This window comes from Gordonia sp. SGD-V-85, from assembly GCF_001456905.1.
Classification (GTDB): Bacteria; Actinomycetota; Actinomycetes; order Mycobacteriales; family Mycobacteriaceae; genus Gordonia; species Gordonia hongkongensis.
This window is the reverse complement of record NZ_LNQO01000008.1, coordinates 57672-115342: the sequence shown is the minus strand read 5'-3', so window position 1 is coordinate 115342 and position 57671 is coordinate 57672. Positions and strand designations below refer to the sequence as shown.

The window sequence follows — 57671 nt, the reverse complement described above, 5'->3', positions numbered from 1 at the left end:
GCGATGTCACCGGTCGACAGCCAGCCGTCGGCATCGATCGTCTCGGCCGTCTTGTCGGGCTGTTTGCGGTAACCGCGCATCACGACCGGTCCGCGGACGAGGAGCTCTCCGTCGTCGGCCAGTCGCACCTCCATGCCGCGCACCGGTTTGCCGACGGTGCCGATCCGGAGGTTGTCGCTGGTCGTCATCGTCGAGACGCCAGTCGTCTCCGACATCCCCCAGACCTCGAGAACCGGAATACCGAGTCCCAGGAAGAACTTCAGCACCTCCGGTGGGATCGCGGCCGCACCCGATCCGGCGAAGGAGACCTGATCGAGGCCCAGCGCGGAACGGACCTTGTGCAGCACAAGGCGATCGGCGAGACCGTGTGTGAGACCGCCGGAGCCCTTGCCGTCGATCTGGGCCTGCGCCGCCGAGGCCCCGGCGCGGAACGCCCAGTCGGCGAGCGCCTTCTTGACCGGGCTGGACTCCTCGGCGAGCTTCGCCTCGATCCCCGCTCGGATCTTCTGCCACACCCGCGGCACCCCGAAGAAGAACGTCGGGTGCACGTCGGGAAGGGCCGCGGCGATCTCCCGGGGATCGGGCACCGTGGTGATCTGGATGCCGCGCATCATGTTCGCGGCGTGGGAGGAGACCCGGTCGGCGATGTGCGCTGCCGGTAGATACGAGATGGCCCGGTCGTCGAAGCCCGCCTGAACGATCTCGGCGAGCGCCGTCATCTCGGCGACGATGTTGCGATGGGTGATCTCGACGCCCTTCGGCGGGCCGGTGGTGCCCGAGGTGTAGATCAGAGTCGCCAGGTCATCGGGTTCCACCGCCTGCCACGCCGCGGTGAAGTCGAATCCGGCCGGCGGCGGGGACTGTTCGAGATCGGCCAGCGACACCGCGCCCGTCGCGACGCCGTCGACGACGATCGTGGTGGACACCCCGGTTGCCGCGGCGGTGATCGCGGGCAGGAACACCTGCTCGGTGACGACGACGGAGTTCTCCGCGTTGCCGAAGAGGTATTCGATCTGTTGGGGGGAACTGGTGTTGTAGATCGAGAACGGAACCGCGCCGAGGTGCAGCGCCGCGGCGTCGACGAGGTGGAACTCGGGGCGGTTCGTCAGCATGATCCCGACGGTGTCGCCGCGCTTGACCCCCAGGGCCGCGAGCCCGCCGGCGATGGCTTCGACGCGCGCGGCGTACTCCGTCCACGTGATCTCCTGCAGCCCACCGACCGTACGGATGGCGACGGCGTCGGGCCGTACGGTGACCGTCTGCTGGAACGCGGCGGGCAGCGTCGCCACTGCGACACCGGTCTGATGGGGGAAGGTGATGGTCTCTGCAGCGGTCATGACAGTCCTCGACTGGCCGAAGTGATGTGTTGCACGTCACATTAGCCAGTTCGGGCGCGCGTCACGGCCGGTTCCGGTGAATGGTGAACTGTTGACAAAAACCCCAGATCAGGACCGTTTGTCGAGCGAAGGACGCTCGGTCAGCGACTCGAGGTTCCAGGCGCCGCCACCGGTCAGTTCAAGCAGGTCGGTGTGATGCTGGTCGGTGGTGCTGCGGTGACTCACCGACACCAGGATCGTCGCCGGCAGCTCTGTGCGGATGAGCGAGTACAGCGAGTACTCCAGCCCCTCGTCCACGGCCGAGGTCGCCTCGTCCATGAACACGGCCTGCGGCCGGGTCAGCAGGATGCGCGCGAAGGCGATGCGCTGCTGCTCGCCCGGGGAGAGCACCTTGACCCAGTCCTCCTCGTCGTGGAGCCGGTCTGCCAGATGCGGGAGGAAGACCTTCTCGAGCGCCGCCTTGATGGCCTCGTCACCGACGTCGTCGGGCAGCGCCGGATAGGCGACCGCCGTGCGCAGATCCCCCAGCGGGATGTAGGGCATCTGCGACAGGAACAGCGTGTGCTCCCCCGGCGGCCGGGTGAACTCGCCGTCGATGAAGGGCCACAGTCCGGCGAGGCCGCGGAGCAGTGTCGTCTTCCCCGAGCCCGACCGCCCTTTGACGACGAGAGCGGCCCCGGGTGCGAGGGAGAGGTTGAGCGCGCTGATGAGTTCGTCACCGCTCGGGGTCTTCACGTCGACGTCCGACAGAGCAACGGCGCGTTCGCGATCCACAGTCGTGACCTCGGCCATGGTCCGCGAGCGCGCATCGGCGTCGGCGAGACCGTCGAGACGGATGATCGACGCGCGCAGAGCGGTGAAATCGTCGTAGGCGTTCCGGAAGAACGAGAGTGCGTCGTGCATCTCGCCGAAGGCGCGGGCGGTCTGCGTCATGTCACCGAGCTTGATCTGACCGTCGAAGAACCGCGGTGCCTGCACGAGAAGTGGGAACACCACCGCGAGCTGCGACGCGCTGAAGTTCCATCCGACGAACGCCAGCTGCACATGGATGATCTGCCAGAAGTTCTTCACGACCGCACGGAATCTGGTCATGAGGTTGTTGTGTTCGACGCGCTCGCCGCTGTAGAAGGCGACGTTCTCCGCGCTGTCACGGACGCGGACGAGTGCGTAGCGGAAGTTCGCGGTGAGGCGTTCGCGCCAGAAGTTCAGTCGGATCAGCGGGCGTCCGATGGCGAACGCGACCACGCTGGCGACGAGAACGTAGACCAGGACCAGCCACATCATCATGCGCGGGATCTCGACCCCGAACAGCGTGACCGGCCCGGACAGGTCCCAGAGCACGACCGAGAACGACACGATGGACGCACACGCCGGGAGCACACCGTTCGTCGAGACCCCACCGCCGCCCCAGAACAACGACGAGCCGACGGTGGCGATGTTGGTGATGTCGGCCTCGATACGCTGGTCCGGGTTGTCGACTCCGGGGTGGATGTCGACGGCCCGTCGCTGCGGATCCGACTTACCGCGCCCGAATCGTCTGCGCCGCAACAGTCCAGCGCTGAGGTCGACGAATCGGTTGCGGTAGAAGGCACGGCCTGACATCCAGTCGGCCGTCGCCCCTTCGGTCAGCCAGTAGCGGAGCCGGATCTCGAAAGCCGCACCGACATAGATCTCCACCATGGTGCGGACGACGTGAGTGGCGGCGAGGATGCCGAAGATCGTGATCGAATGCCAGAACGCGTCTTTGCCGATCTGGAGCATCTCCGCTCCCTGTGGCCCGCCCGTCGCGATGCCCTCGGCCGCGGTTTGCAGGGACGTGTACAGGTCGTTGCTCCAGTAGCTGAACAGGACGCTCAGCCGCACACCGAGCAACGACAGCAGGGTGAGGACGACGACCAGCGCCCACGCCCAGACCCGGGTTCTCGGGTCGGTGAAGAACCCCCCGATCACCCGCCACAGCGGGCCGCCCCACCGGCTGAATCGCGACAGCAGGTACCCGATCACCAGGATGGCCACGACCGAGATCGCGAACGCGATGGCCAACCACTTCAGACTGGCCCACACCTCGTTGCCCCAGTCGATGCTGTACTCCACGCACACTCCTCGCGTCGGATGGCCCGGCAGCGGGCATCACGGTCGACAAACCCCGGTCGATCGCAGCGAGGACCCCGTCGCCACAACGGGTCCGGGCCTCAACGATGATCCGGCGCAGTTTAACCCGGCGTTCACCCGGTGTCCGGGCAACCGCGTCGACGGAGCGCCGACCGGTCGCCGGGAGCGCGGAATGTCGGTTTTGCCGAGTAGTTCTGGTGACGTCAGCCCAGCGGGCGCAGCACCGCGCCCTGCTGGAGCGCCGCGGTCGAGACCGACTCCGAGAAGCGACGGTCGGCATCGCCGACGCTGACGAGATAGCCCGCGTCGGTGTAGTCCACGCCGCTCACCTCGAAGGTGAGTTGGCACCCGTCGTCGCCCCGCAGGAACACCGACAGCGTGGTGCGGGCGACCTCCCCGCCGGCAGCGTCGTAGAGGATGACCGGAGCGCCGCGGGCGAGGGTGCCGCCACCGGGCAACGTGGCGCGCTCGGTCGCACAATCCGCGACCACCCCGCCCTTGGCGGTGAACGTCGGGGTGGTCAGCAGGCCGGCGACGACCGCGACACCCACGATGACCGCGAAGACGATCAACGCGACTGCGGTCGCGACGATGACCGGGACCCGCGTGCGCCGCTGCCATGTCCGGCGCGGCAGCGGCGGGCCGGGGTCCAGCCACATCTCGGGTGCGGGGCCGTACCCCGGGGTCAACGACGCGCCCGTGCCGCGATCCATGAGCTCCCCCTGCAGACCCGTGCGGTCACTTCTTGGGCGGGAAGTACTTGATGAGCGCTTCTTGCACGACCGACGTCGCGAGAGTGCCGTCGCGCATCCAGAACCGGCCCGATCCCATCCCGCGTGACCCGGTGGCGATCGGCGACCGGGTGGCGTACAGCAGCCAGTCGTCGAACCGGAACTCGCGGTGGAACCACATCGAGTGATTGACGGTCGCGGCGAACAACCGGTCCATGCCCCAGGAGAGGCCGTGGGTGGTGATGATCGAGTCCAGCACCGTGGTGTCGGAGGCGTAACACATTGCGGCGACGTGCATCACGGGGTCGTCGGGCATCGTGCCGTCGGCCTTCATCCACACCCGGTTGTCGGTCAGCTTCTCCCCCGCCTCCTTCGCCTTCCAGCTCGGATCGTTCGCGAAACGGATGTCGATGGGGTGCAACGCATTCACGAAGGCCGCGATACGGTCCTCGTAACCCTTGAAATGCTCACCGAGAGTGGGCAGTTCCTCCGGATAGGGCACCTGGGGGATCTCCACCGCATGCTCGAGCCCAGAAGTGTTGTCCTGGAACGCGACCAGCATCGTGAAGATCTCTTCGCCGTCCTGCTTGGCCGTCACCTGACGATTGGCGAACGACCTGCCGTCGCGGAACCGGTCGACGTGGTACTCCAACGGTTTGGTGACATCGCCACCACGGATGAAGTGCGCGTGCAGCGCGTGGATCGGCGGGTTGCCCCGACTCAGGCTCCGGGCCGCCGCGACGACCCCCTGGCCGAGCAGCTGACCGCCGAACGTCCGGGCGGTGACCTGCTCGGGATGGTGCCCGATGAACAGGTCATCGCCCTGACGTTCGACGTCGAGCAACGCGAGTAGCTTGCCGAGATCCCCGGCCTGGTCCACGGTCATGCCTCACACCCTAGAACTCGGACGCGGCTGCGTCGTGCACCGGCCCGAGCAGGAGCGGACGCGGTCAGTGGTCCTGCTCGCCGATCCGGTGCACGTGGATCAGGTTGGTCGAACCCACTGTCCCGGGCGGGGCCCCGGCCACGATCACCACGATGTCACCCTCACTGAGGCGCCCGATACGCAGCAGCTGATGGTCGACCTGGTCGATCATGTGGTCGGTCGTGTCCACGTGGTCGACGATGAACGTCTCGGTTCCCCAGCTCAACGCGAGCTGGCTGCGGACAGCCTGGGTCGGCGTGAACGCCAGCAACGGGAGGCGCGAGTGCAGACGGGCCAGTCGACGCACGGTGTCCCCGGACTGGGTGAACGCGACCAGCGCCTTCACCTCGAGGCGCTCGCCGATGTCGCGCGCCGCGTAGGAGATGACACCGCGCTTGGTACGGGGCACGTGGGACAGCGGCGGCACGTCGCGGGGGCCGGTCTCGACCGCCCGGCAGATCCGGTCCATGGTCCGCACCGTCTCGAGCGGGTACTTGCCCACCGACGTCTCGCCGGACAGCATGACCGCGTCGGCGCCGTCGAGCACCGCGTTCGCCACGTCGGAGGCCTCGGCCCGGGTCGGCCGCGAGTTCTCGATCATCGAGTCGAGCATCTGCGTCGCCACGATCACCGGCTTCGCGTTCTCGCGGGCCATCTGGATGGCCCGCTTCTGGACGAGCGGGACCTCTTCGAGCGGCAGTTCGACGCCCAGGTCGCCACGGGCGACCATGATCGCGTCGAACGCCAGCACGATGGCCTCGAGGTTCTCGATCGCCTCTGGCTTCTCGAGCTTCGCGATCACCGGAACCCGGCGGCCGACGCGGTCCATCACCTCGTGGACCAGTTCGATGTCGGACGGGTTGCGCACGAAGGACAGCGCGACCATGTCCACGCCCAGTTGCAGCGCGAATTCGAGGTCGGCGATGTCCTTCTCGGACATCGCCGGCACCGAGACACTCATCCCGGGCAGCGACAGCCCCTTGTTGTTGCTGACCGGGCCGCCCTCGGTCACGGTGCACACGACGTCGCTGCCCTCGACCGCGGACACGGCGAGGCCGACCTTGCCGTCGTCGACGAGCAGGCGGTCGCCGGGGCTCGCGTCCTCGGCGAGCTGCTTGTAGGTGGTCGAGACGCGGTCGTGGTCGCCCACGACGTCGTCGACGGTGATGCGCACCTGCTCACCGGTCTCCCAGACGGTCGAACCGTCACAACCGTCGAAACGGCCGAGCCGGATCTTGGGGCCCTGTAGGTCGGCGAGGACGCCGACGGCTTTCTCCGTGGTGTCCGAGGCCTTGCGGACGCGCGCATAGACGGCCGCATGGTCTTCATGCGTGCCGTGGCTGAAGTTCATCCGGGCCACGTCCATGCCGCTTTCGACGAGCTCTTTCAGTCGCTCGTCGCTCGCGGTGGCGGGGCCCAGGGTGCAGACGATTTTGGTTCGGCGTGTCACAAGAACACCTTAGTCCCGTCCATGGTCCATCTCCATGTCGCCGACGACATGTCACCGGCCCGCCACCGGCTGTTATCGCTGGTGGCGAGCCGCTACCGCCGAGTATGAAATTTACTTAACTTGTTGCGGCCGCGTGTGTTCGACCGAGCCCGTCGGGTGGCGACGAGGGCCTGCTCAGCGCACCGACAAGGGCAGCGACGCCGGACGGACCGGAGACGGGAGGTCGGACTCGCCGACCAGGAACTCGTCGACCGCACGCGCGGTCGAGCGACCTTCCGCGATCGCCCACACCACGAGCGACGCGCCGCGGTGGGCGTCACCGCAGACGAACACGCCCGGGGCGTCGGTCTGCCAGTCGCTCCCGCAGGAGATGACGCCGCGCCGGTTCGGCTCGATCTCGAGATCGGCGAGCAGCGACCCACCCCGTACCCCGGCGAACCCGATCGCGAACAGCGCCAGCTCGCAGGGGATCTCGAATTCCTCACTCACCGGCGTGATCTCGCGGCGGCCGTCGGCGTCGCGCGTCACCTCCACCTCGGCGAGCACCATCGTCGTGACGTTGCCGTCCTCGTCACCCTCGAATCGCTGCACTGCGACCTGGTGCAACCGTTCGCCGCCTTCGTCGTGCGCGCTCGAGGTCCGCATGATCAACGGCCATGTCGGCCACGGCGACCGTTCGTCGTCGCGCTGCCCGGGCAGTTCCGGGTTGTAGTCGAGTTGCACGACCGAGGCCGCGCCCTGACGGTGCGCCGTACCCAGGCAGTCGGCTCCCGTGTCACCACCGCCGATGATCACGACGTGCTTGCCTGCGGCGGTGATGAGTGACGGCCCGTCGCCCTCGCACTCCTTGTTGGCGGGCACGAGATGCTCCATGGCGAGGTGGATGCCGTTCAGCTCCCGCCCCGGCACCGGGTTGTCGCGTGCCTCCATCGCACCGATGGCCAGGACCACCGCGTCGTGGTTCGCGCGTAGATCAGCCACGGACAGGTCGGCCCCCACGTCGCAGTTGGTGACGAAGGTCGTTCCCTCCGCCCGCATCTGGGCGATGCGTCGGTCGATGTCGGACTTCTGCAGCTTGTACTCCGGGATGCCGTAGCGCAGCAGACCGCCGAGACGGTCGTCGCGCTCGTAGACGGTGACGTCGTGACCGGCCCGGGTGAGCTGTTGTGCCGCAGCCAGTCCCGCGGGCCCCGAGCCGACGACACCGACCGACTTGCCGGTCGTGGACTCGGGCGGCTCGGGCCCGATGATGCCCTCGGCCCACGACTCGTAGGCGATGGTCTTCTCGATGCGCTTGATCGTCACGCTGCCGCCGGTGGCCGGTTCGGAGATCGACAGCACGCAGGCCGACTCGCACGGCGCCGGGCACACCATCCCGGTGAACTCCGGGAAGTTGTTGGTCGCGTGCAGCCTGCTGCTCGCGGCATCCCACCGGCCGCGCCGGACGAGGTCGTTCCACTCCGGGATGAGATTGCCCAGAGGGCAACCCGCGGTTCCCGAATGACAGAACGGGATACCACAGTCCATACACCGGCGGGCCTGTCCGCTGACCTCGTCGAGGACCTTGATCGGATTGTCGGCGTGCTCGTAGACGTCGTCCCAGTCCTGGACGCGTTCGGCGACCGGACGGTACTTCGCCTCTTTCTTCGGGACCTCCAGGAACCCGCGCGGGTCAGCCACGTGCCGCCTCCATGATCGCTGAATCGACGTCGCGCCCTTCGGCTTCGGCCATCCGGGCCGCGTCGAGGACACGCTTGTAATCGGTGGGCATCACCTTGGTGAACGCCAGGCAGCGTCGAGGCCAGTCGGCCAGTATCGACGCGCCGATCGCAGAACCGGTCAGTTCCGTGTGCGTGGCGATGGTGTGCTTGAGCCAGGCGAGGTCCTCCGGGTCGGGACGCAGGAGTTCGACCATGGCCATGTTGACCTTCGCGGGATCGAGGTCGTGGACGAACGCGATACCACCCGACATGCCGGCGGCGAGATTGCGTCCCGTTGGTCCGAGGACGACCACCCGGCCACCGGTCATGTACTCGCAGGCGTGGTCGCCCACTCCTTCGACGACCGCCGTCGCACCCGAGTTGCGTACCGAGAAGCGTTCTCCCACTCGGCCTCTGAGGTACACCTCGCCGGAGGTCGCCCCGTAGAGGATCGTGTTGCCGGCGATCACCTGGTCCTCGGCGACGAACAGCGAGTCGGGATTCGGCGTGACGACGATCTTGCCGCCGCACAATCCCTTTCCGACGTAGTCGTTGGTGTCGCCGGTCAACCGGATCGTCACTCCCGGCGGCAGGAAGGCCCCGAGCGACTGCCCGGCCGAGCCCTCGAGCCTGACCGTGATCGTGTCGTCGGCGAGGCCGTCGGCTCCGTACCGCCGGGTCACCTCCGAGCCGAGCAGGGTGCCGACCGTCCGGTTCACGTTGCGCACCGGCAAATCCAGGGTCACCGGGTGTGCGTCCTCGAGTGCACCCTCGGCGAGCTGGATCAGCGTCTGGTCCAGCGCGCGCTCGAGGCCGTGTTCCTGGCCCCGCACCCGACGACTCGGCCCCTTGTCCTCGACCTTGCGGAAGATCGGGCTGAGGTCGAGCCCCTTGGACTTCCAGTGCGCGACCGCGGCGTCGGTGTGCAGCCGCTGCGACTGCCCGATGGCGTCGTCGAGCGTGCGATAACCCAACTGCGCCAGATATTTCCGGACGTCCTCGGCGATGAAGCGAAAGAAGTTGACCAGGTGGTCGACCTGACCGGTGAAGCGGGACCGCAGCAGCGGGTTCTGGGTGGCGACGCCGACCGGGCACGTGTCGAGGTGGCAGACGCGCATCATGATGCACCCGGCGACGATCAGCGGCGCGGTGGAGAACCCGTATTCCTCGGCGCCGAGCAATGCCGCGGTGATGACATCGCGCCCGGTGCGCAGCGCCCCGTCGCACTGCACCGTGATGCGGTCGCGCAGGCCGTTCAGCATCAACGTCTGCTGGGCGTCGGCGAGGCCGATCTCCCACGGCGTGCCGGCGTGTTTGAGCGAGGTCAGCGGTGACGCGCCGGTGCCGCCGTCGTGCCCGGAGATGAGGACGACGTCGGCGTGCGCCTTCGACACCCCGGTCGCGACCGTCCCCACGCCCACCGCACTGACCAGCTTCACGTGGATGCGTGCCTGCGAGTTCGCGTTCTTCAGGTCGTGGATCAGCTGGGCGAGGTCCTCGATCGAGTAGATGTCGTGGTGCGGTGGCGGCGATATCAGCGCGACACCCGGCGTCGAATGCCGGGTCTTCGCGATCCACGGATACACCTTGTAGGCCGGGAGTTGGCCGCCCTCACCGGGTTTGGCACCCTGCGCCATCTTGATCTGGATGTCGGTGGCGTTGATGAGGTAGTCGCTGGTCACGCCGAACCGGCCCGACGCGACCTGCTTGACCGCGCTGCGGCGTTCCGGATCGTAGAGACGCTCGACGTCCTCGCCGCCCTCCCCCGAGTTCGAGCGGCCGCCGATCCTGTTCATGGCCATCGCGATGGTCTCGTGCGCCTCGGCGGAGATCGAGCCGTAACTCATCGCGCCGGTGTTGAAGCGCTTCATGATGTCCTCGACCGGCTCCACCTCGTCGAGCGGGATCGGTTCGCGCGCATCGAGATCGAAGTCGAACAGTCCGCGCAGGGTGCCGCCCTCACGCGAGAGCCGGTCGACCTCGTCAGAGTACTTCTGGAAGATCTCGGCCCGGCCGGTCTTGGTGGCGTGCTGCAGCAAGAAGATGGTCTCGGGCGAGAACAGGTGCAATTCGCCCTCGCGGCGGTACTGGTACTCGCCGCCGACCTCGAGCCGACGGTAGACCTGTTCGGTGGGGTTCTCCGGGAAGGCCCGGTGGTGGCGGATGCGCACCTCCTCGGCCAGTTCGTCGAGTCCGACGCCCTCGATCCGCGACACCGTACGGGTGAAGTACTCGCGCACCACCTCCGACGACAATCCCACGGCCTCGAAAGCCTGTGCCGCGGTGTAGGAGCTGATGGTCGAGATGCCCATCTTGCTCATCACCTTCAGCACACCCTTGCCGAGGGCCTCCAGATAGTTGCCGATCGCCTTGGCCCGGGTCACCCCGGTCAGCTCACCTTCGGCGATCAGATCTTCGATGGTCTCGAGTGCCAGGTAGGGATTGACCGCGGCGGCCCCGAAACCGATCAAGGTGGCGATGTGGTGGACCTCGCGGGCATCGCCGGACTCCACGACGAGGGCGACCCGCGTCCGCTCCTTGGTGCGGACCAGGTGGTGGTGCACCGCCGAGGTGGCCAGCAGCGACGGGATGGGCGCGTGCTCGGCGTCGGTGAGCCGGTCGGAGATCACGAGCGTCGTGTGCCCCTCGGCGATCGCCTGACTGGCCCGCAGCCGGAGGTCCTCGAGCGCCGCGGCGAGACCCGCACCGCCCTCGGACACCTCGTACAGCGCGCGCAACACCTTCGCCGACAGGCCGGGATTGTCCCCGTCGTCGTTGATGTGGACGAGTTTGGCCAGCTCGGCATTGTCCAGCACCGGCCAGTGCACCATGATCTGGCGGCACGACGCCGCGGTCGGCCGCAGCAGGTTCTGCTCCGGCCCCATCACGCGACTCATCGACGTGACGATCTCCTCACGGATCGCATCCAGCGGCGGATTGGTGACCTGGGCGAACAGCTCGACGAAGTAGTCGTAGAGCAGACGTGAACGCTGCGACAGCACCGCGACCGGGGTGTCCGTGCCCATCGATCCGAGCGGTTCGTAGCCCGACGCCGCCATCGGGGTCAGGAGTACGCGCAGATCCTCCTCGGTGTAACCGAAGGAGATCTGGCGGCGGACGACGGTGTCGTGGTTGGGCTGGAAGACCGGCCGGTCCGGGAGCGTGGCGATGTCGAGCAACCCGGCGTGGAGCCACTCGTCGTACGCCTCGGCGTTCATGAGCTCGCCCTTGAGTTCCTCGTCCGGGATGATCCGGCCCTGCTCGGTGTCGACGAGGAACATGCGGCCGGGTTCGAGCCGGCCCTTGCTGATCACGTCGTCGACCGGGACGTCGAGCACACCGGACTCGGAGGCGAGGATGACCCGGCCGTCGCGTGTCTGCCACCACCGGCCCGGGCGCAGTCCGTTGCGGTCGAGGACCGCGCCGACGACCGTGCCGTCGGTGAACGTGACGCACGCGGGACCGTCCCAGGCCTCCATGAGCGAGGAGTTGAACTGCAGGAACGCCCGACGACGGGGATCCATGTCGGGCACGTTCTCCCACGCCTCGGGCACCATCATCATCACCGCGTGGTGGACGTCCCGACCGCCGAGGTGCAGGAGTTCGAGGACCTCGTCGAGCGACGCCGAGTCGGAGGCCTCGGGCGTGCAGATCGGGAATGCGCGCTTGAGATCGCCGGGGATGAGGTCGGTCTCGAGGAGCGCCTCGCGGGCACGCATCCGGTTCCGGTTGCCGCGCACGGTGTTGATCTCGCCGTTGTGCGCCACGAACCGGAAGGGGTGCGCGAGCGGCCACGACGGGAAGGTGTTGGTGGAGAACCGGGAGTGGACGATGGCGATCGCGCTGAGGCAGCGGTCATCTCGCAGATCCTCGTAGTACAGCGGGAGCTGCATCGTGGTGAGCATGCCCTTGTAGACCATCGTTCGACTCGACAGCGATGGGAAGTACAGCCCGGTGCCGGCTTCGTCGATCTCCGGTATCACCCGTTCGGCCTGCTTGCGGAACGGGTAGATGAAGCGATCGAGTGCGAGCCCGGCGATGCGGTCGGCGCCGGGCGCCGGGTCGACGGTGACGAACAGCTGCATCATGTACGGCATGCATGCGACGGCCGTCCCGCCGACGTCGGCGTGTTCGTGGTCGACGGGGAGGTCCCGCCAGCCGAGTACGGTGATGCCCTCGTCGGCGGCGAGGGCCTCGACCCGTTCGATCGCGGCGCGGCGGAGATCGGGGTCCATGGGCAGGAAGCACGTTCCCGCTGCGTAGCTGTTCGATCCGTCCGCGGCGGGCTCGGGAAGGTCGAAGTCGACGGTGTCGCGCAGCAACTCGTCGGGGAGTTGGATCAGGATTCCCGCGCCGTCACCGCTGTTGGTCTCCGCCCCGGCCGCACCTCGATGCTCGAGGTTCTCCAGCGCCAGCAACCCGTCGGCGACGATCGAATGCGAACGGCGACCGTGGATGTCGGTGACCATGGCCACACCACACGAATCGACCTCGGCCTCCGGGTCGTACAGACCCTGCTTGGCCGGCAGCGCAGAAAACAGCATCACTACCTCCACTCGAACCGAGAACCGGCTCGCTGCTGAGTGTCCATTGGGACAGCACTGGCCCGTGGAGCATTGCGCGGCGTACGAATGACCGTGCCGAGATCGGTACCGGGCTGAGTCAGAACCGTTGAGCGCTCACGTGCTCTGGAACGGTCGGTACCGGGCGGAGGATCGCGCACCGTGAGATCCGATCCTATCCGAACACCCGGGGAGGCGTCGTCACCTGCGACCTGTGACCCTGCCGACGGATCAGCTCGTGGCAGGACCGAACGTCAGGACTTGTCCGCGTCGGCGGAACCGGCACCGGCACCCGGTGTGGTGTCGGTGGGGATGTCCGTCGGGATGTCGGTATCCGACTTTTCAGCGGGATCGACGGTGTCGGTGACCGCGTCGGCCTCAGGGTCTGCGGAGTCCACGGTCTCGTCGGCAGCCGGTTCGTCCCCCGGCGACGTCGCCGTCTCCGGCTGAGCGGGCGTTCCGGCCTCGGTACCGGCCTCGGTCGCCGAGGTCGTCTCCTCGTCGGCCCCGAGCTCGTCCGCGGGCGCGACCGCTTCGTCTGTCGGAGTCTCGGGATCCGAGGTGGTGTCCGACTCGGCCTCGTCGAGCGCTTCGCCGGCCGGCTCGTCGACTGGCTCCTCGTCACCGGCCTCGACGGTGTCCTCGCCTGGCTCGACCGGACCGTCGGCAACCGGCTCCACGTCGGTCGTCGAGTCCGTGTCCGGTTCGGCGCCCGGTTCCGCATCGCTGCCCGCGGTCACGGGGTGTGCGGCCGCAACCGGGTCATCCGTGCCGGCGGTGTCGTCGGTGGACGGCTTCCCCGCCGTGCCCGCCTTCCGACCATGGTCGTCGGAATCGAACAGGGATGATCCCGCCGCACCCGTCGCCACCCCGGCGGCGGCCGCCGGACTCGGGTCCGGTTCGATGTCCTCGTCGTACCAGTCGTCGACGTATCCGGCGACACCCTGCTCCGCGAGCTCCGCGGCACGGTCGTCGTGATACATCTCCAGTCCCTGTTCGCGTCCCTTGGGCGCGACCACGAAGTAGACGACGGCGGCGAGGAACACCAACGCCGCGGTGAAGAGGTTCGGTCGGATGCCCGCGATGTCGTTGGCGACGGCCGCGCGGTCGTCGCGCAGCAACTCGATGAAGAACCGGCCCAGGCAGTAGCCTGCGACGTAGAGCGCGAACAACCGGCCGTGCCCGATGCGGAAGTACCGGTCGACGACCACCAGGAGCACGACGATGAGCACGTTCCACAGCAGCTCGTAGAGGAAGGTCGGATGGACCACCGCGACCACGACGCCGTTGGACACGCCGTCGATCAGTCCGGGGTCGGAGTACCCGGCGGCGTTCTCGCGTTCGTAGATCTCCAGGCCCCACGGGAGTGTGGTCTCGCGTCCGTAGAGCTCCTGGTTGAAGTAGTTGCCGAGGCGACCGATCGCCTGTGCCAACAGGATCGGCGGCGCGATGGCGTCGCCGAAGGCGGGCAGGCGGATGCCGCGCCGACGAGCGCCGATCCACGCGCCCACCGCACCGAGCGCGACCGCGCCCCAGATACCGAGTCCGCCGTCCCAGATCTTCAGTGCGTCGATCGGTTCCTTCAGCGCATCAGCACCGAAGTACGTCTTCCAATCGGTGATGAGATGGTAGAGCCGGCCACCGATGAGGCCGAACGGGACCGCCCAGATCGCGACGTCGAGAACTTCGCCGTCCTGGCCACCGCGGGCCATCCATCGGCGGTTGCCCCACCAGACCGCGACGATGATGCCGACGATGATGCACAACGCATACGCGCGTAGCGGGAAGGGTCCGATCTCCCAGACGCCCTGAGGCGGACTCGGGAGGTAGGCGAGCATCGTCGAGGTCGGCGCGATCACGCTGTCACCCTAGCCGACCGGATGGGACGTTCGACCTGTCGACCGGGACCCGCCGAGTCGATCACGAGAGCGTCCGCTTCAGACAGACGCCCGACGCGAGCGGACCCCTTCGGCCAGTTCGCAGACGAGCGAGGCCAACCGGTCCTGGCCCGCGTTCGCGGCGGTCACCAGCGCCGAACCCACGATGACTCCATCTGCGTACGAGGCGATCTGGGCCGCCTGCTCACGGTTGCGAACGCCGAGCCCGACGCCGATCGGGATGTCGGAGTACTCGCGAACCCGCGCGCACAGCTCGGGAGCCATGTCCGACACGGCATCTCGCGCACCGGTGACACCCATCGTGGATGCCGCGTAGACGAAACCCCGGGATGCATCGACGGTGAGGGCGATCCGCTCGGTCGTCGACGACGGAGCGACGAGGTAGATGCGGTCGAGCCCGTGCCGGTCCGCCGCCTCGTGCCACTCCGCGCCCTCTTCGGGGATCAGGTTCGGGGTGATGAGTCCGGCACCGCCGGCCGCCGCCAGATCGCGGGCGAAGTTCTCGACGCCGTACTTGAGAACGGGGTTCCAGTAGCTCATGACCACCGCGTTACCGCCGGCGGAAGTGATGGCCTCGACGGCGGTGAACACGTCACGGACACGCACACCGTTGGTCAGTGCCTGGTCGGCGGCGTCCTGGATGGTCGGGCCGTCCATCACCGGGTCGGAGTAGGGCACGCCGACCTCGATGATGTCGCAACCGGCGTCGACCATCGTCCGGAACGAGGTCAGCGACTCGTCAACGGTCGGGAAACCGACCGGGAGGTAACCGATCAGTGCACTGCGACCCTCGTCCCGGCAGCGGGCGAACACGGGGCCGAGCTTCGACGGGATCGACTGTGTACTCATGCCTGCTCTCCGGGCTTTTGGACGTCCGACGATTCCGACAGGGTGGCCTCGTCCTGGGACGGCGGGGCGTCGAACAGCCCGAACCAGCGGGCGGCGGTGTCCACGTCCTTGTCGCCGCGACCGGAGAGACTCACGACGATGATCGCGCCCTCCCCCAGTTCCTGCCCGAGCTTCAGGGCGCCGGCGACCGCATGGGCCGACTCGACCGCGGGGATGATGCCCTCGCGGCGGCTGAGCAACGCGAGGGCGTCCATCGCCTCGGTGTCGGTGATCGGCCGGTACTCCGCCCGTCCGGTGTCCTTGAGATAGGCGTGTTCAGGCCCGACCCCCGGGTAGTCCAGGCCGGCCGAGATCGAATGGGATTCGATGGTCTGACCGTCGTCATCCTGAAGCAGATAGGAGTACGCACCCTGGAATGCTCCGGGTGTCCCACCGGTGAAAGTCGCTGCGTGGCGGCCGGTCTCGACGCCGTCGCCGGCGGCTTCGAAGCCGACGAGCCGGACGCCCTCGTCGTCGATGAACGGGTGGAAGATGCCGATCGCGTTGGAACCCCCGCCGACGCAGGCGGTCACCGCGTCGGGCAGGCGTCCGGCCTTCTCCAGGATCTGCACGCGCGCCTCGAGCCCGACGATGCGCTGCAGATCGCGAACCATGACCGGGAACGGGTGCGGCCCGGCAGCCGTGCCGAAGCAGTAATACGTGTTGTGCGCGTTGGTGACCCAGTCACGCATGGCCTCGTTGATCGCATCCTTCAGTGTCGCCGAACCGTTGTCGACCGCGATCACCTCGGCACCGAGGAGTCGCATGCGGGCGACGTTGAGCGCCTGGCGATCCGTGTCGACCCGGCCCATGTAGATCACACACTCGAGGCCGAGGAGCGCGCACGCGGTCGCGGTGGCGACCCCGTGCTGACCGGCGCCGGTCTCGGCGATGACGCGGTGCTTGCCCATCCGCTGGGCCAGGAGTGCCTGTCCGAGAACGTTGTTGATCTTGTGCGAACCGGTGTGGTTGAGATCCTCGCGCTTGAGGAAGATCCGCGCCCCGCCGGCGTGCTCGGACAGGCGCTTCGCCTCGTACAGCGGAGACGGGCGGCCGGCGTAGTCGCGCTGCAGGCGGTCCAGTTCGGCGAGGAAATCGTCGTCGGCGCGGACCTTCTGGAAGGTCGTGGTCACCTCGTCGATGACGGCCATCAGGGCCTCGGGTACATGGCGCCCGCCGTAGACACCGAAGTGCCCGTGCTCGTCGGGTTCGATCGAGGTACGAGTGGTGAGCCCGACGCTCGCGGTGGGCAGCGGAGTCGCCTCGGCGGCGTCGGTGCGGACGGAATCAGGATGAGCGGTCACTTCAACTCACAGACGATCGGGCCGACAGGCTCACACGGACCGATGCCGGCCCGGACACTTTGTCAGCGAACAGGTTTCGGGCACGACGGGTGTGTGCCCGCGGTGACGAGCTCACGGACCGCGGCACTCGGGTCGCCACTGGTGACGAGACCTTCGCCGACGAGTACCGCATCGGCGCCGGCACCGGCGTAGGCCAGCAGATCGGCGGTGCCGCGCACACCCGACTCGGCGATCCGGATGGTCTCCGTGGGCAGACCGGGTGCGATGCGCGAGAAGGTGTCCCGCTCCACCTGCAGGGTCTTGAGGTTGCGTGCGTTCACGCCGACGACCGAGGCGCCGGCTTCGAGGGCGCGGCTGGCCTCCTCCTCGGTGTGTACCTCGACGAGCGCGGTCATGCCCAGGCTCTCGGTGCGGTCGAGAAGTGAGGCGAGCACGTTCTGCTCGAGGGCGGCGACGATCAACAGGATGACGTCGGCGCCATGGGCGCGGGCCTCATGGATCTGGTACGTGCCGACGATGAAGTCCTTGCGCAGCACCGGGATGTCGACCGCGGCGCGGACGGCGTCGAGGTCGGCGAGCGAGCCGCGGAACCGGCGTTCCTCGGTGAGCACGCTGATGATGCGCGCGCCGCCGTCTTCGTACGCGCGGGCGAGTTCGGCGGGGTCCCCGATGCTGGCGAGTTCGCCTTTCGACGGACTGGCGCGCTTCACCTCGGCGATGACACCGATTCCGGGCTGACGCAGGGCGGCCAGCGCATCCTTGGGGGCGGGAGCCTTGGCGGAGGCCGCTTTGACCGAGGCGAAGTCGACGACGGCCTCACGTGCCGCGACGTCGGCTTTCACTCCCTCGATGATCGATTCGAGAACGTTGGGCACGCTCACAGCGACTTGCTCCCTTCTCCCTCGACGTGTGTTCTCAGGGTAGACGGGCCGTTCGGGCCGGTTGCGTCCGGGTTGGCCGATCAGCGACCTCATCGCGCTGATGCGTCCATCGTCGGAGTCTGCGACCGGGCGTCGCCGACCCGTCATCGGCTTGCGGTTCAGCGACGGTCGGGGTCGGTCGGGTCGATGCCGGTGTCGAGCGCGTCCCACATCATCCGCTCGTTCGCTCCGGGCGGCGTCGGATCCGCCGCCGGGCCGGGGTCGTCCGCCCGACCGCTCGTTCCGGGCTTCGCAGAGCCGGATCGGGTCGCATTGGGCTCCGTGACCGCGGCCTCGTTCTGCTCGGCGGCCTTACGACGCTCGTAGTCGGCGAAGATCTCGGTCTCGATCTCCTCGCGGCGAGCGGCCGGAGTGGTGTATTTCGACGATCGGGTGGCCCCCTTCGCAACGCGCAGCAGCATGACCGCTGCACCCACCGCACACACGGTGCCGGCGAGCACGACCACCGCGGCGAGGGGGTTGGTGTCGACGAAGAGCACGATGTAGCGATCGGGGATGCTGCCCGCCTCGGCGGCGTACGCAGAGTCGGTGCCCCCGGTGATCAGCGAGATCGCCGGGAAAGCGGCCAGGAGCCCGCCGACGGCGACCAGGATCGCGACGACTCGGAGGGCCCAGCCACGCACTGACAGCGCCGCGAGTATGCCCGCCAAGTAGACCAGCGCGAGCGGCGTGAGCCAGGGACTCCAGTCCCCGCCGTTGACCTCGAACGCGCGCTGCGGGGACAACCCGTCCTCGGCGGAGACGGTGGCCCAGGTCAGCCGGCTCGCACCCCAGAAGGCCGCTGCGGCCGCCGCCATCAGCAGTGCCGCGACGACCTGTCGGCGCCGGACGGACTTGCGGCGGATGGCCTCTACGTCAGGACCTGCCGCGGCTCCGGATTCGTCAGAGGTCATGAGTTCTCACCCACCCGTCGCATCGTCGAGGCGGCCGCGACCGCGTTGAGCACCGCGGTGGCCTTGTTACGCGCCTCGTTGTACTCGTACTCGGGCTCGCTGTCGGCGACCACGCCGCCGCCGGCCTGCACGAACGCCTTGCCGCGTGCGAGCAGCGCGGTGCGGATCGCGATGGCGGTGTCGGCGTTGCCGGCGAAGTCGATATAGCCCACGATCCCGCCGTACAGACCCCGGCGGGTCATCTCGTGTTCGTCGATGAGTTCCATCGCCCGCACCTTCGGGGCCCCGGTGAGCGTTCCGGCCGGGAAACAGGCCGTCACGGCGTCGAGGGCGTGCTTGTCGTCGCGGAGGGTCCCCGACACGGTCGAGACGAGATGCATGACGTGGCTGTAGCGCTCGATGTGCCGGTAGTCGCTGACCTTGACCGTGCCGGGCACGCACACGCGGCCGAGGTCGTTGCGGCCGAGGTCGACCAGCATCAGGTGTTCGGCGTTCTCCTTCTCGTCCTCGATCAGCCCCTTGCCGAGCAGCTGGTCTTCTTCCTCGGTCGCGCCGCGCCAGCGGGTGCCGGCGATCGGGTGCGTGGTCGCCACCCCGTCGGCCACGGTGACCAGTGCCTCGGGGCTGCTGCCGACGATGGTGAACGGCTTGCGCGCGATCGCGTCGGGCGAGCCGGTGTCGCTGTGCTCCTCGGTGCCGGGCATCCGCAGCAGATACATGTACGGACTCGGATTGGACGCGCGCAGCACGCGATAGACGTCGAGCGGGTCGGCGTCGGAGTCCATCTCGAAGCGCATCGACGGCACGACCTGGAAGGCCTCGCCGGCCTCGATCTCGCCGACGAGATCGGTGACGATCTCGCTGTACTCCGCGAGCGATCGCTGCGCGGCGAACTCCGGCCGCGGGCGGTCGAAGGTCGACACCGTCGACGGCGCGGGTGCGGCGAGCGCTTCGGTCATCCGGTCCAGCCGGTCGAGTGCGTCGGCGTAGGCGTCCTCGACCCGCTCGTCGGAGCCGTCCCAGTTGACCGCGTTGGCGATGAGCGTGATCGTGCCCTCATGATGGTCGACCGCGGCGAGGTCGGTGGCCAGCACCATCATCATGTCCGGGAGGCCCAGATCGTCGACCGTGGTCTCGGGCAGACGCTCGAGCCGGCGGACCATGTCGTAGGCCATGAAGCCGACGAATCCGCCGGTCAGCGGCGGCATCCCGGGGAGCGGGTCGGTCTGCAGGAGGCGCAATGACTCCGCGAGGACCTCGAGCGCGTCGCCGCCCTCGGGTGCGCCGACGGGCACCGACCCCCACCAGTGCGCCTGTCCGTCGACGACGGTCAGGGCCGACGGTGCGCCCGCGCCGATGAACGACCATCGGGACCAGGACCGCCCGTTCTCGGCGGACTCCAGCAGGAAGGTCCCCGGACGGTCGCCCGCGAGTTTGCGATAGGCCGACAGCGGCGTCTCGGAGTCGGCGAGGACCTTACGCGTCACCGGTACGACGCGGTGATCGCGCGCGAGGTCGAGGAACTCGGCGAGAGTCGTGGTGTCGGCGGCCCCGCCGGTGGTGGCGGTCATCCGAGCGGCTCGCCGCCGACGCCCCACTGATTACGCGGAACCTCCGTGATCGTCACCCAGACCGAGTCGGGGTTCTTGCCGGTTGCCTTGGCATAGGCCTCGGTGACCGCGGCAATCGTCTCGCGCTTGACGCGATCCGACAGTCCCGGCGTCTGCGAGATCTGGATGAGGGGCATGGACGCACCGCCTTTCGAAGGTCTCGAGCTGTGGCGTGTCCCGGAGTTCGCACCCGGGACTCGTGTCTCGGGTCTATTCTGCTGGGTCCGTCGAGCCCGACCCGGATTCGGCCCCGGAACCCGGCGCCGCGTCGATCCCGAACGTCAGCGACTCGGTGTCGAAACAGCTGTGGTTGCCGGTGTGGCAGGCCGCGCCCACCTGGTCGACGATCAGCAGCACGGTGTCGCCGTCGCAGTCGATGCGGGCGTCGTGCACATACTGCGTGTGCCCGCTCGTCTCCCCCTTCACCCAGTACTCCTGGCGTGACCGCGAGTAGTAGGTCCCCTTCCGGGTGGCGAGCGTGCGCTCGAGCGCGACGTCGTCCATCCAGGCGACCATCAGCACCGTCCCGGTGCTGCGTTCCTGCGCCACCGCGGTGAACAGGCCGTCGGCGTTGCGTTTGAGGCGTGCGGCGAGATCGGGATCGAGTGCCATCAGCGACCTTCCGGATCGGTGCGGGAGGGGACGCGGCGTGTCATCGGACGGTGATCCCGGCGTCGCGCATGGCCGTCTTCACCTGGGCCACGGTGAGTTCGCCGAAGTGGAAGACCGAGGCCGCGAGAACGGCGTCAGCGCCCGCCTGCACCGCCGGCGCGAAATCGTCGATGCGGCCGGCGCCGCCGCTGGCGATGACCGGCACCGACACCGCGGCGCGTACGGCAGTCAGCATGCGCAGGTCGAAGCCCTGTTTGGTGCCGTCGGCGTCCATCGAGTTGAGCAGGATCTCGCCGACACCGAGGTCCTGGCCACGGACCGCCCACTCGACCGCGTCGATCCCGGTGCCCTTACGGCCGCCGTGGGTGGTGACCTCCCAGCCCGACGGCGTGGGTTCCGCACCTTCGGGAACTGTGCGGGCGTCGACGGACAGCACGATGCACTGCGAACCGAAGCGCCGGCTCATCTCGGCGAGCACCTCCGGCCGGGCGATGGCCGCGGTGTTGACGCTGACCTTGTCGGCCCCGGCGCGCAGCATGGTGTCGACGTCGTCGACGGTCCGGATGCCCCCGCCGACGGTGAGCGGGATGAACACCTGATCGGCGGTGCGCTTCACCACGTCGATCATCGTCGAGCGCCCCGAGCTCGACGCGGTCACGTCGAGGAAGGTCAGTTCGTCCGCGCCTTCGCGGTCGTAGCGCTCGGCCAGCTCGACCGGGTCGCCGGCGTCGCGCAGGTTGGCGAAGTTGACGCCTTTGACCACGCGGCCGTCGTCGACGTCGAGGCACGGGATGACCCGGGTCGCCAGCGTCATCGTCGGGTCTCCTTCGGGGTGGTGGATTCTGGGGTGATGACGTCTGGGGTCCATTCCGGGATCGTCTCGCCGATGACACGCATCAGACCGGCGTGCACGGTCGGGGTACCGGCGACCAGCGACGGCGACGCCACGGTCCACGGACGGCCGGCGATGTCGGTCGCCACACCGCCGGCGGCCCGGACCAGCGCCGCTCCTGCCGCGTTGTCCCAGGGGTGCCGGCCGAAGGCGATCGCCCCGCCGAACACGCCGGCCGCGGTGAACGCCATGTCCACACCCGTCGACCCGGTCATCCGGATCCGGGCGGCACGCGTGCTGAGTTCGCGCAGGAGGTCGGCCCGGCGCGCGCCCGGGTAGCGGCCACCGCCGCGGGCATCGAACGGACCGAAGGCGATGGCTGCCTCGGCGAGTTCCATGTCGGGAGCCGGCGGGACGGCTACGCCGTTCAGCACCAGCGGACCGTCGGCGTGTGCGGCGTACCGGCGTCCCACGAGCGGCAGCCACGTCATCCCGAGCGTGGCCTCGCCGTCGACCACCAGACCGAGGAGGATCCCGGTGAGCGGCATCCCCGCGGAGTAGTTGAAGGTGCCGTCGATCGGGTCGAGCACCCACACCGGACCGTCGACGACGTCGGCGCCGCCGAATTCCTCGCCGTGGACCGGGATCTGGGTCCGGTCGGCGAGCTCGGCCCCGATGTGGCGCTCGAGGTCGAGGTCCACCTGCGTGGCGAAGTCGGTGCCGCCCTTGTTGATCGCGCTCGGCGCACCCTGACCGTCGACGAAGCGATCGACGGCGGCGTCGAGGATCGACCCGGCGGTGTCGAGCAGCCGGGGCAGGTCGAGGGTGGAGTCCGCCGCGCTCATCAGACCCCGGCGACCGCGGTCAACGCCTCCGGCAGCGTGAATCGGCCCGCATAGAGCGCCTTGCCGACGATGGCGCCCTCTACACCCTGGCCGGTGAGGCCGGCGATCGCGACCAGATCGTCGATGGCCGAGACGCCGCCCGAGGCCACGAGGGGGGCGTCGGTGGCCGCGGCGACCTCGGCGAGGAGATCGAGGTTCGGACCCTGCAGCGTGCCGTCCTTGGAGACGTCGGTGACCACGTAGCGGGCGCATCCGTCGCGATTCAACCGCTCGAGGACCTCCCAGAGATCGCCTCCGTCGGTGACCCAGCCCCGCCCGCGCAACCGGTAGGAACTGCCGTCGCGGATCACGTCCAGACCGACCGCGATGCGGTCCCCGTGCTCGGCGATCGCGCGGGCACACCACTCCGGGTTCTCCAGGGCGGCGGTACCGAGGTTCACGCGCGTGCACCCGGTGGCGAGGGCGGCGGCCAGCGAATCGTCGTCGCGGATGCCGCCGGACAGTTCGACCTTCACGTCGAGTTCACCGACCACGCCGGCCAGCAGTTCGCGATTGTCGCCGCGGCCGAACGCGGCGTCGAGGTCGACGAGATGGATCCACTCCGCACCGTCCCGCTGCCACGCCAGCGCCGCGTCGCGCGGCGAACCATACGACGTCTCGGTGCCGGCCGCGCCCTGGACCAGGCGGACCGCCTGCCCGTCGGCGACGTCGACGGCGGGAAGGAGTTCGAGGGTGCTACCCATGGGTGAATCTGTCCTGTCTGTTCTGGATCGAGCGCGGTTCTTGATCGAGCGAGTCGGCGGTGGACGTGATCGGGGTGGGGTCAGGCGGGGTGGTGACCGTCGCGCGCCGCGATCAGGTCTGTCCGGGCGCGGTCGACCATGCGGTTGGCAACGGTACCGATCGCGGCGATCATCGCCGCCACCGCCACCAGCGCGGCGACCAGTCCGGCGATCGGCGACCAGTGCGCACACAGCGCGATGATCGGGACGGACACGATCAGGACAAGCACTCCCGCACCGAGAGCGTAGAAGGCGAGCTTGGCGATCGAGAAACCGGAGGACGTCGAGGAGGCACTCGCCTGTTCGGCCCCGGACGGTCGCCCGACGGGTCCGTCGCCGTACCCGGCGGCGTCCGGGCGAGGCGTGCCGTCGGTCACGAGAGTCCCCGAACCCAGTTCTCCAGCAGGTGCGCACCGGCGTCGCCGGACTTCTCCGGATGGAACTGGGTCGCCGACAGCGGCCCGTTCTCCACCGCGGCGAGGAACGGTCCACCATGTTCGGCCCAGGTCAGCTTGGGCGCGGTCAGCGGCGAACCCTCGTTGTCCATCTCCCAGGTCTGCGCGGCGTAGGAATGCACGAAGTAGAAGCGGGTGTCGGCGTCGAGCCCGTCGAAGAGCACGGTGCCCTCGGGTGCGTCGACCGTGTTCCAGCCCATGTGCGGCAGAACGGGAGCGGGCAACTGGGTCACACTGCCCGGCCACTCCCCGCAGCCCTCCGCCTCGACGCCGAACTCGACGCCGCGCTCGAACAGGATCTGCATGCCCACGCAGATGCCCAGCACCGGGCGACCGCCGGCCAGTCGTCGCCCGACGATCCGGTCGCCCTTGACCGCGCGCAGACCTTCCATGCAGGCGGCGAACGCGCCGACGCCGGGCACGACGAGGCCGGTGGCGTTCAGGGCCGTGTCGAAGTCGGAGGTGACCGTCACCTGTGCCCCGGTCCGCTCGAGCGCGCGCTGCGCGGACCGCAGGTTGCCCGAGCCGTAGTCGAGGATCGTGACGTCGGCGGCGCTCACAGCGCGCCCTTCGTCGACGGCACACCGGTCACGCGCGCGTCGTATTCCGTCGCCGCGCGCAACGCGCGGGCCACGGCCTTGAACTCCGCCTCGGTGATGTGGTGCTGGTCGCGGCCGTAGAGGACCCGCACGTGCAGCGCGATGCGCGCGTTGAGCGCGATCGACTCGAACACGTGCCGGTTGATGACGGTCGAGTACGGGACACCCGGGTAGCCACCGATCACGGCGGTCAGCATGTGCTCGGGCTCGCCGGTGTGGACGCAGTACGGGCGGCCCGACACGTCGACGACGGCCTGGGCGAGGGTCTCGTCCATCGGGATCCAGGAATCGCCGAAGCGACGGATGCCCTTCTTGTCACCGAGCGCCTGGCCGAGAGCCTGGCCGAGCACGATCGCGGTGTCCTCGATGGTGTGGTGGCCCTCGACCTCGATGTCGCCCTTCGCCTCGACGGTGAGATCGAAGCTGCCGTGCTGACCGAAGGCGGTGAGCATGTGATCGAAGAACGCGATGCCGGTCGATATGTTCGTCACGCCGGTGCCGTCGAGATTCAGCTCGACGGAGATCGACGACTCCCTGGTGCTCCGTTCGACCTTCGCGACACGGGGCGCGGGGTTGGTCGCAGAGGGGGTGCTCACTGAGTGTTCTCCAGATCTGTGGTGGCGAGCGTGCGGCTGACGTCGAGGAAGGCGTCGTTCTCATGCGCGAGACCGATGGTCACCCGGAGGTGACCGGCGATGCCGACGTCCCGGATGAGGACGCCCTGGTCGAGGTAACGCTGCCACGACGCCGCAGCATCCCGGAACCGTCCGAACAGCACGAAGTTGGCGTCGGAGTCGATGACGCGGTACCCGAAGCCGGTCAGGGCCGCGACCACGCGCTCGCGTTCGGACCGGATCGCGGCGACGCCGGCGAGGGTGTCGTCGCTGTGGCGCAATGCGGCTCGCGCGGCGGCCTGGGTCAGCACGGACAGGTGGTACGGGAGCCGCACCAGCTGGATCGCGTCGACGACGGCGGGTGCTGCGGCGAGGTAACCGAGCCGGCCACCGGCGAAGGCGAAGGCCTTGCTCATCGTCCGGCTGACGACGACCTTGGCCGGGAACTCGTCGATGAGCTCGACGGCGCTCGGAGCCGCCGAGAACTCGGCGTAGGCCTCGTCGACGATCACGATGCCCGGAGCCGCCTCGACGATGCGACGCAGGTCCGCGAGCGGGATCGAACCGCCGGTCGGGTTGTTCGGCGAGGTCACGAAGACGACGTCCGGTTCGCGGTTCGCGACTTCGGCGACCGCGTAGTCGGTGTCGAGCGAGAAGTCGCCCGCCCGCGCCGCGACCAGCCAGGTGGTGTCGGTGCCGTCGGAGATGATCGGATGCATCGAATACGACGGCACGAACCCGAGCGCACTGCGGCCGGGACCGCCGAAGGCCTGCAGCAGTTGCTGCAGAACCTCGTTGGAACCGTTTGCCGCCCAGAGGTTCTCGACGCCGAGCTGCACACCGGTGGCCCGGGTCAGGTAGGCGGCGAGGTCGGCACGGAGGGCGACGGCATCGCGATCGGGATAGCGGTGCAACTCAGCGGCGGCCTCGCGCACCGACGCGGCGACATCGTCGATCAGGGCCGGCGACGGCGCGTGCGGGTTCTCGTTGGTGTTGAGGATCACCGGAACCCTGAGTTGCGGTGCGCCATAAGCGCTCTTGCCACGGAGGTTCTCACGTAGCGGCAGGTCGTCGACGGTGATCGAGCTGCCCAGGGTTGCCGTCACCGGATCGGCGGCCGTCACCGGCCCGCGCTCCCGACGAAGCGCTGCTTCACCGCATCACCGTGACCGGGCAGGTCCTCGGCGTCGGCGAGGGTCACCACCTTGTCGGCGACCTCGCGCAGCGCGGCCTCGTCGTAGTCGATGACGTGGACGCCCTTGAGGAAGGTCTGCACCGACAACCCGGAGGCGAAGCGCGCCGAACCCGAGGTGGGCAGAACGTGATTGGAGCCCGCACAGTAGTCACCGAGGCTGACCGGCGCATAGGGCCCGACGAAGATCGCGCCCGCGTTGTGCACCCGGTCGGCGACCGCGGCCGCATCCCGGGTCTGGATCTCGAGGTGTTCGGCCGCATAGGCATCGACGACGGCGAGCCCCGCGTCGAGATCGTCGACGAGGACGACGCCCGACTGCTCCCCCGACAGCGCGGTGGTCACGCGCTCGCGGTGCTTGGTGGCCGCCACCTGCTGCTCGAGAGCCTCGTCGACGGCGTCGGCGAGGACGGCGCTGTCGGTCACGAGCACCGACGCCGCGAGGACGTCGTGCTCGGCCTGGCTGATGAGGTCGGAGGCGAGGATGCCCGCGTCCGCCGAGTCGTCGGCGAGGATCGCGATCTCGGTGGGTCCGGCCTCGGAGTCGATGCCCACCACGCTGCGGCACAGACGCTTGGCCGCGGTGACGTAGATGTTGCCCGGGCCGGTGATGAGGTCGACAGGGTCGAGAACGGCATTCGGCTCGTCCGCGGATTCCGTGTCGGCGCCACCGTAGGCGAGCAGGGCCACGCCCTGGGCACCGCCGACCGCCCACACCTCGTCGACGCCGAGGAGCGCACAGGCGGCGAGGATGGTCGGGTGCGGCCACCCGCCGAAGTCCTTCTGCGGAGGCGAGGCGACGACCAGCGAGCCGACCCCGGCCTCCTGGGCGGGGACGACGTTCATGATGACCGACGACGGATAGACGGCGTTGCCGCCCGGGACGTACAGGCCGACGCGGCGGACCGGAATCCACTTCTCGCTGACGACGCCGCCGTCGACGACCTGGGTGCGGGTGGTCTCCCGGCGCTGGTCGGCGTGCACCTTGCGCGCGCGGGTGATCGACTCGCGCAGCGCCTCGGCGACCTGCGGGTCGAGCCCGGCCAGAGCATCGGCGATGACCCGAGCGGGCACCCGCACCGACGCGGGGCGGACACCGTCGAACTTCTCGCCGTAGTCGAGCGCAGAGCTGCTGCCGTTCTCCGCCACCGCATGCACGACCGGTGTCACCGTGTCGAGGACGGCATTGACATCGGTACCCCCGCGGGGCAGCGCACGACGCAACTCGGCGAGTGTCGGCGTGCTACCGCGCAGGTCAATTCGGGCGAGCATGATCTCTCCTGGTGGCTGCTGATGTACCCGACAAGGATACGTGTCGGGTGCCAGCGGGTTTCTGGTGCGGGTTGTCACCGAGAACGTCGGGGCAGTTCGATCCGGTATGCGGACGAATCTGCCCCCGTCCTTCCACGTGGCTGATCGCCAGAACCGAGTTGTCCGACGTCGACGCCCGAACCGACACCGGGCAGCCGAGCGACCTAGGGCGCCGGGATGTCCAGACCGAGGTCCAGGACGGTGACGGAGTGAGTCAGCGCGCCGACGGCCAGGTAGTCGACCCCGGTGCGGGCATAGTCGGCCGCGACGTCGAGCGACAGGCCTCCCGAGCTCTCCAGCTTGGTGCCCGGCGACCGGGTGTTGCGGCGCTGGACGGCCATCTGGGTCTCCCACGGCTCGAAGTTGTCCAGCAGGACCAACTGCGGTTCGAGTCCGAGGACCTCGTCGAGCTGGGCCAGCGAGTCGACCTCGACCTCGACCGGGAGGCCCGGTGCCGCCGCCCGCACGGCCTCCAGCGCCGCGGCGACCGAACCCGCGGCGACGACGTGGTTGTCCTTGATGAGGGCGGCGTCGCCGAGCCCCATCCGATGATTGACTCCCCCGCCGGCACGAACCGCGTACTTCTGCAGATGCCGAAGACCCGGAAGCGTCTTGCGCGAGTCGCGGATTCGGGCGTCCGTACCCTCCACCGCCGCCACCCAGGCCGCGGTGGTCGTGGCGATCCCCGACAGGTGCGAGATCAGGTTGAGCGCCGTGCGTTCCGCGGTCAGCAGCGCTCGCGTCGGAGCGTGGACGGCGAGTACGACGGTGCCGGGTTCGACGCGGGTTCCGTCGTCGACGCGCGACGTGATCGTGTACTCGCCCGCCCCGATCACCTCGTCGAAGACCGCCTCGACCACCGGCACGCCGGCGATCACACCATGCGCGCGGCTGATGATCGCCGCGTCGACGACCGCGTCGGCGGGGACCGTGGACGTGGTCGTGACGTCGGGTCCGTATCGCAGATCCTCGTCGAGCGCGGCGCGGATCAACGCGCGGACCTCGTCGGTGACCGCGGCGCCGAGTTCACCGCCCGCGGCCTGGCCGACGAAGCCTCCGGCTGGGGCCGTCGTCGAGGGGGTGGAGCTGCTCACTCGCCCGATCCGGGATTGCCGATCGCGATCATGCGCTCGACGCTCTTGCGCGCCTTCTCGGCGACGTCGGCGTCGACGAACACCTCGTCGCGACCCTCCCGCAGGCACCGGAGCATGGCCGCCGGGGTGATCATCTTCATGTAGGGGCACGATGCCCGGTCGTTGACGGCCTGGAAGTCGACCCCCGGTGCGGCCTTGCGCAATTGATGCAGCATCCCGACCTCGGTGGCGACGAGCACCTGCTTCGCGCCGGTCTCGCGCGCGGCGTCGAGCATGCCGCCCGTCGACAGGATCTTCACCTTCTCCTCGGGCACGAAACCCTCGCCGGCCAGATACAGCGCCGAGGTCGCGCAACCGCATTCGGGGTGGATGAACAGGTCGGCGTCCGGGTGCGAGTTCGCCTGCGCGGTCAACTCGTCACCGTTGATGCCGGCGTGCACGTGGCATTCGCCCGCCCAGATGTGGATGTTGTCGCGGCCGGTCTCGCGCTTGACGTGCGCGCCGAGGAACTGGTCGGGCAGGAACAGGACGTCACGGTCGGGATCGATCGAGGCGACCACGTCGACGGCGTTCGACGACGTGCAGCAGATGTCGGTGAGGCCCTTCACCTCGGCGGTGGTGTTCACGTAGGACACCACCAGCGCATCGGGGAACTCGGCCTTCCAGGCCCGGAGTTCGTCCGCGGTGATCGAGTCGGCCAGCGAACATCCGGCGCGCTCGTCGGGGATCAGGACCCGCTTCTCGGGGCTCAGGATCTTGGCGGTCTCGGCCATGAAGTGGACGCCGCAGAAGATGATCTCGTCGGAGTCGACCTCGGCGGCGATCCGCGAGAGGGCAAGGGAGTCGCCGACGTGGTCGGCCACATCCTGGATGGCCGGGAGCTGGTAGTTGTGCGCGAGCAGCGTCGCGTTACGCGCCTTGGCGAGGCGGCGGACCTCGTCCGCCCACTCCTGCGTCGGCTCCACGCCGGTGTAGCCGCCCGGCGCGTCGTACCACGTCGCATCGACGAGCGCCGAGTCCTCGACTGCGGGCGCGGTCATCGACGTGAGGCGATCACTGGTGATGCTCATGTGCCACTCCTCTGGCTACCCGGCGACGAGTTCCGTCCCCGGGACGCTGGTTCCCCAGATCACGGGCCGTGTGTCCGAGGCAGGTTTTCGACTCATGGTCGAAAACGCTATGCATCGTAACATTCGCCACACTCACGGCATTCCCATGACCTCGTCGCCGGCGTTCTCGGCCGCGATTCAGGCGGACGACGAGTTCAGCCACACATCAGAGCGTCGAGGTAGCGCTCGGTGAATCGCGACTGCGCAACCCGCCCGATCGGCCCGCCCAGACGCGTGAACCACCGCCCCGGACGCGAGAAGGCGACGACATGCCCGACCACGGTGTCGTCGTCGAGCCATTCCACCCAGAAGCGCTCTTCGCCGATCTCGGGATGGCCGGGCAGCGTGCCGTACGCGAAGCCGCGCTCGCGCGGGGCGTCGATCACCTCGACGACCCGGCACCGTGCGGTGATCGCGAGGGGGCCGAGACCGGCGCGCAGGTCGACGTCGGTGCCGACAGTGGCCGCGGGCGTCGACTCGTCGACGCCGAAGGCGGCACGACGATGCATGTCCCAGTTCATGATTCGCCGGCCGGCCGTGGTGAAACAGGCAGCTCCCGAGCCGATGACCCGTGACCGGCGCAGATGGTGGTAACCGGGCGGGAGCGTCCCGTCCGTCGCGCCGACCTCGGGATAGGTGAGATCCGATCGGTTCGCGGTCACCCGACTCGTGCCACCTCGGCGTCGAGCACGAGCGCCAGATCGTCGAGTGAGGTACCCAGCGCGCGAGCAAGCGCCGCGATCGTGGCGAAAGCGGGCGTCGGCATGCGTCCGGTCTCGATCTTGCGCAGGGTCTCCGGCGAGATACCCGCACCCGACGCCACGTCGCCCAGCGGACGATCGCCGCGCAACTCGCGGAGCCGGGCGCCGAGCCGGCGCCCGGCCGCGATCTGTTCCGGGGTCAGGGGGTTACGCACCATGTGGCGATCCTAGCGGATCCGGTATACAAATACCGAGACGCGGTGGTATTTGTATACCGACCAGCGATCCGAGAGGACGCAATGACCACGAGAGGACGGGAATGGTCGAACTGAAGTCGCCTGCCGAGGTGAACGCCATGGGAGTGACGGGGGCGTTCATCGCAGATCTCCTCGACGACCTCGCCGGACGCGCCGACGTCGGGGTCAACCTCCTCGAGCTCGAGGAACGCGCGCGGAAGCTCGTCAACGACCGCGGTGCACAGTCCTGCTACTGGGACTACTCGCCGTCCTTCGGCCGCGGACCGTTCCGCAATGTGATCTGCCTGTCGGTGAACGACGCTGTCCTGCACGGACTCCCGCACGATTACGTCCTCGCCGACGGAGACCTGCTCTCGATGGACATCGCCGTCGCCATCGACGGCTGGGTGGCCGACTCCGCGCGCAGCGTCATCGTCGGCACCCCACGGCCCGACGATCAGCGACTCGTCGCGGCCACCGAAGAAGCACTGGGCGCAGCCATCGACGCCGCTCGTCCGGGCGGTCGGCTCGGCGACATCTCGGCCGCGATCGGAGCGGTCGCCGCCGCACACGGGTATCGGGTCAACACCGAGTTCGGCGGACACGGACTGGGCCGCACCATGCACGAGGATCCCCACGTCGCCAACGTGGGCCGGGCCGGACGCGGCATGAAACTCCGCCCCGGCCTGACCCTCGCACTCGAACCGTGGTTCACGCTCGGTTCCGAGCGCATCAAGTTCGACGCCGACGGGTGGACCATCCGGTCGTTCGACGGCTCGCGCGGCGCGCACAGCGAACACACGATCGCCGTCACCGACGGCGAGGCGATGGTCCTCACGGCGCACGGGGGCGGGTAGTCGCGGTCACCAGGTGGCTTCGACACGGCGCCTCGACCTCGACGCGCTCCTTCGTCGCTTGCTCGGCCCGGCGGCTTCGCTCGGAGCCGGCTCAACCAGCAGGGGGTCGCCGACTCCTCCAGCGGAGGTCACCAGCAGGGTGCACCCTACAATCGGGCGCATGCCATCCGCCGGGTCCGAGCCACCCATCGCCGACGGTGCGACCCTCCGGGTGGAAGTCCTGAGCGTCGTCTTCCAGATCCGCGTACCCGAGACCCGGAACACGCCGGACACCGACGACCCGTCGTTGTGCGTCCTGTTGTCGCGGTCCGCCGACGGCGTGTGGACACTTCCCGGCGGCGGGGTCGGCGCCGAGGAGACGTTGTCGGCGAGCGCACGCCGGCTCGTCGCGGACGCGCTCGACGTCCGTGAGATCGCGCATCTGGAACAACTGTCGGTCTTCTCCGACCCGCACCGGGTGCCCACGGTCCGCACCATCGCGTCGACCTACATGGGCCTCGTGCCCTCCGACGCCGAGGCGACACCCCCCGACGCCGCGGGCTGGTTCGCCGTCGACGGATTACCGCCCCTGGCCTTCGATCACGCCGGGATCGTCGAGGCCGCCCGGCATCGACTCGCGGCCAAACTCTCCTACACGAACATCGCGTTCGCGCTGGCCCCCGCCCGTTTCCCGATGTCGGCGCTGTCGGAGATCTACTGCGCCGCACTGGGTTATCCCGTGGACACGACCAACCTGCTCCGCATCCTGAGCCGGCGCGCGGTGGTGGTCGCCACCGGGACCGTCGGCAAGACCGGCCGTAACGGGGGTCGCCCGCCGGCGCTCTACGCCTTCGCGGAGAAGGAGTTGCGCGTCACGGATGAGTTCGCGACGCTGCGCCCACCGATGTGAACACGCCCGCCGGCAGCTCGTCGGACTCGAGATCTCCGACGCCCAGATCGGCTGTCCGCGAGGACAACACGCAGACGAGGTACACCACGGCGAACGCGAACGGGGCGCAGATGAGCAGCGTCCACGGCTCGCTCGAGCCGGACCGCGTCGCGCCGTCGAGCCACAGCTCCGGCGCGACCCGGTAGACGGCGTCGACCGGCAGCGCGGTCGGATCGTCGTCGAACCGCAGGCCCGCGACCCACATCCCGACCGACGCCGCAAGCGCCGAACCTGCCACCGTCGCGAGGGCGGGCCACACGAATCCGGCGACCCCGCGCCACGTCCGGGCCGCAAACCACACGACGATGGCGGTGACCGCGCCGTAGGCGAACATCGTCAGGGCGAAGGCGCCCACGCCGGCGAAGTCGGCGGGGATGTCCTCGCGACGCAGACCCTCGAACACGACGCCGGTGGTCGGCGGGGTGAGGAGCGCCCAGACCACCCCGGCGACCACGCCGATCAGGGCCACGCCGACGGCGACCGCGGCCAGTCGCGAGACCGTGCGGACCGGCGGTTTCACCGGCGACCCAGCTCCGACGAGTCAACCGTCCCGTGCCTCGAGCAGCGGGCATCCCATCCGTCGGGCCGCACCTGGACCACCATCCGGCGACCGCACTGCCCACAGAAGCGAGGGGGTTCGAGACCCAACCGGGCGGCCGGCGGCACGGCGTCGGGAGCCTGCAGTTCCAGTTCGAGTCCGGTGAACACACCGAACCGGCACGGCTCGGCGAGAGGACCCGGGACGGTGTCGATCATGAGAACACGCTACCCATCGCTGCGACGAACCCGTCAGATCGTGTCGTTCAACGACTTGATCGGCATGGACAGATCACTGAGCAGATCGAGGTCGTCCTCGGCGGGCCGGCCGAGGGTCGTCAGGTAGTTGCCGACGATGACGGCGTTGATGCCGCCGAGGATGCCCTGTTTGGCCCCCAGGTCGCCGAGCGTGATCTCACGACCGCCCGCGAAGCGCAGGATGGTGCGCGGCAGCGCCAGACGGAAGGCGGCCACCGACTTGAGGGCCTCCGCGGCGGGGAGCACGTCGAGATCGCCGAACGGGGTGCCAGGCCTAGGGTTCAGAAAGTTCAGCGGCACCTCGTCGGGCTCGAGCGTCGCCAGTTCGGCGGCGAACTCGGCCCGTTGCTCCAGGGACTCACCCATACCGAGGATGCCGCCGCAGCAGACCTCCATGCCCGCCTCCCGGACCATGCGCAGGGTGTCCCAGCGCTCCTCCCACGTGTGGGTCGTCACCACGTTCGGGAAGTGGCTGCGCGCGGTCTCGAGATTGTGGTTGTAACGGTGCACGCCCATGTCGCGGAGCTGGTCGACCTGCTCCTGGGTGAGCATGCCCAGGCTGCACGCGATCTGGATGTCGACCTCGTTGCGGATGGCCTCGATTCCCGCCGCGACCTGACTGAGCAGCCGCTTGTCGGGACCGCGGACCGCCGCGACGATGCAGAACTCGGTCGCACCGGTCTTCGCGGTCTGCTTGGCCGCCTCGACGAGGGAGGGGATGTCGATCCACGCACTTCGTACCGGCGAGGCGAAAAGTCCGGACTGGGAACAGAAATGGCAGTCTTCCGGGCACCCGCCGGTCTTCAGCGAGATGATGCCCTCGACCTCGACCTCGGGCCCGCACCAGCGCATCCGCACATCGTGGGCGAGCTGGAGCAGTTCGGTCAGCCGGTCGTCGGGCAACCGCAGAACCCGGAGAACCTGCTCCTGATCGAGCGGCTCGCCGCGGTCGAGCACCTGGTCACGGGCGATTGCGAGGATGTCGTCCGACGCCGGTGCCGAGGTGGCGGCGTCGACTGTTGCCTGGGTCACTGGTGATACTCCTTGGATGATTGTTCCGCTGCGGGAACGTGTTACGGCGTCCGGACGAGCTGTTCCGGATGGCTGGGAGAAAGGGTCGCGAGCCACTCGTCGTCGAACCACGACGCTGCGTGGCGGCGGAACTCGTCGGGTTCGAGGTGCGCGGCGCCGGCGGGCAGGACCCCGACGACCGGCACGCCGGTCACCCGCGGCAGGTCGGTGCGGTTGCACCGCATCGCGAGGTCGGGATCGTCTGGCCACCAACCGATCACGAGTCCGGCGGGACGCAGACCGCGCGCCCGCACCGCGTTCACGGTGAGCTCGGCGTGATTGAGCGCGCCCAGCCCCGGCGCCACCACGACCACCACACCGTCGACGGTATCGGGAACGAGGGTCGCCGCGGCGATGTCGAGGATCGTGGCCGACTCCCCCAGCCGCACCAGCACTCCGCCGGCGCCCTCGACGAGGGTCAGGTCGTGTGACGCGGCCAGATCGTCCACGGCGCGGACGATCGCCGCCGGATCGGCCAATCGCATCCCGGCACGGCGCGCGGCGGTGTCGGGCGCGAGGGGTTCCGGGTAGCGAAACAACTCGACCGCGGTGACGTCGCCCGCCAGGCGTTGCACCTCGGCGAGGTCGCCGGGTTCGTCGGGACCGACGCCGGTTTGTACCGGTTTGCATACGGCGACGCGCCCTTCGTGGCTCGTCGCTATCGCTCCTCGCACCTCAGGGAGCAGAGGATGGGCAGACGCTTGCGCTCCTCGCACCTCAGGGAGCAGAGGATGGGCAGACGCTTGCGCTCCTCGCACCTCAGGGAGCAGAGGATGGGCAGACGCTTGCGCTCCTCGCACCTCAGGGAGCAGAGGATGGGCAGACGCTTGCGCTCCTCGCACCTCAGGGAGCAGAGGGTGGGCAGACGTTAACGCTCCTCGCACCTCAGGGAGCAGGGGGTCGGCCACCTCAGGGAGCAGAGGATCGGCCACCTCAGGGAGCAGGCAGGCAGCGGCGAGTGCCGCGGTCACGACGGTCTTCCCGACGTCGGTCGAGGTCCCGGTGACGGCGAGGACCCTGCCGCGGCGTGCGGCGATCACCGCGCACCGACTTCGCGCAGCGCGGCGTCGACGACGGCGGCCACGTGGTCGAGGGCAGCGGCATCGAGGTCGGCGCGCACCGTGATCCGCAGCCTCGAAGTCCCGACCGGGACCGAGGGCGGACGGAAACACCCGACGAGGACGCCACGGTCCCGGCACGCGGCAGCAGCCGCCACCGCGCGTTGCGGATCCCCGACGACGATCGCGATGACCGCCGCGGCGGGCTCTTCTACGCCACACGCGAGCGCCAGGCGACGGGCGTTGTCGCGCAGTCGGTCCGGCAACCCGGGTTGCGCCCGCAGGATCGTCAGGGCGGCATGCGCGGCGCCGACCGCGGCCGGGTTCAGGCCGGTGTCGAAGATGAAGGTGCGGGCGCAGTCGATGAGGTGCGAGCGCAGCAGCTCCGACCCGAGGACCACACCGCCCTGCGCGCCGAGCGATTTCGACAGCACGGTCGTGACGACGAGATCGGGAGCACCCGAAAGTCCCTGTTCGGCGACGAGTCCGCGACCACCCGGACCACGCACCCCGAGAGCGTGGGCCTCGTCCACGAGCAGGACGGCCCCGTGCGCGCGTGCCGCGGCATACAGATCCGCGACCGGCGCCGGTTCACCGTCGATGCTGTACACCGAATCGGTGACGACGAGCGCCCGGGCCTCGGTACGTTCGGCGAGGGCCCGCCGGACCGCCTCGTGATCGCCGCGGTCGACGACCACCACCCGGGCACGCGACAACCGGCAACCGTCGATCAGCGACGCATGGGTGCCGGTGTCGCTGACGATCAGGTCGCCGCGCGTCGCCAGCGCGGTGATCGCACCGACATTCGCCAGGTAGCCGGACGAGAAGACGAGTGCCGCATCGAATCCGAGGAAGTCGGCGAGATCGTGCTCGAGATCGATGTGTGCCAGGGTGGTGCCGACGACGAGGCGCGACGCCGTCGAGCCACCTCCCCACCGTTCCGCGGCGGCCCGCGCACCGGCGATCACCGCGGGGTGGGTCGACAACCCGAGGTAGTCGTTGGAACCGAGGTTGATCTCGTCGCCGGCCGCCCTGCGGACGTGTGGGCTGCGATGCAGGCCGGCCTCGGCGCGCGCACGGGCGGCGCCGGCCAGCCACGCCAGACCGATCTCTCCCCCGCCGCTGACCCGCGCATCGCCGTCGACCCTCGAATCCCGCTGCACCTGAATCGAAGTCATGACCGCACCACCGCCGGCTCGCGATCGCCGACCGTGGCGTGCACGGCAGCGGACACTCCGCGCACGATCACCCCGATGTCCTCGGGTGTGCAGATGAACGGCGGCATCGTGTAGACGAGATTGCGGAACGGCCGCAGCCATGCCCCGGCCTCGACGGCCGCGTCGGTGGCCGCCACCATGTCGACCGGGCGATCGAGTTCGACGACGCCGATCGCGCCGAGGACCCGCACATCGACGACACCGTGGCGATCACGCAGCGGTTCGAGTCCGTCGCGGAGCCCCCGCTCGATCGCCGAGACCCGCTCGGCCCACGGCGTTTCCAGCAGCAGTTCGATCGCTGCGACGGCCACCGCGCAGGCCATCGGGTTGGCCATGAAGGTCGGGCCGTGCGCGAGTCCGCCCGCCTCCCCCGCACTGATCACCTGAGCGATCTCGGACGTGCACAGGGTCGCGGCGAGCGTGAGGTAGCCACCGGTGAGCGCCTTGCCGACACACATGATGTCGGGCGCGACGCCGGCGCCCGGCGCCGCGTCGGCCCCCGGGGCGGCGTCGGCCGCGAACAACGTTCCGGTACGGCCGAATCCGGTCGCGATCTCGTCGAAGATCAGCAGGACGTCGTGGCGGTCACAGATCTCCCGGAGCGCACGCAGATATGCCGCGTCGTGGAATCGCATGCCGCCCGCACCCTGGACCACGGGTTCGACGATGACCGCGGCGAGCTCGTCGCGGTGCGCGCGCACGGTGCGCTCGAACTCGGCCACGTACTCGGGCCGGAACTCGGCCGGCGGGGCGTCGACGAAGATCTGTTGTGCGAGAACACCCTTCCACATCGCGTGCATGCCGCCGTCGGGATCGCAAACGCTCATCGGGGTGAAGGTGTCGCCGTGGTAGCCGCCACGCCAGGTGAGCAGACGCGTGCGGCTGGACCGACCGCGGCTGCGCCAATACTGCAGCGCCATCTTGACCGCCACCTCGACCGACACCGACCCCGAGTCGCAGAAGAACACCTTCTCCAGGCCGGCCGGGGTGATCTCGACGAGGAGCTGCGCCAGCCGGGCGGCCGGTTCGTGGGTCAGGCCGCCGAACATGACGTGCGACATCCGACCGAGCTGAGCGGCCGCGGCGGCGTCGAGTCGGGGGTGTCCATAACCGTGGATCGCCGCCCACCAGGAGCTCATCCCGTCGACCACCGATCGGCCGTCCGCGAGTTCGAGGCGGACACCCGAGGCCGAGGCCACGACCAACGGCCGGGTGGCCGCCGGCAGCGCACCGTAGGGGTGCCAGATGTGGTCGGCATCGATGCGACTGATCGCGTCGTGATCCATGAGGCACCTCCCGGCCTGTCGTTAGGCAGTCCTGAACACCGTCCAGGGTCCTGAACACCGTACAGGGAGTCCTGAACGCTGTACAGGCCCGGGGTTCGATGCCCACTGCCGGGTCATTACGCTGACGCGGGTGAGCAACAGTCGCACCGACGTTCTGCGCGCCGCCCGCGACATCCTGGGCGAGCACAGCCTGGCCGACCTGTCGATGCGACGCCTCGCCACCGAACTCGGCGTCCGTCCCAACGCGCTGTACTGGCACTTTCCCAACAAGCAGACCTTGCTGGCCGCACTCGCCGACGACATCCTCGGCGCGGTCGCCATCCCCGACACCTCGCTGGCCTGGGACGAGCGCCTCGATCTGCTCGCGACCGACATGCGCAGTGCGCTCCTCGGAGTGCCCGACAGTGCCGAGGTCGTGTCGTCGAGCTGGGCGAGCGGCCTGTCGTCGAAGGCCATCACCGCCGACATCATCGCGGCCGGCACGGCCGGCGGTCTGTCCGTCCGCGACGCCGAGGCGGTCAGCACCGCACTGTGTCAGCTGGTCATCGGGCTCACCATCGAGGAACAGACGCGCGCGCAGATGGAGCGTCTGGGTGTCACCGGGCCGTCGGGTCGCGACTTCGCGGGCGAGTTCCGCGACGGGCTGGCCATCATCCTCGACGGAGCCCGGACGCGCCGCTCGCGGTGAACCCCGCGTGGCCCCGCAGACCGGTGCGCGAGTGTCGCGGTCGTCCGAATCGGTGTTTCACAGCTTCGACGAGTACATTGCTAGCCGGTCATCCCGGCCCCGAGACCGATCTGTCCCCCACCGGAAAGAACACGCCCTGTGGCATCGACGACGCGAGTAGTGGCGCCGGAGTCGTCCCCCTCGACGCCGACAACGCCCGCATACCGCACCGACCTCGACGGCTTGCGCGGTATCGCCATCGCCCTCGTCGCCTGCTTTCACGTGTGGTTCGGCAAGGTCTCCGGCGGCGTCGACGTCTTCCTCACCCTCTCGGGATACTTCTTCGTCGGGTCGCTGCTGCGGCACGCGATCACGAGCCAGGCTCCACACGTCTCGTTCCGCGACACCCTCAACCCGTGGCCACGTCTCAAACGGCTCCTCAAACGGCTGCTACCGGCGCTGCTCACCGTCCTGATCGCGGTCACGGCGCTGACCCTGCTGATCCTCCCGCAGACCCGGTGGGCCAATGTCGGCCGCGAGGTCATCGCGAGCGCGCTGTACTACCAGAACTGGTATCTCGCGCAGAACTCCCAGGACTATCTCGCCGCGAGTTCGGCGAACAGCCCGCTGCAGCACATCTGGTCGATGTCGGTGCAGGGCCAGTTCTTCGTCCTGACCCTGCTCGTCGCCCTCGCGTTCGCGGCGTTGCTCAAGGTCGGTGCCCGCGTCGCCCGGCCGTTCGCCGACCCGCGGGTCATCAGGTTCCTCGTCGGCGGCGCTGTGTTGGTCGTCGCACTCGCGTCCTTCTACTGGGCGCACCGCGGCCTGGCGATCAACCAGCCGTACAACTACTACGACACGATCTCCCGTCTGTGGGAACCGCTGGCCGGCGGCCTGCTCGCGATCTGGTTGCCGTCCCTGCGAATCCCCAACTGGCTGCGCAACATCGCGACCGTCATCGCGCTCGGGCTGATCGTCAGCTGCGGGTTCTGGATCGACGGTGTCAACGCCTACCCCGGTCCGATGGCGCTGGTGCCGGTCGGCGCGACGCTGCTTATCATCTGGGCGGGCGCGACGGCGTTGCAGAAGCCACCTCGGGGGTCCCATGCCGCGGCCACCGAGATGCCCGTCACGAACCGCTGGCTCGCGAGCAGGTGGCCGGTCTGGCTCGGGACCATCGCGTATTCGCTGTACCTGTGGCACTGGCCGCTGCTGATCTTCTACCTGACCTGGCGCGACAAGAACCATGCCAACTTCGTCGAGGGCGTGCTCATCCTCGCGGCGTCGGTCGGGCTCGCGTGGCTCACCAAGCGCTACATCGAGGACCCGCTGCGCGGCGGCGATCGTTCGGCGCTGAGCCGCGGCCGCCGCGACGGACGGTCGCGGTGGCTGTCGTACACGTCGGTCGTCACCTCGATCCTCGTGGTGGCGACGCTCGTCACCGGCGTCGGCATCACCGTGTGGGAGCGGCACGTCGCGAACATCGTCGTCGACACCAAGAACCTCGACCCGAGGTCGTACCCGGGGGCCCGAGCACTGCTCGACGGCTGGCCGGTGCCCGCCCTCGACCCACAACCGTCGGCGCTGGAGGTCATCAAAGACTTCCCCGAGACCTCCACCGACGGGTACATGAGCGACTTCACCGACAACGAGATCCACGTCGGCACCTACGGCGATCCGACCGCGACGCGCACCATCGCGCTCGCCGGCGGATCGCATGCCGAGATGTGGATCTCGGCGCTGGACACCCTCGGCAAGCGCAACGGTTTCAAGGTGAAGACCTACCTCAAGATGGGGTGCCCGCTGTCGACGAACCGGGTACCCAAACAGCGCGGCGTGCCCTACCCGGAGTGCTACGACTGGGGACAGCGCGTCATCGACCGCGTCATCGCGGACAAGCCGGACGCGGTGCTGACGAATTCGACGCGACCGCGGGACTACGAACCCGGCGACTGGGTGCCACCGGACTACGTGCCCATCTTCGACCGTTTCCTCGACGCCGGAGTGCCGGTGTTCGGCATGCGGGACACCCCGTGGCCGAAGAACGCGAAGGGCACCATCGACACCCCGATCTGCCTCGCCGACGGCGGCGACGCCGAGAGTTGCGGGTCGCGCCGCAGTGCTGTCCTCTCACCCGAGGACCCGGCGGCGGAGTTGGCCGCCACGCGACCCGACTTCCACCGCCTCGACATGTCCGACGGCATCTGCGACGCCGAGCGGTGCCCGGCGATCGTCGGCAACATCACCGTCTACAAAGACCCGCACCACTTGAGTGCGACCTATGTCCGCAGCCTCACCGACGAGCTGGGGCGCCAGATGGAGGCCGAACTGCCGTGGGCCGGTCCCGCGGTGCCGTGACGGTCGGCGGAAGTCGCGGGCTTCCTCCGGAAGCGGCGGGTGGGGCAGCCCACATCTGACCCGACCGGCCGCGTCCTGAGATGACCGTCCGCGGCAACGCGACTAGGGTCGACCCATGACGTCGTCGAAGGCGGGTAAGACCGGACCGCCGGCCCCCGGTGAACAGCCGGGTGATCCCGACTCCACTCCCGATTCAGATTCCACTGCCGATCCCGGCTCCCCCTCGGAGCCCCGCGCACCGGAGTCCGACACCACCTCGACGACGGCAGCACCTCCGAGCGGCGGCAAGACCATCGCCGACCCCGTACCGATGCCGTCCGACCCGATCCAGGCCGAGGCGCTGGTCCAACCGGAACCGGCCCCGATCCCGGTGTGGCCGGGTACTCCATACCCCCTCGGCGCCACCTATGACGGTGTGGGAACGAATTTCTCGTTGTTCTCCGAGGTGGCCGAAGCCGTCGAACTGTGCCTGATCGACCGCGAGGGCCACGAGCGTCGGATCCGGCTCGAAGAGGTCGACGGTTACTGCTGGCACTGCTACCTGCCCAACGTCGGCCCCGGCCAGTTCTACGGCTTCCGCGTCTACGGGCCGTACGACCCGTCGCAGGGATTGCGTTGCGACCCGAGCAAACTCCTGCTCGATCCGTACGGCAAGGCCTTCCACGGCGACTTCGACGGCGACGCATCGCTGTTCTCCTACCCGCTCCCGACGCCGCCCGAGGACACCGACGAATCGGCGGTCGACGACGACGCATCCGCAACCCCCGAGACCGGGGACGCCGACACCGGGACCGGCGGTGGCGGGACCGACGAGGGTGCGGTCGACGATGCCGACGAGCCGTCCGCCGAGGCGGGCGACGCGGCCGATCCCGCCGAGGTGGCAGGCGAGTCCGACGGCGATGCCGCGCCCGCGGAGCACGAGGACATCCCCGATCCCGAGCCGGTCAATCCGATGCCGCAGTTGGACTCACTCGGGCACACCATGGTCTCGGTGGTGATCAACCCCTACTTCGACTGGCAGAACGACCGGTCGCCCAATCGTCCGTACCACCAGACGGTCATCTACGAGGCGCACGTCAAGGGCATGACCGCGACCCATCCCGACATCCCCGAGTACCTGCGCGGCACGTACGCGGGGCTGTGCCATCCGGTGATCATCGATCACCTCAAGGAGTTGGGCATCACCGCCATCGAACTGATGCCCGTGCACCAGTTCATGCAGGACTTCGTCCTGCGCGATCAGGGTCTCCGAAACTACTGGGGCTACAACACCTTCGGATTCCTGGCACCGCACATCGAGTACTCGTCGAACCCCGACCAGCCGGCCAGCGCGGTGACCGAGTTCAAGGCGATGGTGCGTGAGTTCCACAACGCCGGCATCGAGGTCATCCTCGACGTCGTCTACAACCACACCGCCGAGGGCAACCACCTCGGACCCACCGTGTCGTTCCGGGGCATCGACAACGCCGCCTACTACCGGCTCGTCGACGGCGATCCCGAGATGTACATGGACTACACCGGAACCGGCAACAGCCTCAACGGTCGTCATCCGCACACGCTGCAGCTCATCATGGATTCGCTGCGGTACTGGATCCTCGAGATGCACGTGGACGGCTTCCGTTTCGACCTCGCGTCCACGCTGGCCCGCGAACTGCACGACGTCGATCGACTGTCTGCGTTCTTCGATCTGGTGCAGCAGGACCCGGTGGTCAGTCAGGTGAAACTGATCGCCGAGCCCTGGGACATCGGCGAGGGTGGTTACCAAGTGGGCAACTTCCCGCCGCTCTGGACCGAATGGAACGGCAAGTACCGCGACACCGTCCGCGACTACTGGCGCGGCGAGCCGTCCACCCTGGGCGAGTTCGCCTCCCGGCTCACCGGATCGTCGGATCTGTACGAGGCGACCGGCCGACGGCCGCTCGCGAGCATCAACTTCGTCATCGCGCACGACGGTTTCACGCTGCGGGACCTGGTGTCCTACAACGAGAAGCACAACATGGCCAACGGTGAGGACAACCGAGACGGCGAGAGCCACAACCGGTCGTGGAACTGCGGAGTCGAGGGACCCACCGACGATCCCGAGATCAACGCCCTCCGCGCGCGGCAGCAGCGGAACATCCTGGCGACGCTGTTCCTGTCGCAGGGGACGCCGATGCTGGCGCACGGCGACGAGATCGGGCGTACCCAACAGGGCAACAACAACGTCTACTGCCAGGACTCCGAGTTGTCCTGGATGGACTGGACTCTCGCCGAGGAGAACGCCGACCTGCTGGAGTTCACCCGCAAGGCCATCGCACTGCGCACCCGGCATCCGGTCTTCCGGCGACGAAAGTTCTTCGGCGGGAAGCCGATCCGGTGGGGCGACCAGGCACTCGACATCGCCTGGCTCACGCCGGCCGGCCAGGAGATGACCGCCGAGGACTGGGACAGCGGGTTCGGCAAGAGCCTCGCCGTGTTCCTCAACGGAAACGGACTGGGCGAGAAGGACGAACGTGGCGAACTGGTCGTCGACGACTCCTTCTTCATCTGCTTCAACGCCCACTACGAGGACCTGGACTTCACGCTCCCGCCGACGTGGTACGGCAACGAGTGGGTCGGCGAACTGGACACGACGCATCCCGTGGGGGACAGCGAGCTGACGGCCTCCGCCGGCGAGTCGGTGACCGTTGGTGCCCGCTCCGTCCTGGTCCTGCGAAAGACCTCGTGACTCCCATGTGCAATCGTCCGACCCCGCGCGCGACGTACCGGCTCCAACTACACGGCGACTTCGGATTCGCCGATGCCACAGCACAGCTCGACCACCTCGTCGAGTTGGGGATCAGCCACGTCTACCTCTCCCCGATCGGTACGGCGTCGGCCGGGTCGACGCACGGCTACGACTGGTTGCCGCCGCCGGCGGTCTCCGCCGTGCTGGGCGGGATCGACGGGCTGCGGGAACTGCGTTCCGCCGCGGCCGAACGCGGACTGGGTCTGATCATCGACATCGTCCCGAACCACACCGGGGTCGCCGATGCACTCGCCAACCCGTGGTTCGCCGACCTGCTCCGACACGGGCCCGCATCGGCGTACGCGCACTATTTCGACGCCGACTTCAGCGACGACAACGGTGCCGACGGAAAGCTGGCCCTGCCGATCGTCGCCGCCGATGGGGACCTGAGCCCGCTCGAGATCGACGAGCACGGGAATCTGCGGTACTACGATCACGCGTTCCCGATCGCCCCCGGCACCGCGGGAGACATTCGGCCCGCTCGCTCCGCTCCCGGCGCCGGGGACACTCGGCCCGCTCGCTCCGCTCCCGGCGCCGGGGACACTCGGCCCGCTCGCTCCGCTCCCGGCGCCGGCGGCACACCGGGTGAGATCCACTCCCGCCAGCACTATCGGCTCGTGCCGTGGAACAGCGGCCTGATCGGCTACCGGCGGTTCTTCACGGTCAACGAACTCGCCGGTCTGCGCCAGGAGGACCCGGAGGTCTACGACGCGACGCACCAGTGGCTGCGTGAGCTGCTCGACGCCGACCTCATCGATGGTGTGCGCGTGGATCATCCGGACGGTCTGTGGGACCCCCAGGACTATCTGCGCCGGCTGCGCGCGGACGTCGGGGACGATCGTCTCCTGTACATCGAGAAGATCCTGGCGCCGGACGAGCCCCTCGAACCGACCCTGCCGGTCGAGGGCACCACCGGGTACGACCACATGCGCGTGATCGATGCCGTGTTCGTGGCGCCGGCCGGCGTCGCCCAGCTCACCGAGCTACACGAACGGATCACCGGCGAGAGCGGTGACGCGCGGTGGGTGGAGGCCGCCGAGCACGATCGCAAACTCCGCACCGTGCGGGAGTCGTTCCCGGCGGAGCTCAGACGTCTCGTGCGCGCCGTCACCACGCGCGTCGAGGGATCACCGGCCGCGGATCCGGACGTGATCGCCACCGCCTGCGCCGAACTGATCGCCGCGCTCGGGGTCTACCGGGCGGACTACCCGTCGTTGCGTCCACGTCTGCTCGCCGTCGCCACCGGGATCGCCGAGGCGAAACCCGAACTGCGTGCCGCGATCGACCTCATCGTGCGGGAGACGGCGGTGCCCGGTGAGGCGACATCGAGGCTGGCGCAGACCTGCGGGGCGGTGACCGCGAAGAGCGTCGAGGACAGCTTGTTCTACCGGACGGCCCGGCTCGTCTCCGCCCAGGAGGTCGGTGGCGATCCCGCGAATCCCGTCATGTCGCTAGCCGATTTCCACGAGCACAACGCCGAGCGCGCCGCGCGGTGGCCGCTGGCCATGACGGCCACGTCGACGCACGACACCAAACGCGGTGAGGACGTGCGCGCGCGGATCGCGGTGCTCGCCCAGATCCCCGACCGCTGGTCCCAGCTCGCCGACAAGGTCTGGCGCGAGACCGACGTGCCGGATGACCTGACCGGTTATTTCCTGCTGCAGAACATCGTCGGGGTCTGGCCCACCGGCGCCCCGGTCACCGACGAGTTGCGGGGCCGGTTGATCGAGTACGCCCGGAAGGCGACTCGCGAGGCCGGTCTGCGCACCACGTGGACCGAGGTGAACGAGGAGTTCGAGACCGCAGTCGAGACCTGGATCGGCCAGGTCACCAGCGGGGACGTCGCATCCTCGGTCGCCGAACTCGTCGACCGCATCGGACCGGCGTGGGAGCAGGAAGCGCTGGCGCGCAAGGCGATCGCGATCCTCGGGCCCGGGGTCCCCGACGTCTATCAGGGCACCGAGTGGTGGGAGGACTCCCTCGTCGATCCCGACAATCGACGACCGGTCGACTTCGGCCGGCCGACCGAGCACCCGAAGACCCGACTCGTCCAGGAGGCTCTACGTGCCCGGGCCGCGCATCCCGATGCGTTCGGCGTTGCGGGCACCTATCAACGGCTGACCGCCGACGGTCCGGCCGCCGACCACACCATCGCGTTCGTGCGCGGCACCGGCGACACCCCCTCGGTCGTCGTGGTGACCGCCCGGTTCACCCACAGCCTCGACCACGATGCCGCGGCCGCGACGTCGATCACCCTGCCGCCGGGCTTCCGGTGGCGCGACGACCGAACGGGATCGGTGTACGAGGGATCGGTCGACCTCGCCTCGGCCCGTGGCGAACACCCCGTGGCGATACTCGTCCGAACGTGACGCCCACCCACCACTGACGACGAACGCGCCCCCGGAATCGGTGGCGCGCTCGTCCATTGCCGGTGAGTGTGTCAGCCCGGTTCAGCCGCCCGGCGCGGGCTGCGGTGCCGGCGACGGCTGGGGTGCCGGCGCACCTCCGGCGCCGGGCAGCGACTGCGACGGATCGATCTGACCGCTGGGGCTCCCCGGCGGACCGTCGACCTCGGACACCAGCCACTTGCCGTCTTCCTTGCTGAGGTCCAAGCGGAAGACCATCAGGCTGGTACCGCCGCTGGGCAACTTGACGCTGCGGCCGGTCACCTCCGCCATCACCACGGTCTTGGCGGTGTCGGCATCGACGGTCTCGACGGCGACCACGCTGATCGTCGAGGACACCTCGATGTTCAGGGACTCCACATTGGCCTCGGTGTCGGCCCGTTCCTGCTCGAGGCGGTTGCGCAACTCCCCCGTCGACAGCGGACCCAGCAGTTCCTTCGAGTTGCCCGCGTTGTCGGCGTTGAGCGTCGTCACGAGCTTGGTGACGAAGTCGGCCGAGGCCGTCTTGGAATCGGCGAACGCGTCGGCCTCCTGCTGGAGGTCGTAGGCGCGCCAGCCGAAGAACGCCACCAGCGCGATGAGGGCAACCGCGACGATGGCGGCGAGAACCTTCTTGATCCCGCCGCCGGTGACCGTGAACGAGATCTCGCGGCGATCCGAACCCGCCTTCGATGATGCTGCCGGCGACGGGGCACCCGCGGCACCGGAGGCGTCGGCACCGTCGGTCTCGGACGTGCTCGCCGCCGTGCCGGTTCCGCTCCGTCGAGCCGACTTCCCCCGCGGCGTCGCCGCGGTCCCGGCGTCGTTCGTGTCCTCCGCGCTCGTCGCCCCATCGGTGTGATCGGCTGCGACATCCCCGCTCTCGGGCGACGTGCTGTCGGCCTTCTCGTCCGTCGGATTCACGTCGGTATCAGTACGATCTGGGTCATTCCGGTCAGTCATCTACAGGTCACACAACTTGTCTGTCGTCGTCGAGTGGCCGTCAGTCGTCGAGCGGCCCATCACTTGTCGAGCGGAACGGTACGGGCGTTCGGGTCGTAACCCGGCGGCGGTCCCGCGGTGTCGTCGCCCGGTGGCCGCGGCGCATTGGCCGAGCCACGGATCTGCTGACGCGGATCCTCGGTCACACAGTACAGATTGGTCGGGATGGTCAGCTCGAGGATCTGCGTCGGCCGCCGCGGCGTCACCGGGTAGTTGCAGCTCGGACGCGGGTACACCGACCCGAAGGCCCACCACGCACCGTCGTGGAACATGGTGAGGCTCTTGACACTGGCATCGCGGATCGCGGGGAACAGCGTCGCGAGCGCCGGCGCCCGCAACGCACCCTGCTCGGCGATGTCGACGAATTGCTTCGTCACATCGGTGATCGGATCCGTCAACTGGTTGATCGACCCGGCCAGGCTCGTGAACTGCGAGGGACCCCGGTCGAGGAGCTCACGGAGTTCCTGGTCGGAGGCAGCCGCCGAGTTGACCAGCGAGCTCAACCCCGCCACCGTCGTGCCGAGGTCGGGCTGGATCTGTGCCGTGGTCTTGAAGATGGTCCCCGCGTTCTGGATGAACTTGGTGGTCTCCGGCAGCGCGGTGTACAGCTTCGCGAAGATCGTGCCACCGGAGTCGAAGATGACGGACAGGTCGTTCGTGCCGTCCTCGTCGTAGAGAGCGATCTTCAGATTGTCCACGGCGGAACGGAGTTTCGCCGGATCGATCTGGTTGATAAGTTCCAGCGAGGACTCGAGCAGTTGCGAGAACGGCACGGTGACCTCGGTCTGGTCGGCCCGGATGACGTCCCCGTCCTCCAGGTAGGGACCGTCGGACGTGTCCGGCTGGAAATCGACGTACTGCTCGCCCGCAGCCGACAGACCCAGTGCCGCAACGGTGGTGTCGCGGTTGATCTTGTACCGGTCCTCGACCGTGACGACGACCTCCACCGAATCCGGTTGCACCCGAACGGTGTCGACGTCGCCGATGCGCGCGCCGCGCAGTGTGACCCCGGACGTCTCCTGCAGACCGCCGGAGACCGGGAACTGGATGGTGAGCTTGTACTTGTCGGCGAACGGCTGCCACCGCAGGATGCCCAGGGCGAGATAGCTGAGTCCGACGACCATGACCAGTACCAGGGCGATGTTGCCCACGAGTACCGAATTCCGGCGTAGGACACCGAATATGCCGCTCATCCGCAACACCCCCTCGTCCCCGTGATCCGCGCCAGCAGACGGGTCAGTGTCTGCTGAAACGCCGCCGAACCCTCGTCCACGTCCTGGATCTCGGGCAGTCTGCTCGCCGAGTCGAAGCCGACACCCGGGCTGAGCCAGTAGACCTTCGACGACACCGCCGCCGCGCTACCCGGTGTGGACTTGACCCACTTCGGCGTGAGCTCGTGCAGGTTGTCGGCCAGTGATCCGAGCGGACCCGCGGCCTGCCGGAGCCCGGCCAGCACCGTCGACAGATGGCCCAGCATCTCGACCAGGTTGTCCTGATCGCTGTCGAGGAAGTCGTTGGTGGCCGCGGTGACCTGCTGGGTCTTGTCCAGGGTGGTCAGGATCGTGGCGATCTGCCCGTTCAGCGACTCGAGCGCCGGACCCAATTTGTTGATCGACGCCATGATCTGCGCACGCCCGTCGGCGAGCTGACCGCTGAGCACCCGCGTGGCGGCCAGCGAGCGATCGACCGCCGCCGAACTCTGGTTCAGCTTCCGGATGCCGGTGGTCAGGCCCCGGATGGCGCCGTTGAGATCCGACGGGTTCGTCGCGACCGCGCTGCTCAGCTCGGTGAGGATGATCGTCAACGAGTTCAGCGAACCGCTGTCCACGACCCCGCTCATGCTGATCAGCAGATCCTCGACCGTCGCCGCGGCCGACGTCGGACCGGTGAGCGTGTCCCCGTCCACCATCAGACCGTCGCGCGCCTCGATCGGCGGCAGCAGGGCGACGAAGACGTCGCCCAGCGGTGTGGCCTGGCGGAGTTCGGCGCCGGTCCCGACCGGGAGCTTGGTCTTCTTGCTGACCTGCATGGTCACCACTGCGGTGTAGTCCTTGGCGACGAGGTCGGTGACCTGTCCGACATCGGTTCCGTTCAGCTTCACCTTCGCCTGCGCCGGCAGGTTGAGCGCGTTGGCGAAGTTCGCGGTGATCGTGATCGAGTCACCGATGCCGCCCGGTGCGGGCAGCGGGATCTGCTCCACCGTGAGACTCGGGAGGAGTCCGCAACCGGTGAGCCCCATGAGCGCCGCGAGCAGCACCGCCATGACTCCGCCTCGGCGGACCCGGCCGTGGGATCGCGCCGGGCGCCCGGGACCGTCCGAACGGCTCAGCGAATCCATTGTGGCCGTTCTCATTTCGTCAGCTCCAGCATCGCCGAGTAGATACCGAGGTCGGGACCGAAGTCCTTGAGCTTGCCCGTGCGGCAACCGTCCTTCTGCAGGTTGATCGCCTCACAGAACTCGGCGAGCAGCTCGTTGTCGAGGAGCGTCTTGTCGAGCAGCACCTGCGCGCGCCACGCACCCTGTTCGGCCGAGATCGAGTTGCTCAGATTCTGGAAGAGCAGCGGGCCGACGTCGACCGTCTCGACGACCTGCCGGGAGTAGTCCCCGAGGTTGGCGGTCAGCGCGGCGAGCCGGTCGAACGACACCGACATGGTGTTGGTGTTGTTCTGCAGGAACACGGTGGTGTTCTGCAGCGTCTGATTCAGGTTGGCCAGGGTGGCGAGCAGACCGGGCGCCTGGTCTCCCAGCAGCTGCGACACCTGGTTGACCGACTCGGAGAACGCCGTCATCTTCGGATAGTTCTGCACCAGGGTGGTGGTCAGACCCTCGATGGTCTCGAGGATGTCGACGAGGGCATCGCTGTTGCCCGCCACCACATCGGACGCCCCGCCGAGTTCGTCGAGCGCCGCCCGGATCTCCTCGCCGTTGCCGGAGGTGATGTCGATCATCTCCGCGAGCGGGCCGGGTCCTTCTCCCTCACCCTTGAGTGCCACCACCAGACCGTCGATGGCGTCGAACAGTTCGCCGACCGACACCGGGGCCTTCGTCTCCTTCAGCACCGACCCGTCCTCGAGCTTCGGCCCGCCGTCGTAGGCGGGTGACAGCTCGACGTGGCGGGTGGTGACGATCGAGGTGTTGACGATCGCCGCCGTGGCGTCGGCCGGGACGGGGACGTCGCTGTCGATCGTCATGGTCACCTTGACGCGCTCGCCCTGCGGCTCCACCGCGGTGACCTGACCGACCGGCATGCCGAGGACCGCGACGTCGTTGCTGACGTAGAGCCCGGCGACGTTGTCGAAATAAGCAGTCACCTCGATCGCCTGGCCGACCGCCGCCTTCCAGCTCCCCGGGATCATCGAACAGCCGGAGAGCCCGAGGATGCCGAGCAGCGCGACCCCGACCAGCAGGATCGGGCGGCGGAGTCCGTGGGCGCGCATCGTCGTACCTGCCGTCGTGTCCGGGCTCATCGTTTCCGGGCTCAGCATCCGTCCACCACCCGGGCCAGGCACAGCCAGTTGTCGGGAAAGATGCCCCAGGGCAGATAGCCGTTCGCGTAGGGCCCGTCGCCGATGACGTTGTTGGTCAGGCGCGCGGTGACCGGGAGGATCTCCAGCAACTTGCGGAGGTTGTTGCGGTTCTTCTCCAGGCCCTGGGTGATCGTGTTCAGGTTCGCCATGATGGGCGCGAACTGGTTCGCGTTCTCGCCGGCCACCGCGGTCGCCTGCTCGGTGAGTTCGGCGATGCCGTCGAGCATCCGGGTGACCAGCTCTTCACGCGCCACGATCTTCTGGGTCAGGTCGCGTCCCTGACCCACGATCACGGCGAGCTGGGCCTGATTGTCGTTGACGATGTTGGTGATCGTCTTGGTGTCGGCGATCAATTGGTTGATCTGGTCCTTGCGATTGGTGATGACCTTCGACATCTGGGTGAGCGCCTCGAAGGTCGGCTCGGTGATCGCCGGTACGCCGGCGAGCTGCCGGTTGAGGGTGCGGATGCTCTCGGAGAGCGTCCGGTCGTCGATCCCGGTCAGGATCGGCGCGCCCGCCTCGATGGTGCGCTGGAGATCGTAGGGCACGGCGGTCTTCGCGATGTGCCCGTCGGGTGCATCCTCCGGCGAATCTCCCAGCGACACATCGATGTAGCGCTGACCCAGCAACGTCGACATCTTGATCTCGGCAGAACCGTTGGACGTCACCCGGACGTCGCTGTCGACCTTCATGGTGATGGCGACGTGCTGTCCGGCGAGTTCGGTGTCGGTGACCTCACCGACGTCGATACCGGCGACGCGGACCTTGTCCCCCGGCCGGATACCGCCGGCCTGGGCGAAGTCGCCGGTGAGGGTCTTCTTGCCCAGATGCGCGGTCGCGAGAGCGGTCACGCCGAGCAACAGGGCGACGATGACCACGGCGCCGATCACGCCGAACCACACGCGCCGGTTGTCACGGAAACTCCTGCGGAACCAGCTCATCGGCACACCACCGAGTGATTCGTGCCGCCGATCTTGTTGAAGATCCCGGGCGGTAGCAGGACGTCGCCGATCGCGACGTCGAGATCACATGCATAGATGTTCAAGTAAGCGCCCTCACCGAGCACGAGCGGGAAATGACCGAGGAAGATCGGCGCGTCGACCGCCATCCGATCGAGTTTGGCGCCATTGCTGATCAGGGTGTTGGTCGCGATCCGGCCGTCCGTCGCGGCGTCGGCGAGACTCTGTCGGCTCTCACTCAGCACGTCGGCGAATCCGCTTGCGGTGCGGCCGATGTCGGTCACCGCACTGCCGAACGCCGCGGAGTTCGAGTTGAGGTTGGCGATCAGCGCCGACATCGACTCGATGACGGTGCCCAGCTGACCGCCCTGGCGCGACAGGTCGCGCATGACCGCACTCAGGTTGTTGATGATCGCGCCGAGCACGACGTCCCGGTTTGCCGTGTCCTCCGCGAGGCGGCCGACCTCGGCGACCGTGTAGCTCAAGGACACCGAATTGCCCTGGAACGCCTGGATCAAGCCCTCGGACAGGGCGTTGACCTGTTCCGGGGTGAGGGTCTCGAAGACCGGCTGGAACCCGGCGAGCAATGTGGTGACGTCGAAGGAGTCCTCGGAGGGGAGCTCGAGCGTCGACCCCGGGTCGAGCGGCGTGCTCTCCCGATCCGCGACCAGCGTCAGGTTCAGATATCGCTGCCCGATGAGGTTCTGGTAGCGGACCGCCGCCCGGGTGTTGGTGTACACCTGCTGGTTGTCCTGCACCTCGAAGGTGACCCGGGCGCGGCCGTCGGCGAGTTCGATCCCGTCCACACGACCGACGCGGACTCCCGCCATGCGGACGTCGTCGCCCTCGGCCAGACCCGAGGCGTCACCGAAATAGGTGGTGTAGCTGTTGGTCGTCCCCGGCACCGAGCGCTCCAGCGTCGAGAAGATCACGTAGGTGACCAGCAACGCGGCGATCCCGAAGATGGTGAAACCGATCAGCGGTTTGCGGATCGATTCCGAAGCCGCGCTCATCGTCCTCCTCCTTGGCCGTCGCCACCCCGGCCCGGCTCGGCGGCGTTGCGCACCTCGAGCGTCTGGACCAGGGGGCCCAGCATGATCGTGTCCGCTGCCGACGGGGTACGGCGCAAGACGGTGCCGAGGGTCTTGTTGTCGGCATCGGTGGTGACATTGCCGACCGGCTTGTTCCGGCGCATCCCGTCGGACGGATAGATCGACAGCGGACCCGACATCGTCGGCCCCGTGCCCGTGCCCGGTCCCACGCAGCCGGGGCCGCGCAGTGTGCCGTAGGGGCCGCCGTCGTACACCGGGCAGTTCTGCCGGGTGTAGCGCTGGAAGGCGCCGAAGCTGACACCGATGTTGAGCTGCACGTGACCGTTGGTGCCGGTGAACACCGTCAGCACCCTCGCGGCCAGGTTGTTCAGTGCGATCACGCCCTGCGGCAGCGAGTTCGGCTCGAGGACGAGCGCACCCAGCATGCGGTTCAGATCGGTCACCAGACGCTGACCGCTGTCGCCATTGCGCGCGAACAGCAACTGGGTCTGATCGAGCAGGCCCTGACTCGCCGTCAACACCGCGGTCAGGTCACGCTGCTTCTCCGCGATGGTGATCGCCGGGATCACGCTGCGGCCCAGGGTGTCCAGCAGTTGCGGCGCCGACTGCGACAGTCCGGTGAGCGCGGCATCGAAGTTGTCGAAACCCGGGGGCGCGCCCGGTGGGAACTGGGCGTTGATCGAGTCGAAGTAGTTCTTCAGGACGGGGACGAACGACCCGAACACCGAGCCGCCGCCCTTCAGCGCGTCGGCGATCGTGCCGAGCACCTGCGCCAGTTCCTCCGGCGGCACCGCGTCGAGGATCCGCTTCAGCTCGTTCTGGGCGTCCTGCAGCTTGATCGTCTCGAGCGAGTCGTCGGCCGGGATCACATCGCCGGCGGACAACCGGTCGGCACCCACCTCGGCGGGCTGCACCAGCTCGACGGAGTTGACGCCGAACAGGTTCGACGGAACCGTGCGCGCGGTCACCGAGGCGGGAATGCCGTCGGCCTGCGCCGGCTCGATGTCGATGGCGACGTTCTTGATCAACCGGGACGCGTCGGCCTGTGCGGAGTCCTCGACGCTGATCGACTTGACCGTGCCGACGATCAGCCCGTTGTAGCGGACGTCGGCACCGGTGGACAGCCCGTCGCCCACATCGACGAGGTCGGCGGTCACGGCCACCGTCTTGCTGAACGTTCCCTGGTACCGCATGAACAGCAGCACGAAGATCACCAGCAGGACGAGCAGGAAGGCGACTCCGCGCAGCACGTATTGCAGCAGCGAGGGATTGCGCCCGTCGGTCGCGATGTTCACGGTCTCCCCCTCATCCCGATATCTTGATCCCGGGCGACGTGCCCCAGAACACGAGTGTCATGACCAGGTTCGCGAACACGATGACGATGATCGCGAGTCGGATGGCATGTCCGGCAGCAACTCCCACTCCTTCGGGACCACCTGAGGCGAAGTAGCCGTAGTAGCACTGGATGAACGTCGTCAGCAGAACGAAGACGATCACCTTGAAGAACGAGAACAACATGTCCCACGAGACGAGGAACTGGTTGAAGTAGTACAGGTACGTGCCCTCACCCTGACCGCTCTGCAGCATGAACATGAACTGGCAGGCGAGGTAGTTGGCGGCCAGCGACACCGAGTAGAGCGGGATGATCGCCAGGACGGCCGCGCACATCCGGGTGGTGACGAGATACGGCAGCGGCCGGATCGCGATCGCCTCGAGGGCGTCGATCTCCTCGGCGATGCGCATCGAGCCCAGCTGTGCGGTGAACCGGCAACCCGACTGGGCGGTGAACGCGGTCGCAGCGAGCAGCGGTGCGATCTCGCGGGTCGTCGCGAAGGCCGACAGGCCACCGGTCACCGGGGACATGCCGAGCAGGTTGAGGGCGGTGTAGCCCTCGATGCCCACGGTCGCGCCGCCCATGATGCCGAGGATCACCATGACGCCGACGGTGCCGCCACCGACGACGATGGCGCCGTTGCCCCACGCCACGTCGGCGAGCAGGCGCCACACCTCTTTGCTGTAGTGACGGAACGCCAGCGGCACCGCGGCGATCGAGCGGACCAGGAAGGTGATCAGATGGCCCATCGCGGCGAGCGCATCGCGCGGACCGCGGTACACCGCCTTGGCGGCCTCGAGCGGCCGCAGGGCCGGAGGTACATACCGTGACGCGGTCATCTCACACCACCCTCGACGGGAACAGGATCGCGAACAGTTGCGTGAGGATCACGTTCACCGTGAACAGCAGCAGGACCGAGTTGACGACAGCGGCGTTCACCGAGTCGGCCACACCCGCGGGCCCGCCCTTCGTCGAAAGGCCGCGATCGCAGGCGACGATGGCCACGATCGCGCCGAATACGACGGCTTTGGACAACGCGAACATGAGGTCGGCGGTGGTGGCGAAGGACGCGAAGGTGCCGGTGTAGCTACCCGGTGTGCCGCCCTGGAAGTAGACGTTGAAGACGTAGCCGGTGATGAACCCGACGAAGCAGACGAACCCGCAGAGCAGGAAGCTGACCACCATGGTCGCGAGCAGTCGCGGTGAGATGAGCCGTTCGATCGGGTTGACACCCATGACGCGCATGGCGTCGATCTCGTCGCGGATCGTGCGCGAGCCCAGGTCGGCGGCGATGGCCGAGCCGACCGCGCCGGCCAGGAGCAACGACGTGACCAGCGGGGCGCCCTGCCGGATCACGCCCAGGCCCGTCGCGGCGCCGGAGAACGAGGTCGCACCGACCTGACCGGCGATGTTGGACACCTGGATCGACACGATGACGCCGATCGGGATCGCGACCAGGAGCGTCGGGAAGACCGAGGTGCTGGCCATGAAGGCGCACTGTCGGACGAACTCGCCGAACGGGAACCGCCGCTTGAAGAGGTCGACGAGAGGGTCCGGAACACCTCGACGAACATGCCGAGCTGACGTCCGAAGGTGTCGAACGAGGCGACGATGTGGCCGTCGTACCACGACCGAACCGCCCCCGGCCTCTTGCGGCCCACCTCCTAGTCGTCCGAGGTGACTGCGTTAGTGCTCAATCCCTACCCTTGCGTCTCGGCTTACCCGTTCACCGGCCGTCAGGTCGCGATGGCGCGTGTCGTCGCCGACGCGCGTCCTCGTTTCCGCAGAACCCCTCCGCGTGCCCCCCGAGGGCAGAAGCGGCGCGGGTAACATACCCCATTCCCCTCGTCCGAATGTGTCCGGCCTCACACTAGCGCCCGACTGCACCTGTCCGGGGTCCGACATACCTTGCATGATGTGACGAATCCCCCGACCGCTGCCGCTGCTGCCCAGAGCACGATAACTTGGTCGGACGACCAGCGGGAACAAAACCTACCACTTCGTTCCAATGTGGAGCCCTTCCGATCACCGCGATCACTGGGCGAACTCCGGGTCTGGGCGCCGAACGCGCAGGTCGTCGACCTCGTGACGACGAGCGCGACCGGTTCGGCGCAGGTGCGAACGCCCATGTCGACCGCGGCGGACGGTTGGTGGCAGGTCAATGCCATGCCGGCCGGCGGCACCGATGGCGATCTCCGCTACGGCTTCTCGATCGACGGCGGACCACCGCGTCCGGACCCGCGCGCCGTCCGTCTGCCGGGCGGGGTGCACGAACTGTCGGCGTTGTTCACCGTCGACGACGCCGGCTGGACCGACGCCGACTGGACCGGTCGCGACATCCGGGGAGCGGTGGTCTATGAGCTCCACCTCGGCACCTTCACCCCGGAGGGCACGCTCGACTCCGCCATCGGCCGGCTCGACCATCTCGTCGACCTGGGGGTCGACTTCGTCGAGCTGATGCCGGTCAACGCGTTCAACGGGGTTCACAACTGGGGCTACGACGGCGTCGGCTGGTTTGCGGTGCAGGAGACCTACGGCGGACCGGCAGCGCTGGCCCGGTTCGTCGACGCCTGTCACGCCCGGGGACTCGGTGTCGTCCTCGACGTCGTGTACAACCACCTCGGCCCCTCCGGCAATTACCTACCCGACTTCGGGCCCTACCTCAGCGCGGGGACCACATCGTGGGGGTCGTCGGTCAATCTGTCCGATCCGGACTCCGACGAGGTGCGGGCGTTCATCCTCGGCACCGCGCTGCGGTGGTTCAGCGAGTTCCACGTGGACGCACTGCGCCTCGACGCCGTGCACGCGCTGACCGATCACCGCGCCGTTCACCTCCTGGAGGAGCTCGCCGCCGCCACCGACGACCTCGCCGCCCGACTCGGGCGCCCACTGTCGCTGATCGCCGAGAGCGATCTCAACGATCCCCGGATGATCCTGCCGCGCACGGTCAACGGACTCGGGCTCGCGGCACAGTGGGACGACGACATCCACCACGCGATCCACACGCTGGTGTCCGGCGAACGGCAGGGTTACTACGGCGACTTCGGCAGCTACGAGTGCCTGGCGAAGGTCCTCACCGGCGGCTTCTTCCACGACGGCACCTATTCGTCGTTCCGCAGGCGGCACCACGGACGGCCGATCCCGACCGATACCGTGCCCGCGTCGGCGCTGCTCGGCTACACCTGCAACCACGACCAGATCGGCAACCGGGCGATCGGCGACCGTCCGAGCGCCTATCTCGACGGCGGTCAACTCGCGATCAAGGCGGCGTTGGTCCTGCTGTCCCCTTTCACCCCGATGCTGTTCATGGGTGAGGAATGGGCTGCCGCGACGCCCTTCCAGTTCTTCACCTCCCACCCGGAACCGGAACTGGGCCGAGCCACCGCCGAGGGGCGTAAGGCGGAGTTCGCCGAACACGGCTGGGACAGCGACGATGTGCCGGACCCGCAGGATCCGGCGACGTTCGAGCGGTCGAAGCTGGACTGGACCGAACTCGGCGATCCCGCACACGCGCGTGTGCTCGACTTCTACCGAACGCTGATCGCGTTACGGAAAGCCGAAGCGGCGCTGCACGATCCGACCTTCGCGTCGGTGTCCGTCGACTTCGACGAGGCGTCCGGATGGTTCGCGATGCACCGCGGGGACTGGTCCGTGGTGTGCGTGCCCGGGGACGAAC

The 57671-nt window shown here is 68.5% G+C and carries 48 protein-coding genes and 1 pseudogene (2 of these 49 cut by a window edge); 7 read left to right on the top strand and 42 right to left on the bottom strand.

The window, feature by feature from the left end:
- From AS181_RS11705 to AS181_RS11575, 27 genes are all read right to left on the bottom strand, one after another.
- Positions 1 to 1337, bottom strand: partial view of an AMP-dependent synthetase/ligase gene (locus AS181_RS11705; RefSeq protein WP_058251775.1) — the 5' portion only. The gene continues 493 nt to the left of window position 1, outside the view; 1337 of the gene's 1830 nt are visible here — the first part of the coding sequence; its start codon is at positions 1335 to 1337; its stop codon lies off the left edge, out of view.
- Between the two features lie 108 nt (positions 1338 to 1445).
- Entirely contained in the window at positions 1446 to 3431 is a 1986-nt protein-coding gene (locus tag AS181_RS11700) for an ABC transporter ATP-binding protein/permease (protein WP_058251774.1), read from the bottom strand.
- A 221-nt stretch (positions 3432 to 3652) separates the two neighbouring features.
- Entirely contained in the window at positions 3653 to 4162 is a 510-nt protein-coding gene (locus AS181_RS11695; protein WP_058251773.1) for a hypothetical protein, read from the bottom strand.
- Between the two features lie 25 nt (positions 4163 to 4187).
- Positions 4188 to 5066, bottom strand: coding sequence for an acyl-CoA thioesterase (locus tag AS181_RS11690; RefSeq protein WP_058251772.1), 879 nt, complete (start codon positions 5064 to 5066; stop codon positions 4188 to 4190).
- Positions 5067 to 5130: 64 nt separating this feature from the next.
- Entirely contained in the window at positions 5131 to 6555 is a 1425-nt protein-coding gene (pyk, locus tag AS181_RS11685; protein ID WP_058251771.1) for a pyruvate kinase, read from the bottom strand.
- A 174-nt stretch (positions 6556 to 6729) separates the two neighbouring features.
- On the bottom strand, positions 6730 to 8235 hold the full coding sequence (locus AS181_RS11680) for a glutamate synthase subunit beta (RefSeq protein ID WP_058251770.1): 1506 nt from the start codon (positions 8233 to 8235) through the stop codon (positions 6730 to 6732).
- Positions 8228 to 12799 carry a glutamate synthase large subunit gene (gltB, locus tag AS181_RS11675; RefSeq protein ID WP_058251769.1) on the bottom strand — a complete coding sequence of 1524 codons (4572 nt, stop codon included), beginning with the start codon at positions 12797 to 12799 and terminating at the stop codon, positions 8228 to 8230. Before gltB ends, AS181_RS11680 begins: the two co-directional genes overlap by 8 nt.
- A gap of 272 nt (positions 12800 to 13071) precedes the next feature.
- Positions 13072 to 14676, bottom strand: a complete 1605-nt coding sequence (gene lgt, locus AS181_RS11670) for a prolipoprotein diacylglyceryl transferase (RefSeq protein ID WP_058251768.1) — start codon at positions 14674 to 14676, stop codon at positions 13072 to 13074.
- A 78-nt stretch (positions 14677 to 14754) separates the two neighbouring features.
- On the bottom strand, positions 14755 to 15564 hold the full coding sequence (trpA, locus tag AS181_RS11665) for a tryptophan synthase subunit alpha (RefSeq protein ID WP_058251767.1): 810 nt from the start codon (positions 15562 to 15564) through the stop codon (positions 14755 to 14757).
- On the bottom strand, positions 15561 to 16907 hold the full coding sequence (gene trpB / locus AS181_RS11660) for a tryptophan synthase subunit beta (RefSeq protein ID WP_058251766.1): 1347 nt from the start codon (positions 16905 to 16907) through the stop codon (positions 15561 to 15563). Before trpB ends, trpA begins: the two co-directional genes overlap by 4 nt.
- A gap of 62 nt (positions 16908 to 16969) precedes the next feature.
- Positions 16970 to 17788, bottom strand: coding sequence for an indole-3-glycerol phosphate synthase TrpC (trpC, locus tag AS181_RS11655; protein ID WP_058251765.1), 819 nt, complete (start codon positions 17786 to 17788; stop codon positions 16970 to 16972).
- 158 nt (positions 17789 to 17946) lie between these two features.
- Positions 17947 to 18741, bottom strand: coding sequence for a TIGR02234 family membrane protein (locus AS181_RS11650; RefSeq protein ID WP_058251764.1), 795 nt, complete (start codon positions 18739 to 18741; stop codon positions 17947 to 17949).
- Entirely contained in the window at positions 18738 to 20312 is a 1575-nt protein-coding gene (locus AS181_RS11645) for an anthranilate synthase component I (protein WP_058251763.1), read from the bottom strand. The genes AS181_RS11650 and AS181_RS11645 overlap by 4 nt, the downstream gene beginning before the upstream one ends.
- The gene (locus tag AS181_RS11640; RefSeq protein ID WP_004021167.1) at positions 20309 to 20488 is read right to left on the bottom strand and encodes a tautomerase family protein; all 180 of its coding nucleotides are present in this window, start codon (positions 20486 to 20488) and stop codon (positions 20309 to 20311) included. The genes AS181_RS11645 and AS181_RS11640 overlap by 4 nt, the downstream gene beginning before the upstream one ends.
- A 73-nt stretch (positions 20489 to 20561) precedes the next feature.
- Positions 20562 to 20963, bottom strand: coding sequence for a phosphoribosyl-AMP cyclohydrolase (hisI, locus tag AS181_RS11635; protein WP_058251762.1), 402 nt, complete (start codon positions 20961 to 20963; stop codon positions 20562 to 20564).
- Positions 20964 to 21003: 40 nt separating this feature from the next.
- Positions 21004 to 21777 carry an imidazole glycerol phosphate synthase subunit HisF gene (hisF, locus tag AS181_RS11630; protein ID WP_058251761.1) on the bottom strand — a complete coding sequence of 258 codons (774 nt, stop codon included), beginning with the start codon at positions 21775 to 21777 and terminating at the stop codon, positions 21004 to 21006.
- Positions 21774 to 22640, bottom strand: coding sequence for an inositol monophosphatase family protein (locus AS181_RS11625; RefSeq protein WP_058251760.1), 867 nt, complete (start codon positions 22638 to 22640; stop codon positions 21774 to 21776). Before AS181_RS11625 ends, hisF begins: the two co-directional genes overlap by 4 nt.
- The gene (gene priA / locus AS181_RS11620; protein ID WP_058251759.1) at positions 22640 to 23383 is read right to left on the bottom strand and encodes a bifunctional 1-(5-phosphoribosyl)-5-((5-phosphoribosylamino)methylideneamino)imidazole-4-carboxamide isomerase/phosphoribosylanthranilate isomerase PriA; all 744 of its coding nucleotides are present in this window, start codon (positions 23381 to 23383) and stop codon (positions 22640 to 22642) included. Before priA ends, AS181_RS11625 begins: the two co-directional genes overlap by 1 nt.
- An 80-nt stretch (positions 23384 to 23463) precedes the next feature.
- Positions 23464 to 23799 (bottom strand): hypothetical protein, encoded by a 336-nt coding sequence (locus AS181_RS11615; protein WP_058251758.1) that lies wholly within the window; start codon positions 23797 to 23799, stop codon positions 23464 to 23466.
- Entirely contained in the window at positions 23796 to 24437 is a 642-nt protein-coding gene (gene hisH, locus AS181_RS11610) for an imidazole glycerol phosphate synthase subunit HisH (RefSeq protein WP_058251757.1), read from the bottom strand. Before hisH ends, AS181_RS11615 begins: the two co-directional genes overlap by 4 nt.
- Complete coding sequence (gene hisB / locus AS181_RS11605) at positions 24434 to 25072, bottom strand: imidazoleglycerol-phosphate dehydratase HisB (RefSeq protein ID WP_055476578.1); 639 nt, start codon at positions 25070 to 25072, stop codon at positions 24434 to 24436. Before hisB ends, hisH begins: the two co-directional genes overlap by 4 nt.
- Complete coding sequence (locus AS181_RS11600) at positions 25069 to 26214, bottom strand: histidinol-phosphate transaminase (RefSeq protein WP_058251756.1); 1146 nt, start codon at positions 26212 to 26214, stop codon at positions 25069 to 25071. Before AS181_RS11600 ends, hisB begins: the two co-directional genes overlap by 4 nt.
- Positions 26211 to 27554 (bottom strand): histidinol dehydrogenase, encoded by a 1344-nt coding sequence (gene hisD, locus AS181_RS11595; RefSeq protein WP_058251755.1) that lies wholly within the window; start codon positions 27552 to 27554, stop codon positions 26211 to 26213. Before hisD ends, AS181_RS11600 begins: the two co-directional genes overlap by 4 nt.
- Before the next feature lie 203 nt (positions 27555 to 27757).
- The gene (gene nadC / locus AS181_RS11590) at positions 27758 to 28687 is read right to left on the bottom strand and encodes a carboxylating nicotinate-nucleotide diphosphorylase (protein ID WP_058251754.1); all 930 of its coding nucleotides are present in this window, start codon (positions 28685 to 28687) and stop codon (positions 27758 to 27760) included.
- On the bottom strand, positions 28684 to 29757 hold the full coding sequence (gene nadA / locus AS181_RS11585; RefSeq protein WP_055476574.1) for a quinolinate synthase NadA: 1074 nt from the start codon (positions 29755 to 29757) through the stop codon (positions 28684 to 28686). The genes nadC and nadA overlap by 4 nt, the downstream gene beginning before the upstream one ends.
- A 194-nt stretch (positions 29758 to 29951) precedes the next feature.
- A complete protein-coding gene (locus AS181_RS11580; protein ID WP_058251753.1) occupies positions 29952 to 30458 on the bottom strand; it encodes a DUF1990 family protein in 507 nt (168 codons plus the stop codon).
- A complete protein-coding gene (locus AS181_RS11575) occupies positions 30455 to 30715 on the bottom strand; it encodes a helix-turn-helix domain-containing protein (RefSeq protein WP_055476572.1) in 261 nt (86 codons plus the stop codon). Before AS181_RS11575 ends, AS181_RS11580 begins: the two co-directional genes overlap by 4 nt.
- A 101-nt stretch (positions 30716 to 30816) precedes the next feature.
- Here AS181_RS11575 and map point away from each other — a divergent pair, with 101 nt between their 5' ends.
- The gene (map, locus tag AS181_RS11570) at positions 30817 to 31590 is read left to right on the top strand and encodes a type I methionyl aminopeptidase (RefSeq protein ID WP_058251752.1); all 774 of its coding nucleotides are present in this window, start codon (positions 30817 to 30819) and stop codon (positions 31588 to 31590) included.
- 160 nt (positions 31591 to 31750) lie between these two features.
- Positions 31751 to 32479 carry an NUDIX hydrolase gene (locus AS181_RS11565; protein WP_058251751.1) on the top strand — a complete coding sequence of 243 codons (729 nt, stop codon included), beginning with the start codon at positions 31751 to 31753 and terminating at the stop codon, positions 32477 to 32479.
- On the opposite strand, the gene AS181_RS11560 is transcribed toward AS181_RS11565, so the two are convergent.
- From AS181_RS11560 to AS181_RS11535, 6 genes are all read right to left on the bottom strand, one after another.
- Positions 32442 to 33038, bottom strand: a complete 597-nt coding sequence (locus AS181_RS11560) for a DUF2567 domain-containing protein (RefSeq protein WP_058251750.1) — start codon at positions 33036 to 33038, stop codon at positions 32442 to 32444. The genes AS181_RS11565 and AS181_RS11560 overlap by 38 nt on opposite strands.
- A complete protein-coding gene (gene bsaP, locus AS181_RS11555) occupies positions 33035 to 33274 on the bottom strand; it encodes a biotin synthase auxiliary protein BsaP (RefSeq protein ID WP_055476568.1) in 240 nt (79 codons plus the stop codon). Before bsaP ends, AS181_RS11560 begins: the two co-directional genes overlap by 4 nt.
- 33 nt (positions 33275 to 33307) lie before the next feature.
- The gene (bioB, locus tag AS181_RS11550) at positions 33308 to 34345 is read right to left on the bottom strand and encodes a biotin synthase BioB (protein ID WP_058251749.1); all 1038 of its coding nucleotides are present in this window, start codon (positions 34343 to 34345) and stop codon (positions 33308 to 33310) included.
- A 41-nt stretch (positions 34346 to 34386) separates the two neighbouring features.
- Entirely contained in the window at positions 34387 to 35070 is a 684-nt protein-coding gene (bioD, locus tag AS181_RS11545) for an ATP-dependent dethiobiotin synthetase BioD (RefSeq protein ID WP_231742392.1), read from the bottom strand.
- 350 nt (positions 35071 to 35420) lie between these two features.
- Positions 35421 to 36620: an 8-amino-7-oxononanoate synthase gene (locus AS181_RS11540; RefSeq protein WP_058251747.1), complete on the bottom strand. Its 1200-nt coding sequence runs from the start codon at positions 36618 to 36620 to the stop codon at positions 35421 to 35423.
- Entirely contained in the window at positions 36617 to 37945 is a 1329-nt protein-coding gene (locus tag AS181_RS11535) for an adenosylmethionine--8-amino-7-oxononanoate transaminase (protein ID WP_058251746.1), read from the bottom strand. Before AS181_RS11535 ends, AS181_RS11540 begins: the two co-directional genes overlap by 4 nt.
- A gap of 130 nt (positions 37946 to 38075) precedes the next feature.
- Here AS181_RS11535 and AS181_RS11530 point away from each other — a divergent pair, with 130 nt between their 5' ends.
- The 4 genes from AS181_RS11530 to treY all read left to right on the top strand — a co-directional run bounded on the left by AS181_RS11530 (position 38076) and on the right by treY (position 46106).
- Positions 38076 to 38633, top strand: a complete 558-nt coding sequence (locus AS181_RS11530; protein WP_055476563.1) for a TetR family transcriptional regulator — start codon at positions 38076 to 38078, stop codon at positions 38631 to 38633.
- A gap of 138 nt (positions 38634 to 38771) precedes the next feature.
- Positions 38772 to 40970 (top strand): acyltransferase family protein, encoded by a 2199-nt coding sequence (locus AS181_RS11525; protein WP_442902778.1) that lies wholly within the window; start codon positions 38772 to 38774, stop codon positions 40968 to 40970.
- A 115-nt stretch (positions 40971 to 41085) separates the two neighbouring features.
- Entirely contained in the window at positions 41086 to 43677 is a 2592-nt protein-coding gene (gene glgX, locus AS181_RS11520; protein WP_058251744.1) for a glycogen debranching protein GlgX, read from the top strand.
- A gap of 5 nt (positions 43678 to 43682) precedes the next feature.
- Entirely contained in the window at positions 43683 to 46106 is a 2424-nt protein-coding gene (treY, locus tag AS181_RS11515) for a malto-oligosyltrehalose synthase (RefSeq protein WP_058251743.1), read from the top strand.
- 81 nt (positions 46107 to 46187) lie between these two features.
- Here treY and AS181_RS11510 read toward each other — a convergent pair whose 3' ends face one another.
- The 9 genes and pseudogenes from AS181_RS11510 to AS181_RS11470 form a co-directional block, all read right to left on the bottom strand.
- Positions 46188 to 47084, bottom strand: a complete 897-nt coding sequence (locus AS181_RS11510; RefSeq protein WP_058251742.1) for a hypothetical protein — start codon at positions 47082 to 47084, stop codon at positions 46188 to 46190.
- A 59-nt stretch (positions 47085 to 47143) separates the two neighbouring features.
- Positions 47144 to 48316 (bottom strand): MlaD family protein, encoded by a 1173-nt coding sequence (locus tag AS181_RS11505; RefSeq protein WP_058251741.1) that lies wholly within the window; start codon positions 48314 to 48316, stop codon positions 47144 to 47146.
- A complete protein-coding gene (locus tag AS181_RS11500) occupies positions 48313 to 49461 on the bottom strand; it encodes an MlaD family protein (protein WP_082652918.1) in 1149 nt (382 codons plus the stop codon). Before AS181_RS11500 ends, AS181_RS11505 begins: the two co-directional genes overlap by 4 nt.
- An 11-nt stretch (positions 49462 to 49472) precedes the next feature.
- Positions 49473 to 50561 (bottom strand): MCE family protein, encoded by a 1089-nt coding sequence (locus AS181_RS11495; protein ID WP_058251739.1) that lies wholly within the window; start codon positions 50559 to 50561, stop codon positions 49473 to 49475.
- A gap of 41 nt (positions 50562 to 50602) precedes the next feature.
- On the bottom strand, positions 50603 to 51592 hold the full coding sequence (locus AS181_RS11490; RefSeq protein WP_055476590.1) for an MCE family protein: 990 nt from the start codon (positions 51590 to 51592) through the stop codon (positions 50603 to 50605).
- The gene (locus AS181_RS11485; RefSeq protein WP_058251738.1) at positions 51589 to 52623 is read right to left on the bottom strand and encodes an MCE family protein; all 1035 of its coding nucleotides are present in this window, start codon (positions 52621 to 52623) and stop codon (positions 51589 to 51591) included. The genes AS181_RS11490 and AS181_RS11485 overlap by 4 nt, the downstream gene beginning before the upstream one ends.
- Positions 52620 to 53957 (bottom strand): MlaD family protein, encoded by a 1338-nt coding sequence (locus AS181_RS11480; protein WP_058251737.1) that lies wholly within the window; start codon positions 53955 to 53957, stop codon positions 52620 to 52622. Before AS181_RS11480 ends, AS181_RS11485 begins: the two co-directional genes overlap by 4 nt.
- 10 nt (positions 53958 to 53967) lie before the next feature.
- Positions 53968 to 54834 carry an MlaE family ABC transporter permease gene (locus tag AS181_RS11475; RefSeq protein ID WP_055476553.1) on the bottom strand — a complete coding sequence of 289 codons (867 nt, stop codon included), beginning with the start codon at positions 54832 to 54834 and terminating at the stop codon, positions 53968 to 53970.
- A gap of 1 nt (position 54835) precedes the next feature.
- Positions 54836 to 55656 (bottom strand): annotated as a pseudogene (locus tag AS181_RS11470) (MlaE family ABC transporter permease).
- A gap of 349 nt (positions 55657 to 56005) precedes the next feature.
- Between AS181_RS11470 and treZ the strand changes: the two are divergent.
- On the top strand, positions 56006 to 57671 hold the 5' portion of the coding sequence (treZ, locus tag AS181_RS11465; protein WP_269434031.1) for a malto-oligosyltrehalose trehalohydrolase. 122 nt of this gene lie beyond the right edge of the window; the window shows 1666 of its 1788 coding nt (coding positions 1-1666); the start codon lies at positions 56006 to 56008; its stop codon lies beyond the right edge, outside the window.

Excerpts from the sequence above, each read along its gene's own strand:
- AS181_RS11695 (WP_058251773.1), bottom strand. The coding sequence starts at position 4,162 with ATGGATCGCGGCACGGGCGCGTCGTTGACCCCGGGGTACGGCCCCGCA.
- AS181_RS11690 (WP_058251772.1), bottom strand. The coding sequence starts at position 5,066 with ATGACCGTGGACCAGGCCGGGGATCTCGGCAAGCTACTCGCGTTGCTC.
- gltB (WP_058251769.1), bottom strand. The coding sequence starts at position 12,799 with ATGCTGTTTTCTGCGCTGCCGGCCAAGCAGGGTCTGTACGACCCGGAG.
- trpA (WP_058251767.1), bottom strand. The coding sequence starts at position 15,564 with ATGAGTACACAGTCGATCCCGTCGAAGCTCGGCCCCGTGTTCGCCCGC.
- AS181_RS11650 (WP_058251764.1), bottom strand. The coding sequence starts at position 18,741 with ATGACCTCTGACGAATCCGGAGCCGCGGCAGGTCCTGACGTAGAGGCC.
- AS181_RS11645 (WP_058251763.1), bottom strand. The coding sequence starts at position 20,312 with ATGACCGCCACCACCGGCGGGGCCGCCGACACCACGACTCTCGCCGAG.
- AS181_RS11640 (WP_004021167.1), bottom strand. The coding sequence starts at position 20,488 with ATGCCCCTCATCCAGATCTCGCAGACGCCGGGACTGTCGGATCGCGTC.
- hisI (WP_058251762.1), bottom strand. The coding sequence starts at position 20,963 with ATGGCACTCGATCCCGATCTCGCCGCACGCCTCAAACGCAACGCCGAC.
- hisF (WP_058251761.1), bottom strand. The coding sequence starts at position 21,777 with ATGACGCTGGCGACCCGGGTCATCCCGTGCCTCGACGTCGACGACGGC.
- AS181_RS11625 (WP_058251760.1), bottom strand. The coding sequence starts at position 22,640 with ATGAGCGCGGCGGACTCCACCCTCGACCTGCCCCGGCTGCTCGACACC.
- priA (WP_058251759.1), bottom strand. The coding sequence starts at position 23,383 with ATGGGTAGCACCCTCGAACTCCTTCCCGCCGTCGACGTCGCCGACGGG.
- hisD (WP_058251755.1), bottom strand. The coding sequence starts at position 27,554 with ATGCTCGCCCGAATTGACCTGCGCGGTAGCACGCCGACACTCGCCGAG.
- nadA (WP_055476574.1), bottom strand. The coding sequence starts at position 29,757 with ATGAGCATCACCAGTGATCGCCTCACGTCGATGACCGCGCCCGCAGTC.
- AS181_RS11575 (WP_055476572.1), bottom strand. The coding sequence starts at position 30,715 with ATGGTGCGTAACCCCCTGACCCCGGAACAGATCGCGGCCGGGCGCCGG.
- map (WP_058251752.1), top strand. The coding sequence starts at position 30,817 with ATGGTCGAACTGAAGTCGCCTGCCGAGGTGAACGCCATGGGAGTGACG.
- AS181_RS11565 (WP_058251751.1), top strand. The coding sequence starts at position 31,751 with ATGCCATCCGCCGGGTCCGAGCCACCCATCGCCGACGGTGCGACCCTC.
- bsaP (WP_055476568.1), bottom strand. The coding sequence starts at position 33,274 with ATGATCGACACCGTCCCGGGTCCTCTCGCCGAGCCGTGCCGGTTCGGT.
- AS181_RS11540 (WP_058251747.1), bottom strand. The coding sequence starts at position 36,620 with ATGACTTCGATTCAGGTGCAGCGGGATTCGAGGGTCGACGGCGATGCG.
- AS181_RS11535 (WP_058251746.1), bottom strand. The coding sequence starts at position 37,945 with ATGGATCACGACGCGATCAGTCGCATCGATGCCGACCACATCTGGCAC.
- glgX (WP_058251744.1), top strand. The coding sequence starts at position 41,086 with ATGACGTCGTCGAAGGCGGGTAAGACCGGACCGCCGGCCCCCGGTGAA.
- treY (WP_058251743.1), top strand. The coding sequence starts at position 43,683 with ATGTGCAATCGTCCGACCCCGCGCGCGACGTACCGGCTCCAACTACAC.
- AS181_RS11510 (WP_058251742.1), bottom strand. The coding sequence starts at position 47,084 with ATGACTGACCGGAATGACCCAGATCGTACTGATACCGACGTGAATCCG.
- AS181_RS11505 (WP_058251741.1), bottom strand. The coding sequence starts at position 48,316 with ATGAGCGGCATATTCGGTGTCCTACGCCGGAATTCGGTACTCGTGGGC.
- AS181_RS11500 (WP_082652918.1), bottom strand. The coding sequence starts at position 49,461 with ATGGATTCGCTGAGCCGTTCGGACGGTCCCGGGCGCCCGGCGCGATCC.
- AS181_RS11495 (WP_058251739.1), bottom strand. The coding sequence starts at position 50,561 with ATGCGCGCCCACGGACTCCGCCGCCCGATCCTGCTGGTCGGGGTCGCG.
- AS181_RS11490 (WP_055476590.1), bottom strand. The coding sequence starts at position 51,592 with ATGAGCTGGTTCCGCAGGAGTTTCCGTGACAACCGGCGCGTGTGGTTC.
- AS181_RS11485 (WP_058251738.1), bottom strand. The coding sequence starts at position 52,623 with ATGAGCGCGGCTTCGGAATCGATCCGCAAACCGCTGATCGGTTTCACC.
- AS181_RS11475 (WP_055476553.1), bottom strand. The coding sequence starts at position 54,834 with ATGACCGCGTCACGGTATGTACCTCCGGCCCTGCGGCCGCTCGAGGCC.